This window comes from Bacillus sp. ME78 (assembly GCF_903970865.1).
In the GTDB taxonomy this organism is placed as follows: domain Bacteria; phylum Bacillota; class Bacilli; order Bacillales; family Bacillaceae_G; genus Bacillus_A; species Bacillus_A cereus.
The window spans coordinates 57,672-115,342 of record NZ_CAJCKK010000004.1 but is presented as its reverse complement, the minus strand read 5'-3'; the positions used below and the strand labels follow the sequence as shown (position 1 = coordinate 115,342).

Genomic DNA, 57,671 nt, shown 5'->3' with positions numbered 1-57,671 from the left:
ACTGTTTGTTTTTAAATCTGTTTTAAGTACTTTGCCATCTTGATCCAGTAAATTAAATACCGCATCAGCAAGTTTTGTTTGAGTGTTTAAATCATCAACTTTAAGTAATTCGATACTACCTTGTTTTAAGCTATTTGTAGCAGTTAAAGAAATAGCTTTCTTCTGTCCTTTTTCAATAGTGAATTTGATTGGTGTTTCATCTAAAACGTAATGCTTAGGAGCTTTCGTTTCGATAAATTGGTAATCACCAGGACGTAGGTCGTTAATTTCGATTATTCCTTGTTCATTTGTAACAAGGTCTTTATGAACTACATCACCGTTCATATTAACAATTTTAAATACTGCATCTTTAAGAACAGTGCCATCAACATCGTCTACTTTAGAAAGTTTAACTGCACCCTTTGTTAAAGCATTTGTAGCAGTGATATGAAGAGTTTCAGTTTGGCTCTTTTTAATTGTAAATACGATAGGTTTTTTATCTAAATCGTAATGTTCAGGAGCAATTGTTTCAACGAATTGATACGTACCAGGACGTAGGTTTTCAACAACAATTTTACCTTCATCATTTGTTTTTAAGCCTTCTTTAACTAGCTCTCCGTCTGCATCTAATAAATTAAATACGGCGTTAGCAAGTTTTGTAGTTATATCAATATCGTCAATCTTTGTTAGTTCAACGCTACCTTTTTTCAAAGCATTTTTGCCTGTAACATTGATCTCTTTCGTTTGACTTCTTTCAATTGTAAATGGAATCGTTGTTTCATCTAATACATAGTGCTCAGGAGCTTTTGTTTCAATGAACTGATAGTCTCCAGGGCGTAAATCAGAAACAGAAATTTTACCGTTTTTATCTGTAACAAGATTCGTATGAACTTCCTTACCATTCATATCCACAATCTTAAAGATTGCACCTTCGAGCATCGTACGATCGATGTCATCAATTTTTGTTAATGTTACTGCACCTTTCTTTAAACTGTTAGTAGCAGTAACAGTAATATTCTCTTTTTGACTTTTTTCGATAGTGAACGGAATAGGGTCTTTGCTTAAGGTATAGTCTTTTGGAGCTTTTACTTCAATAAATTGATAGTCTCCAGGACGTAAATCAGAAGCAGTAATTTTACCGTTTTTATCAGTTGTTAAACCTTTTCGAATTACCTTTTTAGTATCATGAGCGTCAACGATTATAAATTCTGCACCTTCAAGAGTAGTGCCATCAACATCATCAACTTTTGTTAAAGTGACGCCACCTGTAAGTAAACTATTTTTTACAGTAACAGGGATAGGAAGATCTTCCTTACTACCTTTTTTAATTGTGAACTTAATAGGTGTTTTGTCTAATTTATAATGTTCAGGGGCTTTTGTTTCGATAAATTGATAATCCCCTGGTGCTAAATCAGGAATAACTAATACTCCGTAATCATCTGTTGTTAAATCTTTCATAATTTCTTTGCCAGTTGCGTCTTGCAAGGTGAATACAGCGCCGGCAAGAGCTTTACTACTTTCCACATCATCTTCTTTAATAAGTTTAACTTTTCCTTTCGTTAAACTATTTTTAAATGTAAGTGGAAGGAGTTTTTGTTGTCCTTTTTCGATTGTAAATTCAATTGATTCTATATTTACATCGTAATAAGTTGGAGCCTTTGTTTCGATAAGTTTATAGTTACCAGGACGCAAGTCATCTACAACTAGCATTCCTTTACTATTCGTAACAAGGTCCGTACGAACATCTTCATTAGTATCTCTATTAACGATTTTAAATACTGCACCTTCAAGTGTTTCCTTTTCATCTGCAGCATTCACTTTTGTTAACTCAATACCGCCTTTTGTTAAGCTGTTTTTAGCGGTAACAGTAGCCTGAGTTGTTTGACTTTCTGTAATTGTAAATTTAATTGGTTTTGTATTTTTGTCGTAATACTTCGGTGCTGTTACTTCGATAAATTTATAATCGCCAGGGCGTAAGCCAGTAGCGATAGCTTTACCATCCGCACCAGTTTTTACATTTTCGCGAATGACTTTCTTTTCATCATTTGCATCAACAATTTTAAATACAGCACCTTCAAGAGCTGTACCATCGATATCATCAACTTTTGTTAATTCAACATCTCCTGGTTTTAAAGCATTTTCAGCTTTCACAAGTAGAGTTTCTTTCTGACTTCTATCGATTGTAAATTCAATAGGTTCTGCTCGTAAAACGTAATGTTCAGGAGCAGCTATTTCAATAAATTTATACGTACCAGGACGTAGGTTACTAACTTTAACTTTACCGTGTTTATCAGTAGTTAAGTTAGTGTGAGGGGAAACGTCATTATTATTTGTATCGACAAGTTTGAATACTGCACCTTCTAGTGGTTTTTTCTCACCAAACTCATCAACTTTTAATAATTCAACTTCGCCGGTTTTTAAGCTGTTATTTGCCGTAACAGTAGCAAGAGTTTGTTGGCTTTTATCAATTGTAAACTCGATAGGGTTTGTACTTAACGTATAATCCTTAGGAGCTTCTGTTTCGATAAATTTATAAGCACCAGGCTCTAGATCTTTAACAGTAACTTTTCCATCTGAACCTGTTTTTATATTTTCACGAATTACTTGTTTCTCGTCATTCGCATCGACAATTTTAAATACAGCACCTTCAAGGGCAGTGCCATCGACATCATCGACTTTTGTTAAAGTGACACCACCTTTAATGAGGTGATTCGTCGCAGTAACAGTAACTGCTTTCTTTTGACTTTTTATAATTGTAAACTCAATTGGTTTTTTATCTATGTCGTAATCTTTAGGTGCTTTTTCTTCGACAAATTGATAGTCTCCAGGGCGTAAATCTTTTGCTTCGATTTGTCCTTGATCATTTGTCGTTAATTTTTCATATCCACGAATTACTTTGTTATATCGATCGCGTACACTGAACTCCGCACCTGCTAAAGTTTTTCCATCTTTATCGAATTTTGTTAAAATGGCCGATCCTGGAATCAAACTGTTTGTTGCAGTTCGGTTTATTACTGTTGTTTGATCTTCTTTGATTGTGAATTGAATAGGTGTACTGTCTAATTTATAATGCTCAGGAGCAGTTGTTTCTTGTAAGTAATAAGTTCCTGGTTTTAAATTATCTACAGTAATTTGTCCTTGATCATTTGTTGTTAATTTTTCGTGTTCTGAAATTATTTTTTTGTCTTTATCAAGTAGTGTGAAAACGGCACCTTGCAGTGTGACGTTTTTATTCAGGTCATCAGACTTTGTTAAAACTACTTTACCGACAAACTTCTTATTTGCAAGTTTATATGTTGTAGTCTCTTGTGTACCAAGTTCAACAATTTTCCCTTGTTTTAAATCCCAGCTAATTACATAGCCTTCAGGAGCCTTTGTTTCTTTTAATAAATATTTATCGCGTTTTAAATTATTAAATTTAGCGATACCGTCTTTGTCTGTTGTAATTTTACGGATAACAGTTTTACCTGTACGATCGTATAAAGTAAATTCTGCCCCAGCTAATAGTGCGTTCTTATTGTCGTTATCTACCTTTATAATTTCAAGGTTTCCACGGCCTTTAGTAGCAGATCCTCCGCCTGAACCAGAAGACATTCTCACTTCAATCGTTTCAGTAGTTTCTGTGTTTTTAACTGTCAACTTATTGCCTGTGATTTTCGCTTTATTACTTACTTTTTCTTTATCGTCTGCATTAATAAGTGAGCGATATTCTAAAATATAAGCTCGATCAATTTTTTTCAAGAAGGCAATTTCGAAATGTTGCTTTCCGGTATTATTGTCTGTTGTGATTTTGAGTTTATAGTCTGTTCCTTCTTTTAATTCGTTTACTGTATCTTTTGTTAAATTTCCATATGGATCAACAGTTGTAGGATATAAGTGGAATGAATCTTCCACAATTACCTGATTTTCGGTTGGGTCATCTGTTACAACGGCATCTGCAATGGTTGATTGGCTTTCGTTAATTGCGATACTCCAATTAATATAGTTGTCGTCTTGCACAGCTTTTTTAGTAACGAAGCTGCCACCTTTATTTACTTGAGTGTCACCTGTAAGGGTGTTTACGATTTTAGAACCATCTTTTAAATCTGCCTCGTTTTTGTAGGTGCCTTGGATAAGTTCACCATCAAGGCTTGTTTTAAAGATAATATAGTAAGGTGAATTAATTGATTGTTTGAAATGAACCTTTAGGGTGTTTTTATTTTTCTCTGTAGGTTCTTCAAGTTCATATTTCTCAGTTGGTACAGCATTACCAGGTTGTGCATTATCAGGATTTCCATTTAGAATCATATCGCGCACTTCAATGGATCCAGGCACTAATTTTTGTTTATCTTGTATTACGTCTATAACATAAGGATCTTTAATCTCAACATTATTATAGTTAAAGCCTATTATCCAAGTAATTTCCTTCGTTTGGGCGTTATAAGAACCGTATTTATAACCATTTGCCTTTGTGAAAGTATCAGGATCGAAATTAGCTTCAACTTTATTTGATTGTGGATTAGAATCCGTATCTATCCAAGAAAGGTTACCTGTATTTTTAAATGAATTTTTACCACTTTCTAGCTTTGTATAATCAAAGTCTGTCGTATATTTTACGACTAATGTCTTTGTCATATTAGACTGATACGTACCTATAAGAGTAATTTTGAAGCCTTTATCTGTTACATCTAAAACATAGTCAGTCCCAGCTTGAAGGGTATAATTTCCGTCTTTAATTTCTAGTTTCTTATCTTTTAATTGTAATCCACCATGATCAAAGGTGTCCGTAATAATCGCATTGCTTAATGGATAGTTGTTATTATTTACTATAATTGTCCAAGTTGTTGTTTTGTCTTTATAATTTGTTTCAGCTTTATTATTAGATTTAATAATATTTTGCTGCTTGAAGCTAGCTTCATTTTCTTTACTTGAATCATTATCAGCTGTAACTTTATTTTTTACTTTTCCATCTTCTATAACTTTATTAGTTGGCTTGGTTTTATAGGTAATCACATAAGCACTATTAATATCATCATTAAACTGTAAATCGAATCCATTCTTCTTGTTACTTACAGTGTAATTATTAACAGCGTCTCCTGTTACAAGCGTTCCTTTTTCATTATATGAAGCGTTTTTTACAACAATAGAATTTGCATCTAGTTCGTGTGTATCGTCAAAAATATCTTTTAAAATCGCATCTGCTTTTTTGATCTCTCTTTGATCACCATTGTAAGTAATTGTCCACTCAATTGTTTGCGTCTTTGGATCATATTTACTTGTTTTATTTAAGTGTGTACCACGAGAAACCGTTACAGTAGAACTTGCGTTTTGTTGCTTTTGATTATCACTCGTTATCGTAACGTTATTTCGGAAACTTTTAATATTTTCATCAGTAATCTTTGTGGCATATTCGATTTGATATGCTTTATTGATAGAGTCTTTGAAAGCAATCTCCAATTTTGAGCCATCTGATGAAATAATATTGTAATCTGTTGGCTCAGCTTCTGCACCACGCGTTACATTCCCATTAACATCAACTTCTAAATAATAAACTTTAATAGAATCTTTATTTAAGCTTGTACCTTGTGGAATGTTATCTTTAAAAACAGCGTTTTTAAGGGTGTCTTTCGTTTTGTTCATCTCTACTTTCCAATTAATTTCATTTGTATTAATTGGTCTATCAGGTAAACCCTTTTTATTCGTAGCTGTTTGTACATTAGGCTTAAAATCAACTGTAATAGAAACATCCTTATCTTTAATCGGGAAAGGAATTTCTTGTGTTGTTGTACCTTTAATTTCAGCTTTATTAAATTCTGTCTTTAATTGTAGGTTACCAGCAACATCTGGATGCTCTTCAACATAATCGTTGAATGTCATCGTGACTTTTCCATCTTTTGTAACAGTGAAATTACCAATTTGATGGTTTTCACTATCATATAAAGGACTGTTAATTGTATTGTAAATCTTAAAATGTTTAGGAAGATCAAAAATATAGTAATCTCCATTTTTCACATTCATTGATTTTAAAAGTTCCCATGTAAACTCAATATTGGCAGGGGAATCTGTACTTGGACGGTTATCCTCTGTAAATGGTTTTCCGTCTTTATCCGTCAACTTTACACTGGTTAAAATGTTTGTTGTTATTTGCTTTGGACCTGAATTTGTATTCTCAGCAGGGGCGCTTGCTAGCTTTTGTTCTGGATTGTCAGTAGCAATTTTAGCTGCTGGTTTTTGTTCCGGATTATCAGTGGCAGTTTTAGCTGCTGGTTTTTGTTCCGGATTATCAGTGGCAGTTTTAGCTGCTGGTTTTTGTTCCGGATTATCGGTAACAGTTTTAGTTGTTGGTTTTTGTTTCGGATTATCAGTAACAGTTTTAGTTGCTGGGTTTTGTTCCGGATTATCAGTAACAGTTTTAGTTGCTGGATCTTGCTCCGGATTGTCAGTAACAGGTTTAGCTACTGAATCTTGCGCTTGTTTATTAGTATCCTGTTTGGTGCCATCTTCTTTAGAGTTTTCTACTTGAACAGGAACTGATATAGGCTGAACCATTGTTCCTAAAGGAAAAGCGATTTGAACTGATTTTTCCCCAGTTTTTAAAGTTGAGTTAAACACGGTATCAACTTTAATTTTTCCTTTAGCGTCTTTCAAATTTTCTACTTGATTATTAAATATTAATTTTAATTTATTATCTTTAGCTGTTATAAAATATTGACCAATATTTTTTTGATCTGTTACTAAATCCCCTTGCAAATCTTTAGATACTTTTAATGCAAGTGGTATTTGAACTACTGCTGTATCATTTGCGTGTGCAGCTTGTTGATCCTTTATTGACCAAGCGTATTCTACTTGAATGGTTGATCCTATCTTTATTAAATTGTTAGGATTTTTTGCTTCGTCAATAATATGATTCGTTGCATCTTTCATTTCAACAGTGTCAAATAAGGAATCTCCTGTTAAGGTTTCCGCTTTTACTTGATTGTATGGAAAACTAGCAAGTTGCGAAAATAGTACGAATACAATTAAACATACATTGAAAAGTTTTTTCATTTTTCCTCCTCTGAACATTCATTTGTCCATTGGGGACTTATTCCACATGAACAAATGGAATATTAAAAGTATTTGTTATAAGCTATTTATTTTTGCTATCCCTCCGTTTCTATACTCGTTCTCAGACAAACAGGATTATGTTCAAAGTAAAATTGTTTAACGTAAAACAAAATGTATATTTACACAGTTCTATGGAAATATACACAATTCGACAAAAAATGTCGAAAAAAATACTGATATTAAAGAATGATATCAGACCTTTATATGTGAGATAGTTTTCATGTATATCTAGTAAAAAAGAATGGTTATAAAGGTAAGTTTTACGATACATACTAACCAATGTAGTGTATCCCTTTGTGAAGGCTTATTTTTGCCTTAAAGTTATGTGGAGATAAAAAGCTAGATAGGGTTGGTTTTGGTCAGAATGAAGACAATATGTACTTTGAAAATAGTCATTTATTTTGTCTAAAGAGAGTTGTGCGATTAGTGGACCGAAGTTGAAAGATGATAGTTTCTTACATTGTTAGAGGAATATAAGAATTACAGAATATTCGACTAAGACGTTACTACGGTCATTTTTGAGACTGTTTAAACAATAAGAAAGAAGGTGTTTTACTCCTTAGTTACAATATCTTTTTAGTAAAGATAAGCTTAAGTAACCTCCGCTAAAGATTATATACTTAAATGATAAAGAGTTCAACAGTAGTTCACATATTTTCCCAAAAATAAAAACGGCTGTTTTATGTGGAATAAATCTACAAAACAGCCGTTTTTGGTATTAGATTTCTGTTAAAATTATTGGTTCGCCGCGCGTTACGACAACGGTATGTTCACATTGTGCAACAAGACTTTTATCAGGTGTAACGAATGTCCAGCCGTCGTCACCACGTTCAATAATATGATCAGCTTTCATAGAGATGAACGGTTCTACAGCGATAACAAGACCGTCTTTTAGAAGCGCATTATCCATTGGATCATAGTAACTTAAAATGTGATTTGGTGCTTCATGTAAGCTAAGACCAATGCCGTGACCAGTTAAGTTTTGAATAACATTGTATCCACTTTTATGTGCGAAGTTTGAAACAGCACGACCAATTTGATTTTGTTTTGAGCCAGCTCTAACCTTTTTCATTGCTGCCCAAAATGCATCAACTGCTGCTTGGCAAAGCTTTTCTTTTGCTTCGTCTTCTCCAAGAACAAATGAGATACCTGTATCTGCATAATAGCCATCAAGTGCAGCAGATACATCGACGTTTACTAAGTCGCCTTCTTTTAATACGCGATCTCCTGGAATACCATGAGCAACTTCCTCATTTACACTAATGCAAGTTACACCTGGGAAATCATATTCTTTTTCAGGTGCAGAAATAGCACCATGCTCATCTAATACTTTTTTACCGATCAAATCAAGCTCTTTCGTTGTCATACCTGGCTTCGCTTCTTTTTTCATTTCTTCACGTGCAAGCGCAACGATGCGGCCGATTTTTCGTAAGCCTTCTAAATCTTGTTCATTACGAATAATCATGAAAACCACTGTCCTTCCTCGAATATATATCTTAACCGATTGTATCATGTTTATTTTCGTCCTGCTACTCGCTTGCGGTATGCAGCTTGATTCCTCTCATAAAGAATACATGACAATTGTCATATCGATGTCATGACGCATCATACTGTTTCCTAAATTTTCCAAGTAATACAATGTAAATATAAGAAACAGCGGGGGTGGAGAGATGGAAAAGATTATTGAAGTAAATGGTGTTTCTAAAACATTTAAACATAAAAACGCAGTAAATAATGTTTCATTTCATGTAAATAAAGGGGAAATAGTAGCGTTACTTGGTCCGAATGGTGCGGGGAAAACAACGACGATGTCGATGATGCTTGGATTAAAGGACCCGACAGAAGGTAAGGTCTTTATATTTGGAAAGAGTCCAAAGCATAGAGATGTTCGTAATAGCCTCGGTGCGATGCTGCAAGAAGTAAGTGTCATTGATAGTATTACGGTGGAAGAGGCAATCGAGTTATTCCGTAGTTATTATACGAATCCTATAGCGAAAGAAATGTTACTGCAGTTATCAAATTTAGAATCAGAGCGAAAGCAAAGATGTGAGAAGTTATCAGGTGGGCAAAAAAGAAGGTTGAATTTTGCGCTTGCACTTGCGGGAAATCCAGATTTGTTATTTTTAGATGAGCCGACAGTCGGAATGGATATTACGTCTCGAAGAATGTTTTGGGAAACGATTCGAAAGTTAGCAAGTGAAGGGAAAACAATTATTTTAACGACGCATTATTTAGAAGAAGCAGATGCTTTAGCAAATCGTATCTTATTATTTGCGAACGGAAAGATTATCGCAGATGGTACACCAGACGAAATGAAAGCGACGATTTCGCGAAAAACAATCACATTTTACTCGAAGGAAAGCATTCCTACAAAATTACTAAAGGAATTACCAAATGTAACAGAAGTAAAGTCAAGCGAAGGACGCTTCATTTTAACAACGGAGGATACGGATGCAACTTTAAAAGCCATTTATCAAAAGAGTTTACCTGTAACAGATGTTTCAGTTGAACGTGGAAGTCTTGATGAAGCATTCGAACAGTTTGTCGCAAATCAGAAGGAGGAAATCGCATGAGAGCATTATGGATGCAATGCAAAATAGAAATTTTACGTACATTCCGCAATAAATTATTTATCTTTTTCTCATTATTAATGCCTGTTATGTTTTACTACATTTTTACAAATGTTGTTCAAGTACCACAAAACGGAGATGCGTGGAAAGCACACTATTTAATTTCGATGGCAACTTTCAGTATTGTAGGGACTGCACTCTTTAGTTTCGGTGTGAGACTTTCTCAGGAAAGAGGACAAGGATGGACACATCTTTTGAAAATCACACCACTTCCAGAGGGTGCGTATATAACTGCTAAAATTATTGCACAAACAGTAGTAAATGCTTTTTCAATATTAGTTATCTTTATTGCAGGGATACTAATTAATCATGTTGAGTTAACGGTAGGGCAATGGATTGGTGCGGGATTATGGTTATTGTTAGGGGTAACACCATTTTTAGCATTAGGAACAGTAATAGGTTCCATTAAGAAGGCGGACGCAGCTGCTGGCTTAGCAAATATTTTAAATATGAGTTTAGCTATAGTTGGCGGGTTATGGATGCCGATTGAAGTATTCCCCAAAATATTAAGAACGATTGGTGAATGGACACCGACATACCATTTCGGAAGTGGTGCGTGGGATATTGTAGCTGGAAAATCAATTGGATGGGAAAATATCGCGGTATTAGGAGGTTATTTCCTTATATTTGTTGTAGTATCAATATATATAAGAAAAAGACAGGAAGCGGTATAAATGATAGAGAAGAAGAGGATTGAGATTTTTCCGAAACATATGGGATTTTTTCCATACATGTGGTTTGTTTATCTATTATTTCCAATTTATCACTTAGCACAAGCATCAGGATGGAAGCTTGTGCTAGGAAGCAGTATGTTGATACTTTTTATTATCACATACCGTCAGCTTTATTTTGTTCAGAGGACGTTTGTTTTTTGGGCGTGTATTCAAATGGTACTCATCTTTTTATTTGCTTTATTTTATAATCCTTTTATGATATTTTTTGGCTTTTTCACAGCAAGTGCGATGGGATTTGCGCCAAATAAGAAAGTATTTCGAGTGCTGTTATGTTCGTTAGTTATCATGCTTGGAGCATTTTTATTTGTAAATATGAATCAACTAACAACTACAAGTTTAGTAAATATCGTTCCAATGTTTATTTTAATGCTTCTTACGCCATTTGGTATGCGCAATTTTAATCAGAAAAAGATGTTAAGAAATCAATTGGATCAGGCGAACGAGCAAATTAAAGACTTAGTAAAACGTGAAGAACGGCAGCGGATTGCAAGAGATCTTCATGACACATTAGGGCATACGTTATCTCTTATTACTTTGAAAAGCCAGCTTGTAGAGAAGTTAATTGTGAAAAATCCAGAGCGTGCAAGTGCGGAAGCTAAGGAAATTACACAAACTTCTCGTACAGCTTTAAAACAGCTGAGAGAATTAATTTCTGATATGCGTATGATTACGGTAGAAGAAGAGCTAGAGCAAATAAAAGCGATCTTACAAGCAGCTAATATTGAATTAGAAGTGAGGCAAGAAGCAAGATCGAGCTCGTTATCACCAATTGAACAAAATATTGTCGGGATGTGTTTACGTGAGGCCGTTACAAATGTTGTAAAACATAGTAAGGCAACGCGGTGCGCAGTTTCTGTATTAGAATCACAAGGTGAACTGATTTTGAAAGTAGAAGATAACGGAATCGGTTTAACAGATCAAAATCATGATGGAAATGGTATTCGCGGCATGAAAGAACGAATTGCTCTTATTGATGGATTTGTTGAACTAGGTACAATCAATCCAGGGACGTTATTAACGGTAAAAGTTCCAGTTGTTATTAGAACAGGAAAAGATGAGGTGAGGGCATGATTCGAATTATTATTGCAGAAGACCAGCGGATGCTTCGTGGTGCATTAGGGGCCCTGCTTGATCTAGAAGATGATATCGAAGTAATTGGGCAAGCTGCGAACGGGGAAGAGGCGTTAAAATTAATTGAATCGTTAAAGCCAGATGTAAGTATTATGGATATTGAAATGCCGATTCAAAGTGGATTAGATGTTGCTGAAGCGTTAAAAAAAGAAAAATCATTATGTAAAGTAATGATTTTAACAACATTTGCACGGCCGGGATATTTTGAAAGAGCAATGAAAGCTGGTGTGCACGGCTATTTATTAAAGGATAGCCCAAGTGAAGATTTAGCGGCAGCAATTCGTAATGTAATGAAGGGGAAACGAGAGGTCTCCCAAGATTTAATGTTTGGCTTATGGCAGGAGCAAAATCCGTTGTCAGATCGCGAAAAGGAAGTATTGTTGCTTGCGAAAGAAGGAAAGACGGCAAACGAAATTGCGAAGGTACTTTATCTTTCACCGGGTACAGTACGTAATTATATTTCTGAAGTATTAACGAAGCTCGATGCGAAAAATAGAATTGAGGCAATTACAATTGCGGAAGAAAAGGGTTGGATGTAAAAAGAAGGTTACCTATGAGAGGTGACCTTCTTTTTATACTTATTTTACTTCTATTACTTGATTTACTTTTTGTAATGACTTGTAACCATGTGCTTCAAATGCCTTTGCAAATTCATTTGATACGGCAGTGCCATATAGATCCTTTGCAGCTTGTACGATGTGAGATTGAAGTGATTCAAAGTCTTCAGCGGAAGTTGCGTAATTTTGCAATGCACGCATAACAACTTTACTTACTTTTTCATTACCTTGTTTTTGAACAGCAACACCGTTATATGTTTTACCTTCAGCTAATTGATATAATACGTGACTAATAATACCAGAATTTACGTGTGATTCTTGATTATTACCATCGTTATAGAAATCTTGTAAATTTGTATATAGTTTATGGCCGCCGTCACCAATTTCCCTTGGGATATCACGAATTGTTAGGCCACCTAATGTATCGCCCATAATCCAGTTTCCTTTATCTTTCTTTACGTAATATTCGATTTGTGTACCCCAGAAATCTGCTAATCCCTCGTTTAGTGCAGATGTTTCAGCGCTTGGATATCTCACGACTTTATTTTTTGTCGTGCCACTGAATACAGCATGTCCAAATTCATGAGCTGTTACATCAAGAGCTGATGTTAGTTTTCCGTCTAAACCATCACCAAATACCATTTGGTTCCAAGCAGGATGCCAAAATGCATTTACATAGTCTTCTTTTACACCATCACTAACTTCAGTAGAATCAAAACCGTGTACACTAGCAACAACTTTTGAATCTTTATTGTCGTAACTTTTTAGATTATGTTCTTTCTTAAAGTAATCATAAATATCACTCATGTTCTTCATAGCGCCCGCGGCTTCTTTATCTGCAAAATTAGGAGTGCTACTTGAAATTAGTGTCCCTGGATAACCAGCTTGACTATATCCCCCGAGGGAATCGGCGTAGTTTGCATTATAAATATAAATACCATTTCCGCGTGATAAATCGGCTAAATAAAATTTTCCATCAGTTCCTTTGGCAATATTGAAAGAGATGTTTTCTTGAAGTGCATTTTTCCCAGTTCCTTGCTCACTTGCAGGGGATAATCTAGGTGATGTTACTTGATTTATAGTCTTATTCTCTTTGTTTTTAATGAACTTTTCTTGGAAAAGTACTTCGCCAGTTTTTAGATCAACGATAGCATTGCCGTTTATAATTTGTTCATTGTTTTCATAAGTAAATGTAATAACAGTTGCGAATGTATAATAGCCATCTTTTTTCTTATAAACAACGGTTTCGCTAGAGAATTCCGTCTCAGCTGCATCACTTGGAATTTGAACTATATCGCGTAATTTAGATTTTACTTCATTTTTCGACAAAAAATTTGTTATAGTAAGATTAGGTTGTTGATTTAAATTTTGAACAACTTTACCACTAACAGTTGTGATCACTCCATTTTTATCTACTTTTACAATGAGATCTTGGCCATATACTTTATAGTTTTTATATGTTTGTGCAAGGCGAACTTCGGTTTGATTTTCTTTGGTTTCTTTATTTGTAGGTTGGAAATCTACATTTTTTTCAGTAGTGACTTGTTCTTGTTGAGCTTTAGCCCCGTTTACCTCACCTTTTAAATACTTTTTAGCAATATTTTCTTTCGTATCATTTTGAGGTTGTGTTAATTTCCCGATTGTTAAACCAGGCTGAGCGATTTCAACTTTTACTTCACTTTTGTCCAATTTTTGAGCATGAATAGCTTCTGTTGATAAAGGATAAAGAAGACCGAATGTAACGAAAGCACTGGCAAGTTTTCTATAATTCATCTATAACACTCCTAATCTATTATTATATGTGAGATGAATTGTATGAAAAATTTGCCGAATTTTATATATATTATGCATTATTTCATATCAAAAATTGTCGAATTCACATTATTGTAGTGGTATGACAACTTAAAAAATTAGATTGTTATAATGGGATGGTGAGTAAGTATGCAAGCAGAGAAATTAGGAAGTGAAATTAAGAAAATTAGAGTGTTGAGAGGATTAACACAAAAACAGTTATCCGAGAACATATGTCATCAATCGGAAGTAAGCAGAATTGAATCGGGTGCAGTATACCCAAGTATGGATATATTGCAAGGTATTGCAGCAAAATTACAAATTCCCATTATTCATTTTTATGAGGTACTCATTTATTCGGATATTGAAAGAAAAAAACAGTTTAAAGATCAAGTCATTATGCTTTGTAAGCAAAAAAGATATAAAGAAATTTATAATAAAGTATGGAATGAGCTGAAAAAGGAAGAATATCATCCTGAATTCCAGCAATTTCTTCAATGGCAATATTATGTAGCTGCTTACGTATTGAAAAAAGTCGATTACGAATATTGTATTTTAGAATTAAAGAAATTGCTCAATCAACAATTGACAGGAATAGATGTATATCAGAATCTTTATATTGAAAACGCAATTGCAAACATTTATGCTGAAAATGGCTATTTGAAGAAGGGTATTGATTTATTTGAACAAATATTAAAACAATTAGAGGCATTGCATGATAATGAAGAATTTGACGTGAAGGTAAGGTATAATCATGCAAAAGCATTATACTTAGATAGTCGATATGAAGAATCACTTTATCAAGTAAATAAAGCAATTGAAATATCATGCCGAATTAATAGTATGGCATTAATTGGACAGCTATATTATCAAAGAGGTGAATGCCTAAGGAAGTTGGAGTATGAAGAGGCAGAGATTGAAGATGCATATAAGAAGGCAAGTTTCTTTTTTGATATATTAGAAATGCATGCATATAAAGAAGCGCTTGTAAATAAAATCAGCAGATAAACAACCTAAAAAGTGGATATGCATAATTGCATACAATGTGAATAAATTTTCATGATATATTAAAAGTAAAAAATGTGGGTGATGGAATATGAAGAAATTACTTATTGGTAGTTTATTAACGTTAGCAATGGCATGGGGTATTTCATTAGGTGATACAGCATTAGAGAAAAGTCAAATAATTTCTCATAATGATCAAGAGGTACAAGTAGCTGCAGATTTACCTTTTGAGTTTTAAAAAACAACCGCCTTATTTAGACGGTTGTTTTTTTATGGAGTAACATCCAAACGTCTTTACTAGAAACAGGTTTGCTAATAAAGAATCCTTGAATGTGATCACAATTTTGTCTATGTAAAAATTCCCATTCTTCTTCCGTTTCTACACCTTCTGCAATCACTTCTAAATTTAGTTCTTTTGATAGTGTAATAATTGAAGAGACAATTGCTTCTTCTAAAGGGCTAGTTGTAATTCCACAAATAAACTCTCGAGCAATTTTTAATGTGTTAATTGGATATTTTGTTAAATAAGCTAAAGAACTATAACCAGTTCCAAAGTCATCGATTGAAATTTGAATGCCGAGATTTTGAAGCTGTTCTAGTTTTGCAACTACAGATTGATTTTGATTAATTGCGATGCTTTCCGTAATTTCAATATCTAGTGCTTCTGGTTTCAGTTCTGTTTCTTCCAACACCTTTGAAATAGTTGAGATTAAATCTGCATGGTTAAATTGAACAACAGATAAATTCACACCAACTTTTAAGTGAGAAAAACCTTGATTATGCCATCTTTTTGCCTCTAAACAGGCAGTACGTAAAATCCAATTACCAAGTTCAATAATAAAACCAGTTTCCTCTGCTAGAGGGATAAATTGGGCTGGAGATACGATGCCAAGTTTTGGATGCTTCCAACGTATTAATGCTTCAAAACCGATAATTTGTTTTGTTTTTGTGCTTACTTGTGGCTGGTATTCAAGGAAAAATTCATTTTGTTGTAATGCTTTTGAAAGTTCACCTTCTAAGAATTGAATTTCATTTTGAGCGATACTCATTTCTTTTGAGAAGAAAACAAATCTGTTTTTTCCATTTGCCTTCGCACGGTACATAGCCATATCAGCATTTTTCATTAACTCATTTACATCAGTTCCGTAATCAGGATACATCGCAATTCCGATACTTGGTGTAATAGAGAGTTCTTCGCCTTGAATGAAGAATGGTTTGTTTAAAATAGTTAAAATCTGTTCAGCTATAAAAATTGCACTTTTTTCTGAGTACATTTCTGGTAATAGAATGGTAAATTCATCTCCACCTTGGCGAGCGACGACATCTTTTGAACGCAAGCAACCGCGTAATCTTTTTGCTACTTCAATTAATAATAAATCTCCGACGTCATGACCAAGTCTATCGTTAATTTTTTTAAATCGATCTAAATCAAGGAATATGACGGCGACATCATTTGCGTTAGTTTGGGCTGTATTTAAAATGGCTTTTAAATCTTTTTCGAACTTTCGGCGATTTGGTAATCCAGTAAGTGCATCGTGAAAGGCTAAATGTTCTACTTGTTTTTGTTTTTCATATAAAGTGGTAATATCACGCGCTATCCCAAACATTCCGACCACTTCTTTGTTTATAAAAGTAGGGATAAGTGTAATATGGAGATAATAATAATAGCCTTCTTGTTCTTTTGTACGAACTTCTAACGTTTGTGGCCTACCTTCCTTTGTAATTTGTAAAGCCTTCTTTAGTAGTTCGTGGTCTTTTGAATCAATGAAGTGTACCAGAGAATAGCTTGCCACTTCGCAATAATAGGCAGTAAATAAGCTTTCGCATGCCTTATTAGAGTGTTGAAAAATGCCATTCATATTTAAAGAGAAAACGGCATCGGGATGATCTTCGAATAAAGATTTATAACGTTGTTCACTTTTTGATAATGCAAATGCACCTTCTTCAACTTCATCCTCTAGTTGTGTAGTCAACTGTTCATATGTATGGATTAGTGCTTGATTATCTTTCCACATGTAAAGTTGCCGCAAGAATAACAAAATAAGTGATAATACGAGACCGATTAACATGAACTTATCATCCCAAGGTTGAATGATAATAAAAGAAAAAGTAATAATTATACTAAAATAAGGTAGTATAAAACGTACATAATCGAATCGATAATATTTTGTTTTCGTTTCATGCTGCATTGGTTTATCTAAAATATATAGTATGGAAGAAAGTCCAATTAATAAAATAGAAGCAGTGTGTATTAAATAATTAATTTCAGCAGAAGTTTTCATCCCAAAGTTCAATTGAAACAGATGAATATAACCGTATATGAGTATAATAGTGAAGCCGATAATTAATGCGACTCTACTAGAAGAATATTGTTCTCTTCTATATAGGCTAATAACGGCGTAAATTACTAATGATTGTGCAATGAAATACCCAATTAAAATCCAAGTATCCTTTGTTAACATGCGGAAACTTGAAAGATCTAAGATAAAAGTTAAGGTGAAATAAATGTTCATAATAATAATAAAGATGCTATCGAATGAAAATTGCGAAAGCCCCTTAATAGAGTAATTCTTTATAAACTTTATAGCAAATCCAACAAAGAGCAAAATATATTGTATGATAAAAAAAGGCAATGCTTTATATGAAAATATAGATTGATCATGTATGGAAAGTGAACTAAGAAATAGGGTTATCTCCATAATTAATCCACATAGGCAAGTACATAGTAATAAAATCCAAAATAGTTTATCACTGCGTTTCATTTTCTTAATAGCTTTATATAAACAGTGGCAAGAAAAAAGTGCAGCGAAACAGAATAAGAAAAGAATCCCAATTTCCTTTATATGCGACTCATTTGGAATAAAGAGTATCCAAAGAGCGAATATAGATATGTATATTATGACAAATTGTACATACTTTTTTTGACTAATCATATTATGACTCCGTTTCAATAAAGTTGAATCTCGGGGGAATGCTAATTTAAATAATAGCATATAAAATAGGATGTTTTTTACTATAAAAATTACTTTTTTGAAAAAATGGTGCAAAGTTACAATTTACCACTGTAACTTTGCACCACTTATTCTTTTAATTCCTCTTATAGCAGAAAGTTCATCTATTAATTGGAATAGTGCTAAGTCTTTTTGTTTACTTTCAATCATAATATCGAAATTATGATTGTTTTTTTTTGCAACGTGTAAGAAGGGCTTGATAAACTCTAAATCGATATATTCAGCATGAGCCCTAAATTCTTTTTCCGATCTCGGAGAGGAAATGTGAACTTTAGGCGAGATATTTGTATGTGACCAAGTTTCAAAAATTGCAGGAAGCAACTCTTCTAGTGGTTCCTCGCAAAGATTGGCCATATGATGATGATAATCAAATACAAATGGAATATTTTCTTTTTGGCAAATTGATAAAGTTTCAGCGGTTGTATAGGTTTTATCATCATTTTCAAGAGTCATTTGTTTTTTTATATGTGCAGGAAGTTTTTTTATGTTTTCATGGAAGCGCTCAATTGCCTTTTCTTTATTTCCATAGGCTCCACCTACATGAATATTAATGTAAGAGGAATCTGCAATGCCTATAGCATCTAATACTTTATAATGATAAGTCATATCCGTAATAGCGTTAGTAGTAATATGTGGCTTGTCGCTTGTAAATAGCGTAAATTGATTTGGATGAAAACTTATTCGTAAATTGTGTTCTTTAATTAAAGCTCCTATTTTACGCCAAAGTGGTGTGAATACCCCAATATAGTCAAACTCGACTTCGGGATGTGTTGCAAGTGGGACGATTGAAGACGATAGGCGATATAGTGGGATTTCATGCGCTATATTGTAATGTAGGATACGTATTGTGTGCTCTAAATTTTGCTTTATAACATGGTACAGTTTGTCTTCTCGCTCTTGCTTGCTGAGTTTCTTAAAGCTTGTAAACGTCATTGTTTTGGCAGGAGAACAGTCCCAGAGTGCCATTGCATGTGAGACATATCCAAACCGCATAATCATATAAGATACACCTCTTTTATTCATTGTCTTTCCTATAAAAAGAAAGCAAGCATTGTTCCAATCCATTCCTTTCCTCTATCGATAAGAGAAGTTGGGTTTACATCGCTATAGGAAAGTATGGATGCATTCTTTAGGTCTTCATGGAATTTATTTTTTACTGTTTGAACGAAATGTTTACTATATAACAGGCAGTTTATTTCATGGTTAATATATAAACTTCTCATATCAAAGTTTGCTGTTCCGATATCACAAATATCATCATCCACTATAATAATTTTGGCGTGAAAAAAACCTTGTTGAAATGCATAAATATTGCAACCAGCCTGTATTAATTTTCGGCAGTATGGGAATTTTGCTTCTCGAACGAGAGGGTGATCAGCTTTTTCTGGAACAAGAATTGTGATTTGAACCCCTCTTTCTCTTGCTTTTAATAAGGCATTCATAATTTTTTTTCCAGGAATGAAATATGGTGTACCGATACAGATTTCTTTTTTTGCTCCGTTAATTAAATGTAAAAAAGTATGCTGTAAATAAGCACCATCAGTCGGAATAAATTGATGCAGTATGGTACCTGGGTTTTGTTTTGGAAAATAAAGAGAAGCATTCAATAAATCCTGTTTCGTATCATCAAACCAGTCATGCAAAAATTGCTTTTGTAAATCTTGAACCCCTTCTCCTGTAAGACGTAAATGATAGTCTCGCCATAATCCTAAATATTCATTATGCCCCAGATACTCTTCGCCGATATTAAATCCCCCGATATAGCCAGTTTTCCCATCAATCACTGTAATTTTTCTATGGTTTCTTTGATTGGCAGAAAAGAAAAGCAGAGGAAATTTTACCTTATGACAAAATGAAAAAGATACACCATGTTTTCGGAGGGAGCGAATAGCTTCGTTTGATAAAGAATGGCTGCCAAATCGATCAAGTAAAAGTCGTACTTCAATTCCTTCCTGAGCCTTATCAATCAGCAAATTTAAAAATTCACGACTGATTTTATCGTTTTTTACAATGAAGAATAAAATATGAATGTGGTGCTGTGCTTGTTTTATATCAGTAAATAAAGCGTCATACAAATCTTTCCCGTATGTATAAAGGTGAAAATCACTTTGACGTAAAGGGAAAGTGCGAGAGCTTACCCGTTTTAAATGAAGAAATCTCCCGTATGAAAGATCAATTGTAATCCAAAGAGCAACGGATATTAACAAAAGAGATAAGTAGAGCATCAGTGAATTCCCTCCTTCACATTCTTTTCACCTTCAGTGTGTTACAAATGATACGGGTAGCACGGCTGTTATTATAAATTTCATCAGATGATAGTATGTTGCACTGATTAAAGTTTCACTTTATAGTTTCACCGAAATAAACAGCTTTATGAAAAAATGTGTTGTTCTATAACAAAAAACTGTTGACTGAATGCTCACTCATTATATAATGGGGATAGGGGATATAATTCAGAAAATTATATATTTTTGAAGATTCAAAAAAGAAAGAGGGCTTACAAAGAGAGGGGTAGCATAAAAATGAATAGCTTACTGATCATTAATTGGCTGGCTGCCATTGCTGTTATTGCTTATGCAGGATATTTGTTTGTATATCTTATACGGACGAGAATGGCCTACATACAATTAGGAAAAAAAATTGAATTTGACCGTCGTTTTAAAGAGCGTTGGGATCTCCTTAAGGTCAATGTTTTCGGTCAGAAAAAGCTGCTGAAAGATAAGAAAAGCGGCATCATTCACGTTATGTTCTTTTACGGATTTATTCTTGTCCAATTTGGAGCAATTGACTTCGTTTGGAAAGGACTCGCACCAGGATCACATCTTCCACTTGGACCACTATACCCTGCATTTACATTCTTCCAGGAAATTGTCACACTTGTTATTTTAATTGCAGTATTTTGGGCTTTTCATAGACGTTATGTAGAAAAGCTTGTTCGTTTAAAACGTAACTTCAAATCAGGTCTTGTTCTTATCTTTATCGGTGGCTTAATGATTTCTGTGCTACTTGGTAACGGTATGGGACTTATATGGCATGGTGAGGAGCTTTCATGGAGTGAACCAATCGCTTCTGCAATCGCTTACGTTTTTAGCGGGATAAATGAAACCGTAGCCATTTCAGTGTTCTATTTTTCTTGGTGGGTGCATTTACTAATTTTGTTAACGTTTTTAGTCTATGTTCCACAATCAAAACATGCGCATTTAATTGCGGGACCAGCTAATGTATTCTTCGGTCGTCTTTCAAACCCAGGAAAGCTTGAAAAGATTGATTTTGAAGATGAAACACAAGAAACATTTGGTGTTGGTAAAATTGAAGACTTTAGACAAAATCAACTTATTGACTTATACGCTTGTGTAGAGTGTGGTCGTTGTACAAATATGTGTCCGGCAACAGGAACAGGAAAAATGTTATCGCCGATGGACTTAATTTTAAAACTTCGTGATCATTTAACTGATAAAGGAGCTGCGGTAACATCAAAAGCACCGTGGGTTCCAGTAGTTGCCTTCAATAATACACAAGGAAATCAGTTAGCGATGATGGCAGCTGGAAAAGGACAACAAGAATCAGCGGCTACAACTCTCGCTTACGATCCGAGTTTAATCGGAGATGTTATTACAGAAGAAGAGATTTGGGCATGTACAACGTGTCGTAACTGTGAAGATCAATGTCCAGTTATGAATGAGCATGTTGACAAAATTATTGATTTACGTCGATATCTCGTTTTAACAGAAGGAAAAATGGACGCGGAAGCACAACGCGCGATGACAAATATCGAGCGTCAAGGGAATCCGTGGGGTCTGAACCGTAAAGAGCGTGAAACATGGCGCCAAGGTGATGAAGAAGTAACAGTTCCAACTGTAAAAGAAAAATCAAAAGCTGGGGAGGAATTCGAGTATTTATTCTGGGTTGGTTCAATGGGATCATACGACAATCGTAGTCAGAAGATTGCGATATCGTTTGCGAAGTTAATGAACGAAGCAGGCATTTCATTCGCAATTCTCGGTAATAAAGAAAAGAATTCTGGAGATACACCACGCCGCCTTGGAAATGAATTTGTATTCCAAGAGATGGCGACAAAGAATATCGAAGAATTTGAAAAGGCAGGAGTGAAGAAAATCGTTACGATTGATCCTCATGCTTATAACACATTTAAAAATGAGTATCTGGACTTTGGCTTGCAAGCAGAAGTCTATCATCATACAGAATTGTTAGCTCAGTGGGTGAAAGAAGGACGCTTAAAGCCTGTTCACGCTATTGAAGAAACAGTTACGTACCATGATTCCTGTTATTTAGGAAGATACAACGAAGTGTACGAAGCGCCACGTGATATTTTGAAAGCGATTCCTGGAGTGAATCTTGTAGAAATGGCACGTAACCGTGAAACTGGAATGTGCTGTGGCGCAGGTGGTGGCTTAATGTGGATGGAAGAAACAACAGGTTCTCGTATTAACGTTGCTCGTACAGAACAAGCATTAGCTGTACAGCCATCCATTATCGGTACAGGTTGTCCATATTGCTTAACGATGATCAGTGATGGAACGAAAGCGAAAGAGGTAGAAGAGAAAGTTCAAACTCTTGATGTGACAGAGATTTTAGAACGATCTGTTATCGGACAGAAAAAAGAAGCGATGTAGTTTATAAGAATGTATACAACTTTAGAAAGAGGTGCAATGATTGCACCTCTTCTCAACGTAGGGATACCGAGCGAGCGCTCAGTGTTAAAAAATGAAATGGGGGAAAGAAACATGAGTAAAACAGTTATTTTAAGTGCTGCAAGAACACCAGTTGGAAAATTTGGAGGATCTTTAAAAGATGTAAAAGCGACGGAACTTGGAGGAATTGCAATTAAAGCAGCGCTTGAAAGAGCAAATGTTGCGGCTAGTGATGTTGAAGAAGTTATATTTGGAACGGTTATTCAGGGGGGACAGGGGCAAATTCCATCGCGTCAAGCTGCAAGGGCTGCTGGAATCCCTTGGGAAGTGCAGACGGAAACAGTGAATAAAGTTTGTGCATCAGGACTTCGTGCGGTTACGTTAGCGGATCAAATTATTCGTACTGGCGATCAATCACTGATTGTAGCTGGCGGTATGGAGTCGATGAGTAATACTCCTTACATTTTACGCGGAGCAAGATGGGGATACAGAATGGGCAACAATGAAGTTATTGATTTAAACGTTGCTGACGGTTTAACATGCGCATTTTCAGGTACACACATGGGTGTTTATGGCGGAGAAGTTGCGAAGGAAGATGGAATTTCTCGCGAAGCGCAAGATGAATGGGCATATCGTAGCCATCAGCGTGCGGTTTCAGCGCATAAAGAAGGACGTTTTGAAGAGGAAATCGTACCAGTAACGATCCCGCAAAGAAAAGGCGATCCTATTGTCGTTGCAAAGGATGAGGCGCCACGTGAAGATACAACGATTGAAAAGTTAGCAAAGTTAAAACCTGTATTTGATAAGGAAGCGGCAGTGACAGCTGGTAATGCGCCAGGACTAAACGATGGTGGTGCCGCACTTGTGTTAATGAGCGAAGACAGAGCGAAGCAAGAAGGAAGAAAGCCATTAGCGACAATTTTGGCGCATACAGCAATTGCAGTGGAATCTAAAGATTTCCCAAGAACGCCAGGTTATGCAATTAACGCATTGCTTGAAAAAACAGGCAAGACAATTGAAGACATCGATTTATTCGAGATTAATGAAGCATTTGCAGCAGTAGCAATTGCAAGTACAGAAATCGCAGGAATCGATCCAGAAAAATTGAATGTAAATGGCGGCGCAGTGGCGATGGGACATCCAATTGGAGCAAGCGGAGCGCGCATTATCGTAACACTAATCCATGCACTTAAGCAGCGCGGCGGCGGAATTGGAATTGCTTCGATTTGTAGCGGTGGCGGTCAAGGAGACGCAGTGATGATTGAAGTTCACTAATTAAAGTTCGAGGGTATAAAATTTATTAACAATTAAGGGGGAAGAAAAAATGGGTGTACAAAACATTGTTGTAATTGGTGCAGGGCAAATGGGATCAGGAATTGCACAAGTATGTGCAATGGCAGGGTATGACGTGAAGGTACAAGATTTAAAACAAGAGCAATTAGATAGAGGATTGGCTATCATTACGAAAAATTTAGCGCGCCAAGTAGAAAAAGGACGCATGAAGGAAGAAGAGAAGGAAGCGACATTAAATCGTCTTACAGTAACGCTTGATTTAGATTGTGTGAAAGAAGCGGATCTTATTATTGAAGCAGCTGTTGAGAAAATGGATATTAAAAAGAAAATCTTTGCGAATCTAGATGAAATTGCTCCAGAACACGCAATTTTAGCGACAAATACGTCATCTCTGCCAATTACAGAAATTGCAGCGGTAACGAAGCGTCCGGAAAAAGTAATCGGCATGCACTTTATGAATCCAGTTCCAGTTATGAAGCTTGTTGAGATTATTCGTGGTTTGGCTACAGATGATGCAGTATATGAAGCAATTGAAGATATTACGAAAAAAATTGGGAAAGTACCAGTTGAAGTAAATGATTTCCCAGGTTTTGTATCAAACCGCATTTTGCTACCGATGATTAACGAAGCAATTTATACGTTATATGAAGGTGTAGCGACGAAAGAAGCAATTGATGAGGTCATGAAGCTTGGTATGAACCATCCGATGGGGCCTTTGACACTCGCTGATTTTATCGGTTTAGATACGTGTTTATACATTATGGAAGTGTTGCATGAAGGATTAGGAGATAGTAAATATCGCCCATGTCCGTTATTACGTAAGTATGTGAATGCAGGATGGTTAGGGCGTAAAACAGGTCGTGGATTCTACGTTTACGAATAAATGCCCCTTTTGTTACAAAATAGTGGTCTTACCAAATTATTTAAAGGATATATAGCAAATGGAGGCGGAATATATGAACTTTCGTTTTAATGAAGAGCAGCAAATGATGAGGAAAATGGTTCGGGATTTTGCACAGAAGGAAATAGCTCCCTTTGTTCCTAGTATGGAACAAGGGGTGTTCCCGAAAGAGATTTTGCAAAAGATGGGTGATCTTGGATTAATGGGTATTCCAGCACCTGCAAAATACGGCGGGGCAGAAATGGATTTTATTTCTTATATTCTAGCAATTGAGGAAATCTCAAAGGTAAGTGCAACAGTTGGTGTAATTTTAGCTGTACATACGTCAGTTGGAATGAATCCGATTTTATATTTCGGAACAGAAGAACAGAAGAAAAAATATGTTTCTAAACTTGCAACCGGGGAATATTTAGGCGCATTTGCTTTAACAGAGCCAAATGCAGGATCAGATGCAGGGAGTTTGAAATCAAGAGCTGTCAAAAAAGGCGATCATTATATTATTAATGGATCGAAAGTGTTTATTACAAATGGTGGTGAAGCAAGTACATACATTGTATTCGCTTCTACAAATCCAGAGGCAGGGAAAAGTGGTATTTCTGCATTTATAGTAGAGAAAGATACACCTGGTTTAATCATCGGAAAAGATGAACATAAGATGGGGCTCCTTGGTTCTCGTACAGTACAACTTACTTTTGAAGATATGAAAGTGCCAGCGGAGAATTTACTTGGGGAAGAAGGACAAGGATTCAAGGTGGCGATGGCGAATTTAGATGTTGGGCGAATTGGAATCGGTGCACAGGCGTTAGGAATTGCTGAAGCGGCGCTTGCATGTGCGATTGATTATGCAAAAGAACGAGAACAATTTGGGAAACCAATTGCGGCGCAGCAAGGGATTGGCTTCAAGCTTGCAGATATGGCAACAAGTGTCGAAGCAGCAAGGTTACTCGTATATAGAGCGGCGTCTCTTAGGGCACAAGGATTACCATGCGGTAAAGAAGCATCTATTGCGAAATTATTTACTTCTAAGACAGCGGTTGAAGTCGCGATTGAGGCGGTGCAAGTATTTGGTGGTTACGGTTATACGAAAGAATATCCAGTAGAACGATTTTTCCGTGATGCGAAGATCACGCAAATATATGAAGGAACAAGTGAAATACAGAAACTTGTTATTAGCCGTGCTTTATAAAAGGGCGAGGGGGAGACGGAGATGCATTTTAAACTATCAGAAGAACATGAAATGATAAGAAAAATGGTTCGAGATTTTGCTAAAAATGAAGTAGCACCAACAGCAGCTGAGCGTGATGAGGAAGAGCGATTTGATCGAGAGTTATTTGATCAAATGGCAGAGCTTGGTTTAACCGGTATTCCATGGCCTGAAGAGTACGGTGGAATTGGAAGCGATTACTTAGCGTACGTAATTGCGATTGAAGAATTATCTCGAGTTTGTGCTTCAACAGGTGTAACACTATCTGCGCATACTTCACTTGCAGGATGGCCAATTTTTAAATTTGGGACAGAAGAACAAAAGCAAAAGTTTTTACGACCGATGGCTGAAGGGAAGAAAATTGGTGCATACGGCTTAACGGAGCCAGCATCTGGATCGGATGCTGGTGGAATGAAGACAATCGCAAAGAGAGATGGCGACCATTATATTTTAAATGGATCAAAAATTTTCATTACAAATGGCGGTATTGCTGATATTTATGTTGTTTTTGCGCTAACTGATCCTGAATCGAAGCAGCGCGGTACGAGTGCATTTATTGTAGAAAGTGATACACCGGGATTTTCAGTTGGGAAGAAGGAGAGCAAGCTAGGGATTCGCTCTTCACCAACGACTGAAATTATGTTTGAAGATTGCCGTATTCCGGTAGAGAATCTACTTGGAGAAGAGGGGCAAGGATTTAAAGTTGCGATGCAAACATTAGATGGAGGTCGTAACGGTATTGCGGCGCAAGCTGTTGGTATTGCACAAGGGGCTTTAGATGCTTCTGTAGAATATGCAAGGGAGCGCCATCAATTTGGAAAACCAATTGCGGCGCAGCAAGGGATTGGCTTTAAACTTGCGGATATGGCAACAGATGTAGAAGCGGCACGCCTTTTGACATATCAAGCGGCTTGGCTTGAATCAGAAGGGCTTCCGTATGGAAAAGAATCAGCGATGTCAAAAGTATTTGCAGGGGATACAGCGATGAAGGTGACGACTGAAGCGGTGCAAGTATTTGGTGGTTACGGTTATACGAAAGATTATCCAGTAGAGCGTTATATGCGAGATGCAAAGATTACACAAATATATGAAGGAACACAAGAGATTCAGAGGCTTGTAATTTCTCGTATGTTAACGAAGTAGGAACGAAAGCGTAGGTATTCTCCTACGCTTTTTCCTTCCAAAAAATAATAGAGAGAGGTGAAGGGAATGGTTAAACATAATGTACATGCATCGGTGAAAGATGAAAAATTAGTTGCGTTAAGACGTGAGCAAATGATTAAAGGTGCGGTGCAACTGTTTAAACAAAAAGGATTTCCGCGTACAACAACGAGAGAGATTGCAAAAGCGGCTGGATTTAGTATAGGGACACTTTATGAGTACATTCGTACAAAAGATGATGTTTTGTATTTAGTTTGTGATAGTATATATGAACATGTAAAAGAACGATTAGAGGAAGTAGTATGTACAGAAAAAGGGAGTATAGAAAGTTTAAAGGTAGCGATAACGAATTACTTTAAAGTGATGGACGAATTACAAGAAGAAGTATTAATTATGTATCAAGAAGTACGTTTTTTACCGAAAGAATCTCTCCCATATGTATTAGAAAAAGAGTTTCAAATGGTAGGAATGTTTGAGGATATTTTAGAACAGTGTACGGAAAATGGAACATTTATATTAAATAAAAAAGAAATACAGCTTCTTGCACATAATATTTTTATACAAGGACAAATGTGGGGGTTTAGACGTTGGGCACTGCAAAAACTGTATACGCTCGAAGAATATACAGAAATGCAAATTAGGTATGTGTTGCAAGGTGCCCATATGCTTCCGAAATAAGGAACAGACAAATTATTAATTTTATTACCATATAAAAGTTTCCCGTTTTTTTTGTAGCATATTTGTGCGACTTTTGTTTATAATGAATAGTATGGATTTTTTTAGGCAGACCGTTATATATAAGGTTATATTTGATGAAAGGAAGTGCCGCATAAGTGAATTTTAAGCAATATTCACCAGAAGAGCTAAAAGAATGTTCAATGATTGAAGTTGTACATAGCGTTTTAGGGGATAAAAGACAAGCAACGACATTCAACGAGTTGGTTCAAGAAATCGCTCAAGTGCTGGGACTATCTCAAGAGCAAGTTAATGCGAAACTCGCACAATTTTATACAGACTTAAACATCGATGGACGTTTCATTAATTTAGGAGAAAATCGTTGGGGACTACGCAGCTGGTACCCATATGAGCAAATTGATGAAGAAATCTTACCGCAGCCAAAACCGAAGAAGAAACGTAAAGTTGAAGAAGACGGTTTTGACGACTACATTGAAGAAGATGAAGATGACTTTGACGATGCAGACGGAAATGTAGACGAAGAAGATGATGTAGAAGATTTGGACAAGGTTCTTGAAGATGAAGACGGAGATGACGACGATCTTGATGATTTAGAAGAGGATGAAGACGACGACTTCGCTGAAGAAGAACTTGAGTATGATGAAACTGAAGAAGAAGAAGAGGAAGAACTGTAGTTCTTGACTTTTCATTATCGTCCATGTAGAATCATTTTTGGGCTCTTTAAAAAAGGACGATAATACTTTTAAAGTGTAAATATAAAAGAAAATTGCTCCCTACTTGTTACTTTATGTGATGAGGGGAGCAATTTTCTTTTTTGTTTTTTGTTTAGAAAATAAAAAGAGTCTAACAATAAGATGGATACAGTGTTATCTACATACGTTGCGCTTTGCAACGGTGATTATATAACAGCAAAATAGAAGGGAGCTTTTTCATGACTAAGTATATTTTTGTAACAGGCGGTGTAGTATCGTCTTTAGGGAAAGGTATTACAGCAGCATCTCTTGGAAGACTTTTAAAAAATCGTGGTTTAAATGTAACGATTCAAAAGTTTGATCCATACATTAACGTAGACCCAGGGACTATGAGCCCATACCAACACGGTGAGGTATTCGTAACAGATGATGGCGCAGAAACTGACTTAGACCTTGGTCACTATGAGCGTTTTATCGACATTAACTTAAACAAATACAGCAACGTAACAACAGGTAAAATTTACTCTTCAGTTCTTCAAAAAGAGCGTCGCGGTGAATATCTAGGAGGAACAGTTCAAGTTATTCCTCACATTACTAACGAAATTAAAGAGCGCGTATATCGTTCTGGCCGTGAAACAAATGCGGATGTTGTTATTACAGAAATCGGTGGAACTGTTGGTGATATCGAGTCTCTACCATTCTTAGAAGCAATCCGTCAAATTAAGAGCGACATCGGTCGTGACAATGTAATGTACATTCACTGTACGTTAATCCCGTACTTAAAAGCAGCGGGTGAAATGAAAACAAAACCAACGCAACATAGCGTTAAAGAACTTCGTAGCTTAGGTATTCAACCAAACATTATCGTTGTTCGTACAGAACTTCCTGTTTCTCAAGATATGAAAGACAAGCTTGCATTATTCTGTGACATCGATACAAAAGCAGTTATCGAAGCTCGCGATGCAGATACTTTATATGCGGTTCCATTATCTCTTCAAGAACAAAACATGGACCAAATCGTTTGTGATCACTTAAAATTAGACAATCCAGCTGCAGATATGACAGAGTGGACTGCGCTAGTTAACAAAGTACGTAACCTTTCTAAGAAAACAAAAATCGCTCTTGTTGGTAAATATGTAGAACTTCAAGATGCATATATTTCTGTTGTAGAAGCACTTCGTCATGCTGGTTACTCATTCGACACAGATGTAGAAGTAAAATGGGTAAATGCTGAGCACGTAACAGCAGAAAACGTAAAAGAATTAGTTGGCGATACAGATGGTATCCTTGTACCAGGTGGCTTCGGCGATCGTGGTGTAGAAGGTAAAATCGTTGCGATTCAATATGCTCGTGAAAACAAAGTTCCATTCTTAGGAATTTGCTTAGGTATGCAACTTGCATCAATCGAATTCGCACGTAATGTATTAGGTTTAGAAGGTGCTAACTCTTCTGAAATCAATCCTGATACGCCATATGCAATCATTGACTTATTACCAGAACAAAAAGATGTAGAGGACTTAGGTGGTACACTTCGTCTTGGTCTATACCCATGTAAGCTTGCTGAAGAAACAAATGCTTACAATGCTTATAATGAGCCGGTTGTATATGAGCGTCATCGTCATCGTTATGAGTTCAACAACCAGTTCCGTCCGGATATGGAAAAAGAAGGATTCGTATTCTCTGGTACAAGCCCAGACGGCCGTCTAGTTGAAATCATTGAATTAAAAGACCACCCTTGGTTCGTGGCAGCACAGTTCCACCCAGAACTTGTTTCTCGTCCAAACCGTCCACAACCATTGTTCCATGACTTCGTAAGAGCTTCTATTACGAATAAAGAGAGCAAGTAATAAAAAAAGCGCCGCCACTTTAAAGTGACGGCGCTTTTTTTAATATTCGTTTAACATTTCATCGATTGTAAATTTGATTCCGTGATAAGCAAATAAAGCTACTATTAAGCTTGGGAACCCGTAGCGATTACCTTCATCGTCTGGAATAAGACCTTTTAACAGTTTTGTATCAATATGTACGTCTGTATATTGTTCCAGTGATTCCGTACCTTCTTGAAGAGCAGAAATGCCGACAATAGAGTGTCCCTCTTCTTGTAGTTTTTTTGCAATTTCTACAACCGCTTCATCTGTTGAAAAACGGCTAATAAGAAGTACACGATCCGCAGAGGTTACTTCTGCTTCTTTACCATTTGCAAATAAGCGTTTTGCTTGCTTCATTGGTTCAGCACCGAATAGTGCTTCGGCAACAACGCCCTCCATTTCATTTGTACCATATAAATAAATGAAACCATCGCCAACTAGTGCTTGAGCAAGTAAACGAGCACTATCTTCTATATTCATTTCTTCTTTTTGAGAAACTCTGGAGAAATAACCACTTAATTGAGTTGAAAAAATTTTTAACATAATGTTACTCCCTTCGTACGTGTTTGCCGGCTTTCATTATAGTTTATTTTTTTAGAAAGGTGAAATCGTAGGGTAGCATAACAAAATAGGAAACGGTAAAATAAGAAAGAATAGGAAGGAATTTGCCAAAGAATAGCGAAAATAAATCGTTAAGATATAAGAAGCTTTAAATCTTGTACTTACACAGAAAGGTTGGGAATTATGGAAGGTAAAATTTTAATTGTTGATGATCAATATGGGATTCGTGTGTTATTACATGAAGTGTTCCAAAAAGAAGGTTATCAGACATTCCAAGCAGCGAATGGATTTCAAGCTTTAGATATCGTGAAAAAAGATAATCCAGATTTAGTAGTGTTAGATATGAAAATTCCAGGCATGGATGGTATAGAGATTTTAAAGCATGTAAAAGAAATTGATGAGAGTATTAAAGTCATTTTAATGACTGCTTATGGAGAGCTTGATATGATCCAAGAAGCAAAAGATTTAGGAGCTTTAATGCATTTTGCTAAACCATTTGATATTGATGAAATTCGTCAAGCTGTGAGAAATGAGCTCGCTGTAGAGGCGTAAAAATGAATTTTTTATAAAAAATATGGAAAAAAGCGTTTACATGGACTATTGTGCAGGTGAATACGGTTGAGTTTTTGAGTACAAGTTGTTATCCTATTGAGTGTAGAAAAAAGTCCGGTATGTAGATATACATATTTTACCTTATTCTGGTCATACTACCAGCGATAAGAACTTATCGGATACAAAAAACGTTTTTTAGGAGGATTCACCATGCCTTTAGTTTCTATGAAAGAAATGCTAAACAAAGCACTAGAAGGAAAATACGCAGTTGGTCAATTCAACATGAACAACTTAGAGTGGACTCAAGCTATCTTAGCTGCTGCGGAAGAAGAAAAATCTCCTGTAATCCTAGGTGTATCTGAGGGTGCAGCTCGTCATATGACTGGTTTCAAAACAGTTGTAGCTATGGTTAAAGCTTTAATCGAAGAAATGAACATCACTGTTCCTGTAGCGATTCACCTTGACCATGGTTCAAGCTTCGAAAAATGTAAAGAAGCAATCGATGCAGGTTTCACATCTGTAATGATCGACGCTTCTCACCACCCATTCGAAGAAAACGTTGAAACTACTAAACAAGTAGTAGAATACGCACACGCTCGTAACGTATCTGTTGAAGCTGAGCTTGGAACAGTTGGCGGACAAGAAGACGACGTAATCGCTGAAGGCGTAATTTACGCTGACCCAGCAGAGTGTAAGCACCTTGTTGAAGCAACAGGTATCGATTGCCTAGCTCCAGCTTTAGGTTCTGTACACGGTCCTTACAAAGGTGAGCCTAACTTAGGATTCGCTGAAATGGAACAAGTTCGTGACTTCACTGGCGTACCTTTAGTATTACACGGTGGTACTGGTATCCCAACTGCTGATATCGTAAAAGCTATCTCTTTAGGTACTTCAAAAATCAACGTAAACACTGAGAACCAAATCGAGTTTACAAAAGCTGTTCGTGAAGTATTAAACAAAGACCAAGAAGTTTACGATCCTCGTAAATTTATTGGACCTGGCCGCGACGCTATTAAAGCAACTGTTGCTGGTAAAATGCGTGAGTTCGGTTCTAACGGTAAAGCGTAAGAATAAAATTCCGTTTTGGAAACCGTCTAGTCTTTTAGACGGTTTCCTTTCGTTGTATAATGAAAGCGTGAACAAGTCGAAAGATTTTATCATTTTTGGTTTTTAAATAGAAAATAATGTGCATAGTCCTATTAATAAATGTGATAACGTATCTAAATTGATAAAGTGAATTCGATGAATAGTTGATCTTTATCTATTCGTGCTACAGGGGAAATAGAGATAATGGTTTCCTATTTATTGAGTTTTGGGATGGAAAGAGTAATTGAGATTCTTAAGGGGAGCTTTCTATAAAAAGATAGAAAGTAAATACATTCACAAGAAGGGAGCTCAATATGGAAAAATTGCTAATTGAAGGCGGAAGAGCTTTAAATGGAACAATTCGAGTAAGCGGTGCAAAGAACAGTGCTGTTGCATTAATTCCAGCGACAATTTTAGCAGATACTCCAGTAACTATTGGTGGTGTCCCTAATATTTCGGACGTGAAAATGTTAGGCGACTTACTAGAGGAAATTGGAGGGAAAGTAACTTATGGACAGGAGGAAGAGATGGTAGTCGATCCTTCTAACATGGTTGCAATGCCTTTGCCAAATGGAAAAGTGAAAAAATTGCGCGCTTCTTATTATTTAATGGGTGCGATGCTTGGCCGTTTTAAAAAAGCTGTTATTGGGCTTCCGGGTGGATGTCACTTAGGACCGAGGCCGATTGATCAGCATATTAAAGGGTTTGAAGCGCTAGGTGCACATGTTACAAATGAACAAGGTGCCATCTATTTAAGAGCAGATGAACTACATGGAGCACGTATTTATTTAGATGTTGTTAGTGTGGGGGCTACGATTAATATTATGCTAGCAGCTGTACGAGCAAAAGGTAGAACTGTTATTGAAAATGCAGCGAAAGAGCCCGAGATTATTGATGTAGCTACATTGTTAACAAGCATGGGAGCACGTATTAAAGGTGCTGGTACAGATGTAATCCGAATAGATGGTGTGGACTCTTTACATGGTTGTCACCATACTATCATCCCAGATCGTATTGAAGCTGGTACGTATATGATTCTAGGAGCTGCATCAGGAGGAGAAGTAACGGTTGATAACGTTATTCCTCAGCATTTAGAATCAGTTACTGCTAAGCTAAGAGAAGCTGGTGTTCAAGTTGAAACGAATGATGATCAAATTACAGTGAACGGTAATAGAAAGTTAAAAGTAGTTGATATCAAAACGCTTGTATATCCAGGTTTTCCAACAGATTTACAACAGCCGTTTACGACGCTTTTAACAAAGGCGCACGGGACGGGAGTTGTAACAGATACAATTTACGGTGCCCGTTTCAAACACATTGATGAATTACGTCGTATGAATGCTCAAATTAAAGTAGAAGGTCGTTCGGCAATTGTAACTGGTCCTGTGTTACTGCAAGGTGCAAAAGTGAAGGCGAGTGATTTACGAGCAGGAGCAGCACTTGTTATTGCAGGGTTAATGGCAGATGGAATTACAGAAGTAACAGGACTTGAGCATATTGATCGAGGTTATGAGAATATAGTGGACAAGCTTAAAGGGCTTGGAGCAAACATTTGGCGAGAACAAATGACAAAACAAGAAATTGAAGAGATGAAGAACGCATAAGTGATACTTCCGTAAGGGGGAAGCGAAGCATCACTACTTGCGGAAGTACACTTTATAGAAAAACACGGTTCACAAAATACGGCAGAAATATAAAGACTTAAAGGAGAGGGATTATTGTGGAAAGAAGTTTATCTATGGAGTTAGTACGTGTAACAGAGGCTGCAGCATTATCATCAGCGCGTTGGATGGGGCGCGGGAAAAAGGATGAGGCAGACGGTGCAGCAACATCAGCTATGCGTGATGTATTTGATACAATTCCGATGAAAGGTACAGTCGTAATTGGTGAAGGTGAGATGGATGAAGCACCAATGCTATATATCGGAGAGAAATTAGGTACAGGATATGGACCACGTGTAGACGTTGCGGTTGATCCTTTAGAAGGGACAAACATCGTAGCAGCTGGTGGCTGGAATGCTCTTGCTGTTATTGCAATTGCAGACCACGGTAATTTGTTACATGCTCCTGACATGTACATGGATAAAATCGCGGTTGGCCCAGAAGCAGTTGGGGCAGTCGACATTGATGCGCCTATTATTGATAACTTACGTGCAGTTGCGAAAGCGAAAAATAAAGACATTGAAGATGTTGTAGCAACAGTTTTAAACCGTCCACGTCATCAAGCAATTATCGAAGAAATTCGTAAGGCTGGTGCTCGTATTAAATTAATTAACGATGGAGATGTAGCTGGAGCAATTAATACAGCGTTTGACCGTACAGGTGTAGATATTCTATTTGGATCTGGTGGAGCACCTGAAGGTGTATTAGCAGCAGTTGCTTTAAAATGTTTAGGTGGAGAAATTCACGGAAAACTATTGCCACAAAACGAAGCTGAATTAGCACGTTGTAAAAAAATGGGCATAGAAGACATTAATCGTATCCTTCGTATGGAGGACTTAGTAAAAGGTGACGATGCAATCTTTGCAGCAACAGGTGTAACAGATGGTGAACTATTACGTGGTGTTCAATTTAAAGGTAGCGTAGGAACAACACAATCTCTTGTTATGCGTGCAAAATCAGGTACAGTTCGCTTTGTAGATGGTCGTCATAGCTTAAATAAAAAACCGAACTTGGTTATTAAGTAAAAGGTGGAAGCGGCTCGCTCAGAATCGCAGGACATTGGAACTCTCGACCTTGAAGCGCTCTTTGCTTCGAGTGAGAGAGTGAAATGACCGGAGATTCTAGCCGCTGGAACTGGATTAAGTAAAAAGCGTAAGCGGCTCGTTCAGAAAGGTTAAAATGGTCGATCTTTTTAACTATCGGAGCCGGAACTAAATTAAATAAGAAGCGAAGACAAATTTTCTTGTCTTCGCTTCTTGTATTTGTGTTCCAACGTATTGATTAAAACTAGACAAAAGGGTTACAATAGTGAATATTACCCTACTTGAACTTATTGCCTTTCATTATTAATTATTTGCCTTCCGTATTTTTTCCCTTTACCCATGAAAAAAGAGAATAACGTTAAAGTGTGGTGTCTGAATGAATTTGTCAATTGCAGCATTAGAAAACATGAAATTAAAAGAGTTATACGAGCTTGCGAAAGAATTTAAGATTTCGTATTATAGCAAGTTAACGAAAAAAGAGTTAATCTTTTCTATTTTGAAAGCTCGAGCAGAAAAAGAAGGTTTCTTTTTCATGGAAGGCGTATTAGAAATTATTCAATCAGAAGGATTTGGATTCCTACGTCCTATCAACTATTCTCCAAGCTCAGAAGATATTTATATCTCAGCTTCGCAAATTCGTCGTTTCGATTTACGTAATGGAGACAAAGTTTCTGGTAAAGTACGACCTCCGAAAGAAAATGAACGCTATTTTGGGTTATTACAAGTTGAAGCTGTAAACGGAGATGATCCAGATTCAGCAAAAGAGCGTGTGCATTTCCCTGCATTAACACCATTATACCCAGATCGCCAAATGAAATTGGAAACGGAACCGAAAAAGTTACCGACACGTATCATGGATTTAATCGCACCAGTTGGATTTGGACAACGTGGTTTAATTGTTGCGCCTCCAAAGGCTGGTAAAACAAGTCTATTAAAAGAAATTGCACACAGTGTTACAACAAATCATCCAGAAGCAGAATTAATTGTGCTTTTAATTGATGAGCGTCCAGAGGAAGTAACAGACATTGAACGTTCTGTTAAGGGCGACGTTGTAAGTTCTACTTTTGATGAAGTACCAGAAAATCATATTAAAGTAGCTGAACTTGTGTTAGAACGTGCAATGCGTCTTGTAGAGCACAAAAAAGATGTTATCATTTTAATGGATAGTATTACCCGTTTAGCGCGAGCTTACAACCTCGTTATTCCGCCAAGTGGTAGAACATTATCGGGTGGTATCGACCCAGCGGCTTTCCATAGACCGAAGCGTTTCTTTGGAGCGGCACGTAATATTGAAGAAGGCGGTAGCTTAACGATTTTAGCAACAGCCCTTGTTGATACAGGATCTCGTATGGACGATGTTATTTACGAGGAATTTAAAGGAACTGGAAATATGGAACTTCACTTAGATCGTTCGTTAGCTGAACGTCGTATCTTCCCAGCGATTGATATTCGTCGTTCTGGTACACGTAAAGAAGATCTATTAATTCCAAAAGAGCATTTAGACAAGTTATGGGGCATTCGTAAAACAATGCGTGATACACCAGACTTTGTTGAAAGTTTCTTACGTAAGCTTCGTCAAACGAAGACAAACGAAGAATTTTTACAAAACATTGTTGCAGACTCGAAAAGATATGTAACAACTAAGTAAAGGGAAAAGATTGGGACTCGCTTATTTTATAGTAAGCGAGTTTTTTATGCCTTTTAGGTGATATTAAAGAGAGAAATAAGTGGGAGAACCTTAGCTGGTCAGAGCTGAGCGAGCCCCCGCCACTTTTAAGTTAATATCCAGCTCCAGCGGCTAGAATGGTAGGTGGCTTCGCGTCTTCCTACGAGGTAAAAAGCACCTCTACGTCAGAAGCTCCATCCCCCTCCCATTCTGAACGAGCCGCTTCTGCTTTTAAATTGTATCTAGTTCCGACGGCTAGCTCTTCGTGTCTAAGGTTCTCCCGCACTAAAGGTAAAAAGCACCTTTTGTGCGAGAGAACCTTAGCCAGTCAGAGCTAAACGAGCCGTCTACACTTTAAATTTCAAAAGACAAAAACAGGTAGTTGCAAAATGAAGTTAGCCTTGTTATAATTTCATCATATGTGTTTCATCAATATAGTTGTGTATGCAGCTGAAGATGAAAAACTCTGTTTCGAAAATGATTCAGGGCGGAAGGAGATGAAAAGAATGAAAGCAGGAATTCACCCAGATTACAAGAAAGTTGTATTCATGGACACAAACACAGGCTTCAAATTCTTAAGCGGGTCTACTAAAGGCTCTAGCGAAACTGTTGAGTGGGAAGATGGTAACACTTATCCATTACTAAAAGTTGAGATCAGTTCTGATTCTCACCCATTCTACACTGGACGTCAGAAGTTTGCTACTGCAGACGGACGCGTTGATCGCTTCAATAAGAAATACGGTATCAAGTAATAAAAACATAAAACAGGCAAGTGTATGTATTCGCTTGTCTGTTTTTTTTGTGAAAATATTATACCTTTACCCTACTTTTAACTAAAAAGTAGATGAAAGGAGAGCTTCATGTACTTAATAAATCAAAATGGCTGGATTGAAGTGATTTGCGGTAGTATGTTTTCTGGTAAATCAGAAGAGTTAATCCGCCGTGTGCGCCGTACGCAATTTGCGAAACAACATGCAATTGTATTTAAACCATGTATTGATAATCGCTATAGTGAAGAAGACGTTGTATCACATAACGGATTAAAGGTAAAAGCAGTTCCTGTTTCAGCTTCAAAAGATATATTTGAACATATCACTGAAGATATGGATGTAATTGCAATCGATGAGGTACAATTCTTTGATGGGGACATTGTGGAAGTGGTGCAAGTATTGGCAAATCGTGGCTATCGTGTCATTGTAGCTGGTTTAGACCAAGATTTCCGTGGTCTACCATTTGGACAAGTTCCTCAGCTGATGGCGATTGCTGAACATGTAACAAAGCTACAAGCAGTATGTTCTGCATGTGGATCTCCGGCAAGTCGTACACAACGATTAATTGATGGAGAACCAGCGGCATTTGATGATCCGATTATTTTAGTTGGGGCTTCAGAATCGTATGAGCCACGCTGTCGTCATTGTCATGCAGTTCCTACAAACAAAGATAAGTAAAACTCGCTGCGCAAGGCGGGTTTTTTTCAGAATAGAGAGTGTGGTTGGTGTGAGCCGCTTACGCTTTTAAATATAATTTGCGTTTTTTTGAGTAAGTACCATATACTATTTGTATTAGATACTAGGATGTAGAGGTGAATGATGTGTTAGATCGTTTGCAAGCTGTAGAAAATCGTTATGAGAAGTTAAATGAATTGTTAAGTGACCCAGAGGTTATTAGCGATACAAATAAACTTCGTGAATATTCAAAGGAACAGTCTGATATACAGGAAACGGTAGAGGTGTATCGTGAGTATAAGGATGTTCGTGAGCAATTAAAAGATGCGAAAGCAATGTTAGAAGAGAAGTTAGACGCAGAAATGCGTGACATGGTAAAAGAAGAGGTTTCTGAGTTAGAATCACAAGAAAAAACGTTATCAGAACGTCTGAAAATTTTATTAGTTCCAAAGGACCCTAATGATGATAAGAACGTTATCGTTGAGGTTCGTGGGGCTGCTGGTGGCGACGAGGCCGCTTTATTTGCTGGTGACTTATACCGTATGTATAGCCGTTACGCTGAGGTACAGGGCTGGAAAACGGAGATTATCGAGGCTAGCTATACAGAGTTAGGTGGATATAAAGAGATTATCTTTATGATTAACGGTAAAGGTGCTTTCGCGAAGCTGAAATTCGAGAATGGTGCTCACCGTGTACAACGTGTTCCTGAAACGGAATCTGGTGGACGTATTCATACATCTACAGCAACTGTAGCTGTATTACCAGAGGCAGAGGAAGTAGAAATCGACATTCACGAGAAAGATGTTCGTGTTGATACATTCGCTTCTAGTGGTCCTGGTGGACAAAGTGTTAATACAACGATGTCAGCGGTACGTTTAACGCATTTACCGACTGGTGTAGTTGTATCTTGTCAGGATGAGAAATCACAAATTAAGAATAAAGAAAAAGCGATGAAAGTATTACGCGCACGTGTTTATGATAAGTTTAGACAAGAAGCACAAGCTGAATATGATCAAAACCGTAAACAAGCTGTTGGTACGGGTGATCGTTCAGAGCGTATTCGTACGTATAACTTCCCGCAAAACCGTGTTACAGACCATCGAATCGGTTTAACGATTCAAAAGCTAGATCAAATCTTACAAGGTAAGTTAGATGATTTCATCAATGCCTTAGTGATGGAAGATCAGGCTCAAAGGATGGAGGCAGCTGAGTAATGCGTGTCTATGAAGCCCTGAAATGGGCTTCTTCTTTTTTACAGGAAAATGGACGAGATGAAAATGCGGGAGAAATTGTCCTTTGTCATGTATTAAAGATGAACAGAACAGGATTACTTATGAATATGCGTGAAGAAATAAATGAGGAACAAGAGGCAAGCTTTACGGAGTTTATCCACAAGCATGTAGAAGGTATTCCTATTCAATATATGATTGGTTATGAAATGTTTTATGGCCGGTCGTTCTTTGTGAATGAAGAAGTATTAATACCAAGACCGGAAACAGAAGAGCTTATAGTAGGAGTATTAGAAAGAATTGAGCGCCATTTTGGCGACAAGGAACTACATGTAGCAGATATAGGCACAGGTAGTGGAGCGATTTCTATTACGCTTGCTTTAGAAAATAAAAATCTCCACGTATATACAGTAGATATTGCACAAGAGTCGATTGAAGTTGCAAAAGAAAATGCAAAAGCTTTAGGTGCAGAAGTAACGTTCTATCACGGTGATTTATTGTCACCATTTGATAAAACGGGTCAAAAGCTAGATGTTGTTGTTTCAAATCCTCCATATATACCGGAAGAGGATTGGCGTGGTCTTTCTCCTGTTGTGAAAGAGCATGAGCCGAAGAGAGCACTTGTTGGTGGAGAAGACGGATTAGATTTTTATCGCCGTTTTATGAAAGAATTGCCGAATGTGTTGCAGGAGAAAGCAATTGTAGCGTTTGAAATTGGAGTAGGACAAGGTGAGGATGTAAAAAGATTGTTACAACAAGCTTTTCCACATGCCCATGTCGAGGTTGTTTTTGATATTAACGGAAAAGACCGTATGGTATTTGCAGAGATGGAGTAAGGTTCACACCTTACTCTATTTTTTTGTGGGAAAATTCATATAGATTTTGAATTTAATAGTTTAGAAATATGAAAGTCTGTCCACACTGTTTGTAGAAGGGACGGTGGAGGAAATGAAAAAACAAGTTATTGCTTATCTTCTTATATTATTAATTGGTGCACAGTTACTTGTGCAGTTTGGATATATGAAAGCTGATGCGAAAGGGCCTTCAGTCATTCCGAAAGAGGCCGTTCGATTACGAATTTTAGCAAATAGTGATTCAGATAAAGACCAGGCATTAAAGCGTAAAGTGCGTGATGAAGTAAAAGCACAAATTGATGGATGGGTAGCGGATTTAACTTCATTTGAAGAGGCGCGCAAAGTAATTCAAAGTCATATTCCAGAAATCGAGAAAACGGTGGAAAATACGTTAAAAAGAGAAGGAAGTAAAGAATCATTTCAAGTGAAATTTAGTAAGAATGTAAAGTTTCCTACAAAGGTATATGGGAATTTTATTTATCCAGCAGGAGAATATGAAGCGGTATTGATTACAATTGGAGAAGGTGAAGGGGCGAACTGGTGGTGTGTATTATTTCCACCAATGTGTTTCTTAGATTTTTCGAGTGGGACAGCTGTAAGAAAAGAAGAGCACGTTGTGAAGGCGGAATCTCCTGAAGAGGAGCAGGTGAAACAACTAGATGAGGAAGTAGTAAATACAGAAGAGAAGAAAGTGGATAAGGTAAAAGAAACGAAAGTTGTAAAACAGGAAGTAGTAAAAAAAGTAACATCTTCTGAAAAGAAAGTAGTAAAAAATGAAACAAAAGTCGAAGAGCAGCCTGTAAGCAAAGAAGAAACAAAAACTGTGGAAAAAGTGGAGAAACCTGTGGAGAAAAAACAAGAAAAGCAAAATGAGTATGTAAAAGTAGAAGAGGAAGAAGAAAAGCCAGAAGTTAAATTGTTTATTGTAGAAGCTTTTACATCTTTATTCTCTAAATAGTACTATTAATAAATCCCTCCTCATATATAAAAATGAGGAGGGATTTATTATGAAGAAAGTGTATTTTGCTACGAAGGCAGATGTGGAAAGATTACATTCTTTTTTCGGACAAGCTAATAAAAAAGATGATAAAATAAATGAGTTGTACGCACAATTTATGATTTTGGAAGAGGCGGAAGAAATACGAGCTGTAATTGGTTATGAACAAAGTGGGGAAGATGTACTTATTCGTTCTTGTTTATTCACACCTCATGTGGATAAACAGACTTTCTTATATTTTTTTGAAATGTTTTTGCAGTATATGAAAGAAAAAAGTGTTCAACAATTGTACTTACTAACAAACCATCCACAATCTGTACCAATCTTTCAGTTCTTTGACTTTTTTACTATAGAAAAGGATGAGGTTCCAGAGGGAATTCAACAGTTAGAACATTTTTGTAAAAATATAAAAGAGCAGAATGCAATAATACTAAATTGTCAGCTATTCACAAAGTTATCCACGGATTAATTAGGTTTATCCACATTTTGTGGATAAACCTTGTTTGTCTTTTGGATAAATCTCATAGTAAACTAAAAATAGACAAGTATTTAAGGGTAGAAAAGGACGTGGAAAAAAATGCATACAAATATGTGGGTTGTGGATAATGTTGTGGAAAGAAAAAAATATTATCCACAGTTACAAGAAGCAGCAAAATTATTAAGAGAAAATGAGGCGGTTGCTTTCCCTACGGAAACAGTCTATGGGTTAGGTGCAAACGCGATGGATGATGAAGCAATCGCAAAAATTTTCGAAGCGAAAGGAAGACCGAGTGATAATCCACTCATTGTCCACATAGGTACAAAATCTCAGTTAGATGGCATTGTGAAAGAAATTCCACCAGTTGCAGAGAAGTTAATGGCGCATTTTTGGCCAGGGCCATTAACAATTATTTTGCCGAGAAAAGAAGGGATTTCAGAGAAGGTGACCGCAGGACTTAATACGGTTGGAGTAAGAATGCCTGATCATCCAATTGCACTTGCTCTTATTGAAGAGGCGAATGTACCTGTTGCGGCACCAAGTGCGAATCGTTCAGGGCGTCCAAGTCCAACATTAGCTTCTCACGTATATGAAGATTTGAATGGGAAGATTGCAGGTATTGTTGATGGTGGTGCAACTGGAGTAGGCGTTGAATCAACTGTAATTGATTGTACAAGCGCGGTTCCAACAATATTACGTCCAGGTGGGATTACGAAAGAACAATTAGAAGCAGTGATAGGTACCGTTTCTTTAGATCCAGCTTTAAAGGATGAGAAGGAAAAACCGAAATCACCTGGAATGAAATACACACATTATGCGCCGAAAGCACCACTTAGTATTGTTGAGGGCTCACGTGAGTTTATTCAGCATCTTGTAGATGAGAAAAAGGAAGAAGGATTTAAAGTAGGCGTATTAACGACGGAAGAGTATCAGCATGTATATAGCGCAGATGTTATATTATCTTGTGGTGTTCGAAGTGACTTAGCTAGCGTTGCGACTAAATTATATGATGTACTTAGAACATTTGATGCAAGTGAAGTGGATGTTATTTTTAGTGAGTCGTTCCCTAATGAAGGAATAGGAAATGCTATTATGAATCGTTTAACAAAAGCGGCAGGACATCATATTATTATTGAATGATAAGGTACGATTAGCAAACAGAATATTTCTCCTTGGATAAGCATATTGTGAAGTAGCACGTCCAAGGAGGGGCATGAATGACGTTTGAACAGCTAATACCTTTAATAATTATGGCATTCGCCTTAGGGATGGATGCGTTCTCGGTGAGTCTTGGTATGGGGATGATGCCCCTAAAGTTAAGACAAATCCTGTATATTGGTATGACGATAGGGATATTTCATATTATTATGCCGTTTATAGGAATGGTACTAGGTCGTTTTTTATCAGAGAAATATGGAGATATTGCACATTTTGCGGGTGCTATTTTATTAATCGGACTAGGTTTTTATATCGTATATTCGACCATTTTACAAAATGAAGAGACTAGAACTGCCCCTATTGGAATTAGCTTATTCGTATTTGCATTTGGCGTTAGTATAGATAGTTTCTCAGTAGGGCTTAGTCTTGGTATTTATGGGGCACAAACAATCATTACAATATTACTTTTTGGATTTGTTAGCATGTTATTAGCATGGATTGGTCTATTAATTGGGAGACATGCGAAAGATATGCTCGGTACATATGGCGAGATAGTAGGTGGCATCATTTTGGTTGGATTTGGATTATATATCCTTTTTCCTATATAATTTTATGTAGGAGGGAATTATGAACAAGCTATTGGAATGGTATGTTAAGTTTTTAACCTTCTTTCCTCGATGGCTAAGAATACTTATAATTTGGGGTATTATTTTGCAAATTTCGATGTTAGGTTGGATTAAGTTAATTCGTGAATGGTGAGATGGTTCCTTTCTATGAATATTTTGTTTGTACTATATTTATTGCACTAAAAATTACAGATATAGAAAGGATGAGATGAATGACGAGATTGAAGCAAGTTTTTGGTGTTATTATTAGTTTTTTTGTTTTTTGGTTTAGTATGCTCGGTGTACAAATGTTTGCTGAGTTTTTAGATATTGAGTCATTGAAATTTGTTGCGGGAAAGACTGAGGCGGCGCGTGCCTTTTACTCTCCGTACCCGTTTTTAATTGTTTTTCTTATTACACTGCTTTCCCTATACTTCTTCGTAATTAAGCTAGGGAAACCGAAAAAAGAAAAACTGCCTACTTTAGAGGAAAAGAAGGAAGAATTACAATGATAAAAATCCCCTGCTAAAAAGCAGGGGATTTTTATGTTTGAGTGATGGCAGGAATCGATTCTGAGCGAGCCGCTTCCGCTTTTAAACTGGCCTAACTAATTCAAATTCTTCTCCTAATTTTGCATAGTTGTGTCCTGCTAGGCGGCTTATTGGTTTGAGTCCTTCTGCGTGAATGCGCCCTTTTTCATATAGATGTTCGGCAACGTGGAAACGAACGACGCGTCCAATTAGTAGATCACAAGCTGGTGAGTCTTCTGTTCCACCAAGTGGAATTGCACGTTCTAATACGCATTCCATTCGAATATTTGCTTCTTTTACACCTGGAACGGAGATGACTTCACTTTCAATTGGTGTTAGTTTTGCTAGTTCAATTTCACTTTCATTTGGCGGGAGATTAGCTGCTGTTTCATTAATTGCTGCTACATATGATTCGTCAGAAATATGTACGACAAATTCACCTTTTTCAATTGCGTTTCGGGAAGTGTCCTTTCTTTCTCCGGCTTTTCGTTGTACAGATACTGAGATAAGTGGTGGATTAGCAGCGACAATATTAAAATAACTATATGGTGCGCCGTTTAATACACCGTCTTTTGTTAAAGAAGTAACGAATGCGACAGGGCGAGGGATGATACTTCCAGTAAGTAATTTGTAATTATCTTTTTCAGTTTGTTCATTTGGATTAATGGATAACATGCTTGTAATCCCCTTTCTAAATATGAATACTTATTGTTTGTTTACAAGATAACGATGAGAAAATCCTGCTGGAAATAATATTTTGTTTCATAAAAAGAACTTACTTCAATTGTAATGAAGTAAGTTCTTTTTCAAGAATCTCAAATCTGAGATAAAAATTAAAGTAAAACGTATGCGCCAGGTCCGATTAAAGCTACACCAACAGCAACAGCGATTAACATTAAGTTATATTCATATCCATTTTGTGTTACCCAGTAACCATTTTTTCCGTGAACAGTGAAGATAGCCATTAACATTGTTCCAACGATAAATAATGAACCAACTACAATGAAAATACCTGATGCGAATAAGAAACCACCTAGTAATTCAGTTGCGCCAGCCATAAATGCCATAAATACACCAGGGCGTAAACCGATTGACTCCATCCAGCCACCTGTTCCTTTTAAACCGTAACCGCCGAACCAACCAAATAATTTTTGAGCGCCATGACCCATGAATGTAATTCCTATAATAAGACGAATAATAAGTAGACCGAAATCCATCATTTTTAAAAAACCTCCTAAAAGTTATTAACTTACCTTACGTAAGTAATAATAAAATAGTTACTTACTTTAGTCAAGTTGATTTTGAAAAAAGTTTGAATTAAATTTTACAAATTAACAACAAAAAATAAAATGTGGTAAAGACCTCTAGACAAGTTGGGCAAAAAAAGAGAAAATATAAATAGAAGTTAACTTCTTATTGTTATTCAGACAATCAGAATTGACTGGAATTTTGTGAAGCGCTACAATAAGAGTCTATTAGTAATGACGTAACTTATTTCGAAAGCGTTTTTACAGTATAATATTCGAAGTATGAAGTCTTACATGTATCCCGAGCTTTACTAGGGATTGCCCTATAAACTTTTAGGTAAATTATAAGGAGGACTATCCTATGTTTAAAAAATTATTCGGTCTTGGTTCAAAAACAAATGAAGAAACAATCGTAGCTCCATTAACTGGAGCAGTGAAAAATATTGAAGAAGTACCAGATCCAGTATTCGCTGGTCGTATGATGGGTGACGGTGTTGCAATCGATCCTACTGAAGGTGTAGTTGTATCTCCAGTTGATGGTGAAATCGTACAATTATTCCACACAAAACATGCTATCGGAATTAAAGCGAAAAATGGCACAGAAATTTTAATCCACGTTGGATTAGAAACTGTAAAAATGGAAGGCGAAGGTTTCGAAGCTCACGTTTCTGAAGGCCAAGCTGTAAAAGCTGGAGATAAATTAATCTCATTCGACTTAGAATTAATCCGTGAAAAAGCGAAAAGTACAATTACTCCAATCGTTATTACAAACACAGATGCAGCTGAGTCTATTAAGACAACTGTAGGCGTAACAGCTACAAAAGGTTCAACAGAAGTAATGAAAGTTACAATGAAATAATTGCTGTATAAGAGGAATCCGTTTCGTATGAAATGGATTCCTTATTTTTGTTGCATATTCAGTAGGTATGTTAAAATACTCTGGGCACTTGGAAATAGGGTTTCACATATATGTGGATAAGGCGCATTTTTCTTAGAAAAAATATAAGAGAAATGCGCCTTTTGTATATTCACATTTCTTTTGTTCTATTCTAATGTAAGTTATGATGAGTGGTAAGAAATCGAATATAGGGGTGGGTTTGGATGAAACGAGTATTATTTGTTTGTACTGGCAATACATGTCGTAGTCCAATGGCTGAGGCGTTGCTTCGTCATCACGGAGGAGATAGGTTTGAAGTACAATCTGCCGGTGTTTTCGCCTATCCTGGGAGCGATGCATCGGTACATGCGAAGGAAGCTTTAGCTGAAAAAGGGATTTCAATTGACCATACCGCGCAGCAAGTAAACGAAACTTTGCTTGATTGGGCTGATATTGTCGTAACGATGACAGAAAATCATAAACAAATTGTACTTGGGCATTATCCGAGTGTTGAAAAGAAATTGAATACGTTATATGGATTAACTGAAGGTATAGGCAAGGACATTTCAGATCCATTTGGAGGCTCGCTTTCTATTTATAAAGAAACGTTAGATGAGATGGAAAAACTTGTACAAACTTTACTGAAAAAACATTCGGTAGGTTGATGTTTCGTGTATAATACGATATTGGAGATCACTTCGTCCTATTGAGGTAGCGAGTGTGAAATGAAGATAATTGATTGAAACTTTGGAGGGGTAAAAATGAAAGTAGTAATAGCATCTGATCACGGCGGTATGAATATCCGCAAAGAACTTGTAAATTTATTAGAAGAGTTAAATATTGAATATGTTGATTTAGGTTGTGAATGTGAAGCTGGTTCTGTTGATTACCCTGACTTTGCGTTTCCAGCAGCTGAAATGGTAGCGAATGGTGAAGTGGATCGTGGTATTTTAGTTTGTGGGACAGGCATTGGTATGTCAATCGCAGCAAACAAAGTAAATGGTATCCGTTGTGCGTTAGTTCATGATACTTTCAGCGCGAAAGCAACGAGAGAGCATAATGACACTAACATGCTAGCAATGGGCGAGCGTGTAATTGGTGCTGGTCTAGCGCGTGATATCGCGAAAATCTGGTTAACAACTGACTATGAAGGTGGTCGTCACGAAAACCGTGTAGGAAAAATTAAAACATACGAAACAAAGTAATACATTCTAACTATCAGTAGTGTGAAATATAATTTGGTGAACCAACCTGTGAAAGGAAGAGGCGTAATGACAGAAATCGTAAAGGTAAGAGAACAGCTACAAATGTCGCTTTCTGATTTCCAAGAACAAGCTTCATTACAAAGCGGTCAAATTTTTGTAGTGGGTTGTAGCACGAGCGAAGTGCTAGGCGAAAGAATTGGAACATCAGGAACGATGGAAGTAGCAGAGGCGATTTTTTCTGAGTTAAAACAATTTCAAGAGCAAACAGGTATTGAATTAGCGTTTCAATGTTGTGAGCATTTAAACCGTGCTTTAGTGGTTGAGAGAGAAGTAGCGATAAAATATCAATTTGAAATTGTAACAGTTACGCCTGTTAGATCAGCAGGTGGTGCATTGGGGACATATGCGTATCACAATTTGAAAGATCCGGTAGTAGTTGAGTTTATTAAAGCAGATGCAGGAATGGATATTGGTGATACGTTTATTGGTATGCATTTAAAACATGTAGCTGTTCCGGTTCGTACAAGTGTGAAGGCAATTGGAAGTGCACATGTAACGATGGCTAAAACACGTGGAAAACTAATAGGTGGAGCACGTGCTGTTTACGCGGTGGCGGAAGAGACTACCACTTGCAGTTAAATATGAGAAATTAGGAAGTCATATAGTAGCTGTTTATCATAAGATAAAAGGTATGTTGTCTGACTTTATAGTAGAAGAAAGAAAAGACCGATTTTCGGTCTTTTTTTTCTTTTATGATATAGAAAGTCATGTTAGAATGTAGTTGAAAACATGAAGGTTCGAAAGAATTACAACCTGAATTTTCGTTTTTTCTGAATAAATAAGAAAAAACTGTTGGGAATTGATGTAATTCGTTCAGAAAAGGGGGATTTTGGTGGATCATTTAAAACGTCAAGATGAAAAGGTATTTGCTGCAATTGAGGCAGAACTAGGAAGACAGCGTTCGAAGATTGAGTTAATTGCTTCGGAAAACTTCGTAAGTGAAGCAGTAATGGAGGCGCAAGGTTCTGTTTTAACGAATAAGTATGCTGAAGGATATCCTGGAAAACGTTATTATGGTGGCTGTGAACACGTAGACGTAGTAGAAGATATCGCACGTGATCGCGTGAAAGAAATTTTCGGCGCAGAGCACGTAAATGTTCAACCACACTCTGGTGCACAAGCGAACATGGCAGTATACTTCACGATTTTAGAGCAAGGCGATACAGTACTTGGTATGAATTTATCTCATGGTGGTCACTTAACACACGGAAGCCCTGTTAACTTCAGTGGAGTACAATATAATTTCGTAGAATATGGCGTGGATGCTGACTCTCACCGTATTAATTACGATGATGTATTAGCAAAAGCGAAAGAACATAAACCAAAATTAATCGTTGCAGGTGCAAGTGCATACCCTCGTGTTATCGATTTCAAGCGATTCCGTGAGATTGCAGATGAAGTGGGCGCTTATTTAATGGTTGATATGGCACATATCGCTGGTTTAGTAGCTGCTGGTTTACATCCAAATCCAGTACCACATGCACATTTCGTTACAACGACAACACATAAAACGTTACGTGGCCCGCGTGGTGGTATGATTTTATGTGAAGAGCAATTTGCAAAACAAATTGATAAATCAATCTTCCCTGGTATTCAAGGTGGTCCACTTATGCACGTAATCGCTGCAAAAGCTGTTGCGTTTGGTGAAGCACTTCAAGATGATTTCAAAACATATGCACAAAATATCATTAACAATGCGAACCGCTTAGCTGAAGGTCTTCAAAAAGAAGGACTTACACTTGTTTCTGGCGGAACAGACAATCACTTAATCTTGATTGATGTTCGTAACTTAGAAATCACAGGTAAAGTAGCAGAGCACGTATTAGATGAAGTTGGTATTACAGTGAACAAAAATACAATTCCATTTGAAACAGCAAGCCCATTTGTAACAAGTGGTGTACGTATCGGTACAGCAGCTGTAACATCTCGTGGTTTCGGTTTAGAAGAAATGGATGAAATTGCGTCACTTATTGCTTATACATTAAAAAATCATGAAAATGAAGCTGCATTAGAAGAAGTACGTAAGCGTGTAGAAGCGTTAACTAGCAAATTCCCAATGTATCCAAATCTATAATAGATTGAAGAAGACTGCCGAGACTTAATTGTTTTGGCGGTCTTTTTTGTGGACATATATTACTTTTAAAGTATGTATACAAATGATGAATAAATTTTGGCGATATAATGAAGGATACAGCTCCCATAATTGGTAAAGATACTAGATAGATTCATCGTAAAATCATGATTTTGCCAAATTTGCCCTTGAATATTAGTAGCGTTTTCTTTACAATCGTAAATAGTGTAAAAAAGCGTGCAAACGCATGAATATCATCTAAAGGAGAGATTCACATGGGAAAACTGTATGTATTTGATCACCCGTTAATTCAACATAAGATTACATATATTCGCGATAAGAATACAGGTACGAAAGATTTTCGTGAATTAGTGGACGAAGTAGCAAGCTTAATGGCTTTCGAAATTACTCGCGACCTTCCGCTTAAGGACATCGAAATTGAAACGCCTGTAAGCAAAGCGACAACAAAAGTGATCGCTGGTAAAAAACTTGGTTTAATTCCGATTTTACGTGCAGGTTTAGGAATGGTTGATGGAATTCTGAAATTAATTCCAGCAGCAAAAGTAGGACACGTTGGTTTATACCGTGACCCTAAAACATTGCAACCGGTAGAATACTATGTGAAACTTCCAACGGATGTAGAAGAGCGCGACTTTATCGTACTAGATCCGATGCTAGCAACAGGTGGTTCTGCGGCTGAAGCGATTAACTCTCTGAAAAAGCGCGGTGCGAAACAAATTAAATTAATGTGTATCGTTGCAGCTCCAGAAGGGGTAAAAGTAGTACAAGAAGAACATCCTGATGTTGATATTTATGTAGCAGCATTAGATGAGAAATTAAATGACCACGGATATGTAGTACCAGGTCTTGGTGATGCTGGTGACCGTTTATTCGGAACGAAGTAAGACAACTGACGAGCAGGGGAGATTCCCCTGCTCGTTTTTTTTTTGCTGCAAGCAAGTAGGGGAGGGGGAGGATAAATATACATCGTATATACAACATAAGTTGCATACACATCACATATAATATAGAAGTCTTACGTCTGAGGAACACTATATTATGGAAGGAAAGCGTTATATCTCGAAAATATAATAGTGACAAACTTGTGAACATTTCCTTCTATTATAAAGAGAAAACTGTTAGAAATTGCATATATGTAACCAGTATTTAGAAGGGGAACGTTTTCATTTTTGGGAGGAAATGCCTAATACTCAAATTTTTAGATTTTTTACGATTTCTCGTTGACACTGTTAATACCCTATTGTATGCTAACAACGGGGATAGATGGTAGGGCTTTCAGTGACAAAATTACATCTATTCCGTGACGAAAATGTAAACTTTTTGTTTTGTATAGGATTTATGCAAAAAAATGAGTTATTATTAACACATCGTGAATGAGGGTTACATATTGGAGGGATGAATCCTTGCAAAAAAACGATCGCAGCCATATAAAAGCATATGCTTTAATGTCAGGAATTCTTGCTCAGTTAGTCGGTTCTATACTTGTTGGAATCTTTGGTGGGCAGTGGATTGATAATAAGGTTGGAACGTTTCCATTGTTTCTTATTATAGGGTTATTACTCGGGTTAGGAACAGGGGTATACGCAATGATTCGACTCATTCGACATTACTATTCGGGAGAGCAATGATGATAGACGTACATGGACTTGTCCAAAGACAAAAGAAATATATGTACTACTTGCTTGCGCTTCTAGTGCTAGGATGGGGATTTACCTCTTACAAGGATGTATTTCTTGGGCTGATTATCGGAACGATTTTCAGTTTTCTTAGTTTGCGCATCATTGCACGTAGAACAGACAAGCTGTTAGATCGCGTAACAAATGGAGAAAACGTGAAGTTTAAGGCGACAGCTGTAAGTACATATTCAAGATTCGCCACGATTGGGTTATTAATTTTATTTGCAGCCAAATATCAAGAGTTAATTGCGATGTGGGGCTTAGGTGTAGGATTGCTGACAGGATACCTTGTCATGATCATAGATTTTCTTTATTTAGAGTATAAGAGCAGGGAAGAGAGGTGAATTACTAGTGGAACACGGTAAATTAGTTGAATTTCTAGGTTTAACGTTCGATTTGTCATCAGTTATGATGGTTACTGTAGCAGCAGTTATTGTTTTCTTAATCGCTGTTATCGGAACTCGCAGCTTAGCCCTTCGCCCAACCGGGATGCAAAACTTCATGGAATGGGTGTTTGACTTCGTGAAAGGGATTATCAATAGTACGATGGACTGGAAAACAGGTGGACGTTTCTTAACGCTTGGCGTTACGCTTATCATGTTTATCATCGTATCGAACTTCCTTGGTTTACCATTCATGTATTCAGCAACTGAAGCTGGCGAACATATTGCATGGTGGAGGTCACCAACGTCTGATCCAGCAGTTACATTAACATTAGCCGTGATGGTAGTTACCCTCACCCATTATTATGGAATTAAGATGAAGGGTACGAAAGAGTATGTTAAAGGTTATTTCCAACCTATGAAATTCTTATTCCCATTAAAGGTTATTGAGGAGTTTGCTAACACATTAACGTTAGGTCTTCGTTTATTCGGTAACATTTATGCAGGTGAGATCTTATTAGGATTACTTGCTAAGTTAGGCGGGGCATCATTCCTTGGAGCATTAGGTGCGCTTGTACCAATGTTAGCATGGATGGGATTCAGTGTATTCGTTGGATCAATCCAAGCATTTATTTTCGTTATGTTAACGATGGTTTATATGGCTCATAAAGTAAGTCATGACCATTAATATAATTTAAGTAAGAAAAAATTTATTTTTTTATAATACAAAGGAGGACAAATTAAATGAGTTTAGGTGTAATCGCAGCTGCAATTGCAATTGGTTTATCAGCATTAGGTGCAGGTATTGGTAACGGTCTTATCGTATCACGTACAATCGAAGGTGTTGCTCGTCAACCAGAATTAAAAGGCGCACTTCAAACAATTATGTTCATCGGGGTTGCTTTAGTTGAGGCACTTCCAATCATCGGTGTAGTTATTGCATTCATCGTAATGAACAAATAAGGGAGACTCCCCTTACATAGATGGCGAAGAGTGTTTTTCCGAACTTTCTTCGCCATTGCTTTATGAACGAAACGTATGTCTTTTTTTTTCATATGATCAATTTAGATATTTTGAAGGGAGTGAATCCTTGTGCCAACTTTATTATTAGGAGCTGCCATTCCATTTGGAACGATTGCTTATACATTGTTCATTTTCTTAATTCTATTAGTAATGCTACGCAAATTTGCGTGGGGTCCTTTAATGGGAATTATGAAAGAACGTGAAGAGCATGTTACTAATGAAATCGACGCTGCAGAAAGAAGTAACGCTGAAGCGAAGAAGTTAGTAGAAGAACAACGTGAAATGTTAAAACAATCACGTGTTGAAGCACAAGAGTTAATCGAAAGAGCGAAAAAACAAGCTGTAGATCAAAAGGATGTTATTGTTGCTGCTGCGAAAGAAGAAGCAGAATCAATTAAAGCATCTGCTGTACAAGAAATTCAACGCGAAAAAGAGCAAGCGATTGCTGCTTTACAAGAACAAGTCGCTTCTTTATCTGTTCAAATTGCTTCTAAAGTAATTGAAAAAGAATTAAAAGAAGAAGATCAAGTTAAGTTAATTCGCGATTATATTAAAGAAGTAGGAGAAGCGCGATGAGCAATGGGATTGTAGCAAAACGTTATGCTGTCGCTCTTTTTAAAATTGCAAAAGAAAAACACGTATTAGAAATGTTTGAAGAAGAATTACGCCTTGTACAAAACGTTTATGTAAAGAACGGAGAACTACATAGCTTTTTAACGCAACCGAACATTTCAAAAGAGCAGAAGAAAACGTTTCTTGCAAACGTATTCGGATCTGTTTCTGAATCAATTTTAAATACGTTATATATTTTAATTGATAACAAGCGTATTGATATCTTACCTGAAATTGCAGATGAATATGTTGTTCTTGCTAATGAAGAACGTAACGTAGCGGATGCAACTGTATATTCTATTCGTCTTCTATCTGAAGAAGAGAAGCTTAACATTGCAGAAGCATTTGCAAAGAGAACGGGAAAAGATGCAATTCGCGTGAAAAATGTTGTAGATGAAGATTTACTAGGCGGAATTAAAGTACGCATTGGAAATCGAATTTATGACGGAAGTTTACAAGGAAAATTAGCACGTATTCAGCGTGAATTAATGAAGAATAGATAGGGGTGAAGCACATGAGCATCAGAGCTGAAGAAATTAGCGCACTGATAAAGCAACAAATCGAGAACTATCAGTCTGAAATCGAAGTTAGTGATGTTGGTACAGTTATCCAAGTTGGTGACGGTATTGCGCGTGCTCATGGTCTTGATAACGTTATGGCTGGTGAGCTTGTAGAGTTCTCTAACGGCGTTATGGGACTAGCACAAAACTTAGAGGAAAACAACGTAGGTATTATCATTTTAGGACCTTACACAGAAATCCGTGAAGGTGACGAAGTTCGTCGTACTGGTCGCATCATGCAAGTACCAGTAGGAAAAGAACTAATTGGTCGTGTTGTAAACCCATTAGGTCAACCAGTTGATGGTTTAGGCCCAATCAATACAACAAACACTCGTCCAATCGAAAGTCCAGCACCAGGTGTAATGGATCGTAAATCTGTTCATGAGCCACTTCAAACAGGTATTAAAGCGATCGACGCTCTTGTACCAATTGGCCGTGGTCAACGTGAGTTAATCATCGGTGACCGTCAAACTGGTAAAACAGCAGTTGCACTTGATACAATCATTAACCAAAAAGATGAAGATATGATTTGTATCTATGTAGCTATCGGACAAAAAGAATCAACTGTACGTAACGTAGTAGAAACACTACGTAAGCACGGTGCATTAGAGTACACAATCGTTGTAACTGCATCTGCTTCTCAACCAGCTCCATTATTATACTTAGCTCCTTATGCTGGTGTAACAATGGGTGAAGAGTTCATGTACAATGGTAAACACGTATTAGTAGTATATGATGACTTATCAAAACAAGCAGCGGCTTACCGTGAGCTGTCATTACTATTACGTCGTCCTCCAGGTCGTGAAGCTTATCCAGGGGATGTATTCTACTTACATTCTCGCTTATTAGAGCGTGCAGCAAAATTAAGTGATGCAAGAGGCGGCGGTTCTTTAACTGCACTACCTTTCATCGAAACACAAGCAGGGGACGTATCAGCATACATCCCAACAAACGTAATTTCTATTACGGATGGACAAATTTTCTTACAATCTGACCTATTCTTCTCTGGCGTACGTCCAGCGATCGATGCGGGTACTTCTGTATCTCGTGTAGGTGGATCTGCTCAGATTAAAGCAATGAGTAAAGTATCAGGTACACTTCGTCTTGACCTTGCATCTTACCGTGAGTTAGAAGCGTTCGCTCAGTTCGGTTCTGACCTTGATAAAGCAACTCAAGCGAAATTAAACCGTGGTGCTCGTACTGTTGAGGTATTAAAACAAGGATTACACAAACCGTTACGTGTAGAGAAACAAGTTATCATTCTTTACGCTTTAACACGTGGATTCCTAGATGATATCCCAGTAGTAGATATCACTCGTTTCGAAGAAGAATTCCATGCTTGGTTAGATTCTAATGCGACTGACTTATTAGAAGAAATCCGCACAACTAAGAAACTTGCGGATGACGACAAATTTGCAGCAGCAATTAACGGATTTAAAAAAGTATTCGTAGCTTCTGAATAATAATAAAAGTGAAGCCGACTGTTCAGCCCCATCGGCTAAGAGGCGGAACTAGATTAATAAAAGCGTCGGCGGCTCGTACAAGCCGCCGATGCTAGATAATATATAAGGCATCTCAGACTCTGAGATTGCTGACGGTTATGTAAAGGAAAAGAGTAGGTGCACCTATTCTTTTCCTTCAATCATGAGCAAGAATATCTTGCAACGTAGATTAGGAAGAGGATTCTTACTAATCGTGCCAACTTCCGGAAAAAAGGTGGTGAAAACCTGTGGCATCTTTACGCGATATAAAAGCGAAGATTACCTCGACAAAGAAAACGAGTCAAATTACGAAGGCGATGGAGATGGTATCTGCATCTAAGTTAAACCGTGCAGAGCAAAATGCTAAATCTTTCGTTCCGTATATGGAAAAGATTCAAGAAGTAGTAGCGAGCATTGCGCAAGGAAGTAAAGGAATTAATCATCCAATGCTAAATGCGCGTCCTGTAAAGCGTACAGGATACATCGTTATTACATCTGATCGCGGACTAGCAGGTGGTTATAACAGTAACGTATTACGTACAGTAAGTAACGTAATTCGTGAACGTCATAATATGGATTCAAATCAATATTCAATTATTGTACTTGGACGACTAGGACGTGATTATTTAAAACGTCGCGGCTTTAACATCATTGATGAAGTAGTTGGATTATCTGACCACCCATCATTTACTGATATTAAAGATCTTGCTTCTCGAGCAATTGCGATGTTCGCAGATGGTGCTTATGATGAGCTGTATATTTACTACAACCATTACGTAAGTAAAATTTCACAAGAAGTAACGGAAAATAAAATTTTACCGCTTACTGATGTGGCGTCTGATAAACCGACGACAGCTTATGAATTCGAACCTTCTGAAGAAGAAATTTTAAAAGTATTATTGCCACAATACGCAGAAAGCTTAGTGTACGGTGCATTACTAGATGGTAAAGCAAGTGAGCACGCAGCGCGTATGACAGCAATGAAGAGTGCTACAGACAACGCAATGGAAGTTATCGATTCACTTACACTTTCATTCAACCGTGCGCGTCAGGCAGCGATTACGCAAGAAATTACGGAAATCGTTGGTGGAGCAGCAGCGTTAGAATAGTAATAAAAAGTGGAAGCGGCTCTTTCAAAAGAGTCGCGTAAGCTAAACTAATAAAAAATTAAAAGCCGACTTCGCTTAGAAAGCTGGCTAATTAAAAGAAAGCTAGGAGGGAACCCGATGAATAAAGGGCGCGTTACGCAAATCATGGGTCCGGTTGTAGACGTTAAGTTTGATGGCGGAAAGCTACCAGAAATCTACAACGCCCTTACGGTAAAACAAAGCAACGAAAACGGAAGCATGAACTTAACATTTGAAGTTGCACTTCATTTAGGTGATGATACAGTTCGTACAGTTGCGATGTCTTCCACAGATGGACTTGTTCGTGGCACAGAAGTAGAAGATACTGGTAAAGCAATCTCTGTACCAGTTGGTGATGCAACACTTGGTCGTGTATTCAACGTATTAGGTGATGCAATTGACTTAGATGGTGAACTTCCTGCGGATGTACACCGTGATCCAATTCACCGTCAAGCACCTGCATTCGAAGAATTATCTACTAAAGTAGAAATTCTTGAAACTGGTATTAAAGTAGTAGACTTACTTGCTCCTTACATTAAGGGTGGTAAGATCGGCCTATTCGGTGGTGCCGGCGTAGGTAAAACAGTATTAATTCAGGAATTAATTAACAACATCGCACAAGAGCACGGTGGTATCTCTGTATTCGCTGGTGTAGGTGAGCGTACTCGTGAGGGTAATGACTTATACCATGAAATGAGCGATTCTGGCGTAATCAAGAAAACTGCGATGGTATTCGGACAAATGAATGAGCCACCTGGAGCACGTCAACGTGTTGCATTAACAGGTTTAACAATGGCTGAGCATTTCCGTGATGAGCAAGGACAAGACGTACTTCTGTTCATCGATAACATCTTCCGTTTCACGCAAGCTGGTTCTGAAGTATCTGCCCTTCTTGGTCGTATGCCATCTGCGGTAGGTTACCAACCAACACTTGCAACAGAAATGGGTCAATTACAAGAGCGTATTACATCTACAAATAAAGGGTCTATCACGTCTATCCAAGCGGTATATGTACCAGCCGATGACTATACTGACCCAGCACCAGCTACAACATTCGCTCACTTAGATGCAA

At 37.0% G+C, this 57,671-nt stretch carries 54 protein-coding genes (2 of these 54 cut by a window edge); 45 read left to right on the top strand and 9 right to left on the bottom strand.

Annotated elements, in window-relative coordinates:
* Positions 1–7,005: the 5' portion of a SpaA isopeptide-forming pilin-related protein gene (locus tag H6481_RS07630; RefSeq protein WP_182811343.1), read on the bottom strand. The gene continues 2,667 nt to the left of window position 1, outside the view; 7,005 of the gene's 9,672 nt are visible here — the first part of the coding sequence; its start codon is at positions 7,003–7,005; the stop codon falls past the left edge of the window.
* A gap of 778 nt (positions 7,006–7,783) precedes the next feature.
* Entirely contained in the window at positions 7,784–8,578 is a 795-nt protein-coding gene (gene map / locus H6481_RS07625) for a type I methionyl aminopeptidase (protein WP_100910518.1), read from the bottom strand.
* 157 nt (positions 8,579–8,735) lie between these two features.
* On the opposite strand from map, the gene H6481_RS07620 reads away from it, so the two are divergent.
* From H6481_RS07620 to H6481_RS07605, 4 genes are read left to right on the top strand one after another with little or no spacing between them, the layout of a single operon-like run.
* Positions 8,736–9,638 (top strand): ABC transporter ATP-binding protein, encoded by a 903-nt coding sequence (locus H6481_RS07620; protein ID WP_097961426.1) that lies wholly within the window; start codon positions 8,736–8,738, stop codon positions 9,636–9,638.
* Positions 9,635–10,369, top strand: coding sequence for an ABC transporter permease (locus tag H6481_RS07615; protein ID WP_001202428.1), 735 nt, complete (start codon positions 9,635–9,637; stop codon positions 10,367–10,369). The genes H6481_RS07620 and H6481_RS07615 overlap by 4 nt, the downstream gene beginning before the upstream one ends.
* The gene (locus tag H6481_RS07610; RefSeq protein WP_182811340.1) at positions 10,370–11,500 is read left to right on the top strand and encodes a sensor histidine kinase; all 1,131 of its coding nucleotides are present in this window, start codon (positions 10,370–10,372) and stop codon (positions 11,498–11,500) included.
* Complete coding sequence (locus tag H6481_RS07605; RefSeq protein ID WP_097961427.1) at positions 11,497–12,099, top strand: response regulator transcription factor; 603 nt, start codon at positions 11,497–11,499, stop codon at positions 12,097–12,099. Before H6481_RS07610 ends, H6481_RS07605 begins: the two co-directional genes overlap by 4 nt.
* 39 nt (positions 12,100–12,138) lie before the next feature.
* On the opposite strand, the gene H6481_RS07600 is transcribed toward H6481_RS07605, so the two are convergent.
* Positions 12,139–13,890 carry a M4 family metallopeptidase gene (locus H6481_RS07600; RefSeq protein WP_182811337.1) on the bottom strand — a complete coding sequence of 584 codons (1,752 nt, stop codon included), beginning with the start codon at positions 13,888–13,890 and terminating at the stop codon, positions 12,139–12,141.
* A 168-nt stretch (positions 13,891–14,058) separates the two neighbouring features.
* Here H6481_RS07600 and H6481_RS07595 point away from each other — a divergent pair, with 168 nt between their 5' ends.
* The gene (locus tag H6481_RS07595; protein ID WP_001147494.1) at positions 14,059–14,916 is read left to right on the top strand and encodes a helix-turn-helix domain-containing protein; all 858 of its coding nucleotides are present in this window, start codon (positions 14,059–14,061) and stop codon (positions 14,914–14,916) included.
* A gap of 88 nt (positions 14,917–15,004) precedes the next feature.
* Positions 15,005–15,151, top strand: a complete 147-nt coding sequence (locus tag H6481_RS07590) for a quorum-sensing peptide PapR (protein WP_016079631.1) — start codon at positions 15,005–15,007, stop codon at positions 15,149–15,151.
* Positions 15,152–15,167: 16 nt separating this feature from the next.
* Here H6481_RS07590 and H6481_RS07585 read toward each other — a convergent pair whose 3' ends face one another.
* From H6481_RS07585 to cls, 3 genes are all read right to left on the bottom strand, one after another.
* A complete protein-coding gene (locus H6481_RS07585) occupies positions 15,168–17,846 on the bottom strand; it encodes a DUF4084 domain-containing protein (protein ID WP_097920062.1) in 2,679 nt (892 codons plus the stop codon).
* A gap of 123 nt (positions 17,847–17,969) precedes the next feature.
* Entirely contained in the window at positions 17,970–18,923 is a 954-nt protein-coding gene (uvsE, locus tag H6481_RS07580) for a UV DNA damage repair endonuclease UvsE (RefSeq protein WP_014482183.1), read from the bottom strand.
* A 32-nt stretch (positions 18,924–18,955) separates the two neighbouring features.
* On the bottom strand, positions 18,956–20,149 hold the full coding sequence (gene cls / locus H6481_RS07575) for a cardiolipin synthase (protein ID WP_000966410.1): 1,194 nt from the start codon (positions 20,147–20,149) through the stop codon (positions 18,956–18,958).
* A 297-nt stretch (positions 20,150–20,446) separates the two neighbouring features.
* Here cls and H6481_RS07570 point away from each other — a divergent pair, with 297 nt between their 5' ends.
* The 8 genes from H6481_RS07570 (at position 20,447) to pyrG (ending at position 30,370) form a co-directional block, all read left to right on the top strand.
* A complete protein-coding gene (locus H6481_RS07570; RefSeq protein WP_182811334.1) occupies positions 20,447–22,558 on the top strand; it encodes a (Fe-S)-binding protein in 2,112 nt (703 codons plus the stop codon).
* A gap of 9 nt (positions 22,559–22,567) precedes the next feature.
* Positions 22,568–23,851: an acetyl-CoA C-acetyltransferase gene (locus H6481_RS07565; RefSeq protein ID WP_003272453.1), complete on the top strand. Its 1,284-nt coding sequence runs from the start codon at positions 22,568–22,570 to the stop codon at positions 23,849–23,851.
* A 49-nt stretch (positions 23,852–23,900) separates the two neighbouring features.
* Positions 23,901–24,752, top strand: a complete 852-nt coding sequence (locus H6481_RS07560) for a 3-hydroxybutyryl-CoA dehydrogenase (protein WP_000538874.1) — start codon at positions 23,901–23,903, stop codon at positions 24,750–24,752.
* 73 nt (positions 24,753–24,825) lie between these two features.
* On the top strand, positions 24,826–25,956 hold the full coding sequence (locus tag H6481_RS07555) for an acyl-CoA dehydrogenase (RefSeq protein ID WP_182811332.1): 1,131 nt from the start codon (positions 24,826–24,828) through the stop codon (positions 25,954–25,956).
* A 21-nt stretch (positions 25,957–25,977) separates the two neighbouring features.
* Positions 25,978–27,117, top strand: coding sequence for an acyl-CoA dehydrogenase AcdA (acdA, locus tag H6481_RS07550; protein WP_000545539.1), 1,140 nt, complete (start codon positions 25,978–25,980; stop codon positions 27,115–27,117).
* A gap of 66 nt (positions 27,118–27,183) precedes the next feature.
* Positions 27,184–27,813 carry a TetR/AcrR family transcriptional regulator gene (locus H6481_RS07545; protein ID WP_000238601.1) on the top strand — a complete coding sequence of 210 codons (630 nt, stop codon included), beginning with the start codon at positions 27,184–27,186 and terminating at the stop codon, positions 27,811–27,813.
* A gap of 155 nt (positions 27,814–27,968) precedes the next feature.
* Positions 27,969–28,505, top strand: a complete 537-nt coding sequence (rpoE, locus tag H6481_RS07540) for a DNA-directed RNA polymerase subunit delta (protein ID WP_023523567.1) — start codon at positions 27,969–27,971, stop codon at positions 28,503–28,505.
* 257 nt (positions 28,506–28,762) lie between these two features.
* Positions 28,763–30,370 (top strand): CTP synthase, encoded by a 1,608-nt coding sequence (gene pyrG, locus H6481_RS07535; protein WP_000170447.1) that lies wholly within the window; start codon positions 28,763–28,765, stop codon positions 30,368–30,370.
* 39 nt (positions 30,371–30,409) lie between these two features.
* On the opposite strand, the gene H6481_RS07530 is transcribed toward pyrG, so the two are convergent.
* Positions 30,410–30,934, bottom strand: coding sequence for a DUF2529 domain-containing protein (locus tag H6481_RS07530; RefSeq protein WP_182811329.1), 525 nt, complete (start codon positions 30,932–30,934; stop codon positions 30,410–30,412).
* Positions 30,935–31,135: 201 nt separating this feature from the next.
* On the opposite strand from H6481_RS07530, the gene spo0F reads away from it, so the two are divergent.
* From spo0F to H6481_RS07460, 15 genes are all read left to right on the top strand, one after another.
* Positions 31,136–31,504, top strand: a complete 369-nt coding sequence (gene spo0F / locus H6481_RS07525; protein WP_000398594.1) for a sporulation initiation phosphotransferase Spo0F — start codon at positions 31,136–31,138, stop codon at positions 31,502–31,504.
* A 210-nt stretch (positions 31,505–31,714) separates the two neighbouring features.
* Positions 31,715–32,572, top strand: coding sequence for a class II fructose-bisphosphate aldolase (locus tag H6481_RS07520; RefSeq protein WP_001131856.1), 858 nt, complete (start codon positions 31,715–31,717; stop codon positions 32,570–32,572).
* Between the two features lie 332 nt (positions 32,573–32,904).
* A complete protein-coding gene (gene murA, locus H6481_RS07515) occupies positions 32,905–34,194 on the top strand; it encodes a UDP-N-acetylglucosamine 1-carboxyvinyltransferase (RefSeq protein WP_000413248.1) in 1,290 nt (429 codons plus the stop codon).
* A gap of 116 nt (positions 34,195–34,310) precedes the next feature.
* Complete coding sequence (gene glpX, locus H6481_RS07510) at positions 34,311–35,276, top strand: class II fructose-bisphosphatase (RefSeq protein WP_000442336.1); 966 nt, start codon at positions 34,311–34,313, stop codon at positions 35,274–35,276.
* A gap of 394 nt (positions 35,277–35,670) precedes the next feature.
* Positions 35,671–36,942: a transcription termination factor Rho gene (gene rho / locus H6481_RS07505; protein ID WP_001053903.1), complete on the top strand. Its 1,272-nt coding sequence runs from the start codon at positions 35,671–35,673 to the stop codon at positions 36,940–36,942.
* Between the two features lie 524 nt (positions 36,943–37,466).
* A complete protein-coding gene (locus tag H6481_RS07500; RefSeq protein WP_000643435.1) occupies positions 37,467–37,712 on the top strand; it encodes a type B 50S ribosomal protein L31 in 246 nt (81 codons plus the stop codon).
* A gap of 108 nt (positions 37,713–37,820) precedes the next feature.
* On the top strand, positions 37,821–38,408 hold the full coding sequence (locus H6481_RS07495) for a thymidine kinase (RefSeq protein WP_000280851.1): 588 nt from the start codon (positions 37,821–37,823) through the stop codon (positions 38,406–38,408).
* A 143-nt stretch (positions 38,409–38,551) separates the two neighbouring features.
* Positions 38,552–39,619 carry a peptide chain release factor 1 gene (gene prfA / locus H6481_RS07490; RefSeq protein ID WP_000887066.1) on the top strand — a complete coding sequence of 356 codons (1,068 nt, stop codon included), beginning with the start codon at positions 38,552–38,554 and terminating at the stop codon, positions 39,617–39,619.
* Positions 39,619–40,470 carry a peptide chain release factor N(5)-glutamine methyltransferase gene (gene prmC / locus H6481_RS07485; RefSeq protein WP_023523566.1) on the top strand — a complete coding sequence of 284 codons (852 nt, stop codon included), beginning with the start codon at positions 39,619–39,621 and terminating at the stop codon, positions 40,468–40,470. The genes prfA and prmC overlap by 1 nt, the downstream gene beginning before the upstream one ends.
* Before the next feature lie 112 nt (positions 40,471–40,582).
* Positions 40,583–41,446 carry a stage II sporulation protein R gene (gene spoIIR, locus H6481_RS07480; RefSeq protein ID WP_000745068.1) on the top strand — a complete coding sequence of 288 codons (864 nt, stop codon included), beginning with the start codon at positions 40,583–40,585 and terminating at the stop codon, positions 41,444–41,446.
* A 49-nt stretch (positions 41,447–41,495) separates the two neighbouring features.
* Positions 41,496–41,954 (top strand): mechanosensitive ion channel protein, encoded by a 459-nt coding sequence (locus H6481_RS07475; RefSeq protein ID WP_000758437.1) that lies wholly within the window; start codon positions 41,496–41,498, stop codon positions 41,952–41,954.
* A 108-nt stretch (positions 41,955–42,062) separates the two neighbouring features.
* Positions 42,063–43,103, top strand: a complete 1,041-nt coding sequence (locus H6481_RS07470) for an L-threonylcarbamoyladenylate synthase (RefSeq protein ID WP_000557351.1) — start codon at positions 42,063–42,065, stop codon at positions 43,101–43,103.
* 77 nt (positions 43,104–43,180) lie between these two features.
* On the top strand, positions 43,181–43,729 hold the full coding sequence (locus tag H6481_RS07465; RefSeq protein WP_000142475.1) for a manganese efflux pump MntP family protein: 549 nt from the start codon (positions 43,181–43,183) through the stop codon (positions 43,727–43,729).
* Positions 43,730–43,748: 19 nt separating this feature from the next.
* Positions 43,749–43,880: a hypothetical protein gene (locus H6481_RS28780; protein ID WP_023523564.1), complete on the top strand. Its 132-nt coding sequence runs from the start codon at positions 43,749–43,751 to the stop codon at positions 43,878–43,880.
* 79 nt (positions 43,881–43,959) lie between these two features.
* Entirely contained in the window at positions 43,960–44,238 is a 279-nt protein-coding gene (locus H6481_RS07460; protein ID WP_023523563.1) for a DUF3935 domain-containing protein, read from the top strand.
* Between the two features lie 81 nt (positions 44,239–44,319).
* Here H6481_RS07460 and H6481_RS07455 read toward each other — a convergent pair whose 3' ends face one another.
* Together H6481_RS07455 and H6481_RS07450 are read right to left on the bottom strand one after the other, a co-directional pair.
* Complete coding sequence (locus H6481_RS07455; RefSeq protein ID WP_182811326.1) at positions 44,320–44,931, bottom strand: flavin reductase family protein; 612 nt, start codon at positions 44,929–44,931, stop codon at positions 44,320–44,322.
* A 158-nt stretch (positions 44,932–45,089) separates the two neighbouring features.
* Complete coding sequence (locus H6481_RS07450) at positions 45,090–45,476, bottom strand: DoxX family protein (protein ID WP_000968616.1); 387 nt, start codon at positions 45,474–45,476, stop codon at positions 45,090–45,092.
* Between the two features lie 388 nt (positions 45,477–45,864).
* Between H6481_RS07450 and H6481_RS07445 the strand changes: the two genes are divergently transcribed.
* The 16 genes from H6481_RS07445 to atpD form a co-directional block, all read left to right on the top strand.
* Entirely contained in the window at positions 45,865–46,362 is a 498-nt protein-coding gene (locus tag H6481_RS07445; RefSeq protein ID WP_000473666.1) for a PTS glucose transporter subunit IIA, read from the top strand.
* A 242-nt stretch (positions 46,363–46,604) separates the two neighbouring features.
* Entirely contained in the window at positions 46,605–47,045 is a 441-nt protein-coding gene (locus H6481_RS07440; RefSeq protein WP_000832375.1) for a low molecular weight protein arginine phosphatase, read from the top strand.
* Between the two features lie 96 nt (positions 47,046–47,141).
* Entirely contained in the window at positions 47,142–47,585 is a 444-nt protein-coding gene (gene rpiB, locus H6481_RS07435) for a ribose 5-phosphate isomerase B (RefSeq protein ID WP_000869539.1), read from the top strand.
* Positions 47,586–47,651: 66 nt separating this feature from the next.
* Complete coding sequence (locus H6481_RS07430) at positions 47,652–48,224, top strand: TIGR01440 family protein (protein ID WP_000136377.1); 573 nt, start codon at positions 47,652–47,654, stop codon at positions 48,222–48,224.
* A 253-nt stretch (positions 48,225–48,477) separates the two neighbouring features.
* Entirely contained in the window at positions 48,478–49,719 is a 1,242-nt protein-coding gene (gene glyA / locus H6481_RS07425; protein WP_000349806.1) for a serine hydroxymethyltransferase, read from the top strand.
* 272 nt (positions 49,720–49,991) lie between these two features.
* Positions 49,992–50,621: a uracil phosphoribosyltransferase gene (gene upp / locus H6481_RS07420; protein ID WP_000517539.1), complete on the top strand. Its 630-nt coding sequence runs from the start codon at positions 49,992–49,994 to the stop codon at positions 50,619–50,621.
* A gap of 379 nt (positions 50,622–51,000) precedes the next feature.
* Complete coding sequence (locus H6481_RS07415; RefSeq protein WP_000232962.1) at positions 51,001–51,114, top strand: DUF4024 domain-containing protein; 114 nt, start codon at positions 51,001–51,003, stop codon at positions 51,112–51,114.
* 26 nt (positions 51,115–51,140) lie between these two features.
* Entirely contained in the window at positions 51,141–51,365 is a 225-nt protein-coding gene (locus H6481_RS07410) for an AtpZ/AtpI family protein (protein WP_001171223.1), read from the top strand.
* Positions 51,365–51,757, top strand: a complete 393-nt coding sequence (locus tag H6481_RS07405) for an ATP synthase subunit I (RefSeq protein WP_000567600.1) — start codon at positions 51,365–51,367, stop codon at positions 51,755–51,757. The genes H6481_RS07410 and H6481_RS07405 overlap by 1 nt, the downstream gene beginning before the upstream one ends.
* A gap of 7 nt (positions 51,758–51,764) precedes the next feature.
* Positions 51,765–52,484, top strand: coding sequence for a F0F1 ATP synthase subunit A (gene atpB / locus H6481_RS07400; RefSeq protein ID WP_000399870.1), 720 nt, complete (start codon positions 51,765–51,767; stop codon positions 52,482–52,484).
* 56 nt (positions 52,485–52,540) lie between these two features.
* Positions 52,541–52,759 (top strand): F0F1 ATP synthase subunit C, encoded by a 219-nt coding sequence (gene atpE / locus H6481_RS07395; RefSeq protein WP_000052064.1) that lies wholly within the window; start codon positions 52,541–52,543, stop codon positions 52,757–52,759.
* A 129-nt stretch (positions 52,760–52,888) separates the two neighbouring features.
* Positions 52,889–53,395, top strand: a complete 507-nt coding sequence (gene atpF / locus H6481_RS07390; protein ID WP_001142615.1) for a F0F1 ATP synthase subunit B — start codon at positions 52,889–52,891, stop codon at positions 53,393–53,395.
* Positions 53,392–53,934 carry a F0F1 ATP synthase subunit delta gene (gene atpH, locus H6481_RS07385; protein WP_000064682.1) on the top strand — a complete coding sequence of 181 codons (543 nt, stop codon included), beginning with the start codon at positions 53,392–53,394 and terminating at the stop codon, positions 53,932–53,934. The genes atpF and atpH overlap by 4 nt, the downstream gene beginning before the upstream one ends.
* 11 nt (positions 53,935–53,945) lie before the next feature.
* Positions 53,946–55,454 (top strand): F0F1 ATP synthase subunit alpha, encoded by a 1,509-nt coding sequence (atpA, locus tag H6481_RS07380; protein WP_000027521.1) that lies wholly within the window; start codon positions 53,946–53,948, stop codon positions 55,452–55,454.
* A 266-nt stretch (positions 55,455–55,720) separates the two neighbouring features.
* Entirely contained in the window at positions 55,721–56,581 is an 861-nt protein-coding gene (atpG, locus tag H6481_RS07375) for a F0F1 ATP synthase subunit gamma (protein WP_000157703.1), read from the top strand.
* Between the two features lie 117 nt (positions 56,582–56,698).
* Positions 56,699–57,671 carry the 5' portion of a F0F1 ATP synthase subunit beta gene (atpD, locus tag H6481_RS07370; RefSeq protein ID WP_001032596.1) on the top strand. It continues 434 nt past the right edge of the window, so the window shows 973 of its 1,407 coding nt (coding positions 1–973); the start codon lies at positions 56,699–56,701; its stop codon lies beyond the right edge, outside the window.

Excerpts from the sequence above, each read along its gene's own strand:
- map (WP_100910518.1), bottom strand. The coding sequence starts at position 8,578 with ATGATACAATCGGTTAAGATATATATTCGAGGAAGGACAGTGGTTTTC.
- H6481_RS07620 (WP_097961426.1), top strand. The coding sequence starts at position 8,736 with ATGGAAAAGATTATTGAAGTAAATGGTGTTTCTAAAACATTTAAACAT.
- H6481_RS07615 (WP_001202428.1), top strand. The coding sequence starts at position 9,635 with ATGAGAGCATTATGGATGCAATGCAAAATAGAAATTTTACGTACATTC.
- H6481_RS07610 (WP_182811340.1), top strand. The coding sequence starts at position 10,370 with ATGATAGAGAAGAAGAGGATTGAGATTTTTCCGAAACATATGGGATTT.
- H6481_RS07605 (WP_097961427.1), top strand. The coding sequence starts at position 11,497 with ATGATTCGAATTATTATTGCAGAAGACCAGCGGATGCTTCGTGGTGCA.
- H6481_RS07600 (WP_182811337.1), bottom strand. The coding sequence starts at position 13,890 with ATGAATTATAGAAAACTTGCCAGTGCTTTCGTTACATTCGGTCTTCTT.
- H6481_RS07595 (WP_001147494.1), top strand. The coding sequence starts at position 14,059 with ATGCAAGCAGAGAAATTAGGAAGTGAAATTAAGAAAATTAGAGTGTTG.
- H6481_RS07590 (WP_016079631.1), top strand. The coding sequence starts at position 15,005 with ATGAAGAAATTACTTATTGGTAGTTTATTAACGTTAGCAATGGCATGG.
- H6481_RS07585 (WP_097920062.1), bottom strand. The coding sequence starts at position 17,846 with ATGATTAGTCAAAAAAAGTATGTACAATTTGTCATAATATACATATCT.
- uvsE (WP_014482183.1), bottom strand. The coding sequence starts at position 18,923 with ATGATTATGCGGTTTGGATATGTCTCACATGCAATGGCACTCTGGGAC.
- cls (WP_000966410.1), bottom strand. The coding sequence starts at position 20,149 with ATGCTCTACTTATCTCTTTTGTTAATATCCGTTGCTCTTTGGATTACA.
- H6481_RS07570 (WP_182811334.1), top strand. The coding sequence starts at position 20,447 with ATGAATAGCTTACTGATCATTAATTGGCTGGCTGCCATTGCTGTTATT.
- H6481_RS07565 (WP_003272453.1), top strand. The coding sequence starts at position 22,568 with ATGTATACAACTTTAGAAAGAGGTGCAATGATTGCACCTCTTCTCAAC.
- H6481_RS07560 (WP_000538874.1), top strand. The coding sequence starts at position 23,901 with ATGGGTGTACAAAACATTGTTGTAATTGGTGCAGGGCAAATGGGATCA.
- H6481_RS07555 (WP_182811332.1), top strand. The coding sequence starts at position 24,826 with ATGAACTTTCGTTTTAATGAAGAGCAGCAAATGATGAGGAAAATGGTT.
- acdA (WP_000545539.1), top strand. The coding sequence starts at position 25,978 with ATGCATTTTAAACTATCAGAAGAACATGAAATGATAAGAAAAATGGTT.
- H6481_RS07545 (WP_000238601.1), top strand. The coding sequence starts at position 27,184 with ATGGTTAAACATAATGTACATGCATCGGTGAAAGATGAAAAATTAGTT.
- pyrG (WP_000170447.1), top strand. The coding sequence starts at position 28,763 with ATGACTAAGTATATTTTTGTAACAGGCGGTGTAGTATCGTCTTTAGGG.
- H6481_RS07530 (WP_182811329.1), bottom strand. The coding sequence starts at position 30,934 with ATGTTAAAAATTTTTTCAACTCAATTAAGTGGTTATTTCTCCAGAGTT.
- spo0F (WP_000398594.1), top strand. The coding sequence starts at position 31,136 with ATGGAAGGTAAAATTTTAATTGTTGATGATCAATATGGGATTCGTGTG.
- H6481_RS07520 (WP_001131856.1), top strand. The coding sequence starts at position 31,715 with ATGCCTTTAGTTTCTATGAAAGAAATGCTAAACAAAGCACTAGAAGGA.
- murA (WP_000413248.1), top strand. The coding sequence starts at position 32,905 with ATGGAAAAATTGCTAATTGAAGGCGGAAGAGCTTTAAATGGAACAATT.
- rho (WP_001053903.1), top strand. The coding sequence starts at position 35,671 with ATGAATTTGTCAATTGCAGCATTAGAAAACATGAAATTAAAAGAGTTA.
- H6481_RS07500 (WP_000643435.1), top strand. The coding sequence starts at position 37,467 with ATGAAAGCAGGAATTCACCCAGATTACAAGAAAGTTGTATTCATGGAC.
- H6481_RS07495 (WP_000280851.1), top strand. The coding sequence starts at position 37,821 with ATGTACTTAATAAATCAAAATGGCTGGATTGAAGTGATTTGCGGTAGT.
- prmC (WP_023523566.1), top strand. The coding sequence starts at position 39,619 with ATGCGTGTCTATGAAGCCCTGAAATGGGCTTCTTCTTTTTTACAGGAA.
- spoIIR (WP_000745068.1), top strand. The coding sequence starts at position 40,583 with ATGAAAAAACAAGTTATTGCTTATCTTCTTATATTATTAATTGGTGCA.
- H6481_RS07475 (WP_000758437.1), top strand. The coding sequence starts at position 41,496 with ATGAAGAAAGTGTATTTTGCTACGAAGGCAGATGTGGAAAGATTACAT.
- H6481_RS07470 (WP_000557351.1), top strand. The coding sequence starts at position 42,063 with ATGCATACAAATATGTGGGTTGTGGATAATGTTGTGGAAAGAAAAAAA.
- H6481_RS07465 (WP_000142475.1), top strand. The coding sequence starts at position 43,181 with ATGACGTTTGAACAGCTAATACCTTTAATAATTATGGCATTCGCCTTA.
- H6481_RS28780 (WP_023523564.1), top strand. The coding sequence starts at position 43,749 with ATGAACAAGCTATTGGAATGGTATGTTAAGTTTTTAACCTTCTTTCCT.
- H6481_RS07460 (WP_023523563.1), top strand. The coding sequence starts at position 43,960 with ATGACGAGATTGAAGCAAGTTTTTGGTGTTATTATTAGTTTTTTTGTT.
- H6481_RS07455 (WP_182811326.1), bottom strand. The coding sequence starts at position 44,931 with ATGTTATCCATTAATCCAAATGAACAAACTGAAAAAGATAATTACAAA.
- H6481_RS07450 (WP_000968616.1), bottom strand. The coding sequence starts at position 45,476 with ATGATGGATTTCGGTCTACTTATTATTCGTCTTATTATAGGAATTACA.
- H6481_RS07445 (WP_000473666.1), top strand. The coding sequence starts at position 45,865 with ATGTTTAAAAAATTATTCGGTCTTGGTTCAAAAACAAATGAAGAAACA.
- H6481_RS07440 (WP_000832375.1), top strand. The coding sequence starts at position 46,605 with ATGAAACGAGTATTATTTGTTTGTACTGGCAATACATGTCGTAGTCCA.
- rpiB (WP_000869539.1), top strand. The coding sequence starts at position 47,142 with ATGAAAGTAGTAATAGCATCTGATCACGGCGGTATGAATATCCGCAAA.
- H6481_RS07430 (WP_000136377.1), top strand. The coding sequence starts at position 47,652 with ATGACAGAAATCGTAAAGGTAAGAGAACAGCTACAAATGTCGCTTTCT.
- upp (WP_000517539.1), top strand. The coding sequence starts at position 49,992 with ATGGGAAAACTGTATGTATTTGATCACCCGTTAATTCAACATAAGATT.
- H6481_RS07415 (WP_000232962.1), top strand. The coding sequence starts at position 51,001 with ATGGTAGGGCTTTCAGTGACAAAATTACATCTATTCCGTGACGAAAAT.
- H6481_RS07405 (WP_000567600.1), top strand. The coding sequence starts at position 51,365 with ATGATAGACGTACATGGACTTGTCCAAAGACAAAAGAAATATATGTAC.
- atpE (WP_000052064.1), top strand. The coding sequence starts at position 52,541 with ATGAGTTTAGGTGTAATCGCAGCTGCAATTGCAATTGGTTTATCAGCA.
- atpH (WP_000064682.1), top strand. The coding sequence starts at position 53,392 with ATGAGCAATGGGATTGTAGCAAAACGTTATGCTGTCGCTCTTTTTAAA.
- atpA (WP_000027521.1), top strand. The coding sequence starts at position 53,946 with ATGAGCATCAGAGCTGAAGAAATTAGCGCACTGATAAAGCAACAAATC.